The sequence below is a fragment of the Streptomyces sp. SD15 genome, from assembly GCF_054462255.1.
Window position 1 is genome coordinate 170,485 of the sequence record NZ_JBTLMO010000008.1, and the last position, 54,992, is coordinate 225,476.

At 70.4% G+C, this 54,992-nt stretch carries 44 protein-coding genes, 1 tRNA gene and 3 pseudogenes (1 of these 48 running past the window's edge); 23 read left to right on the plus strand and 25 right to left on the minus strand.

What is annotated here, in order from left to right:
• Together ACX28W_RS10985 and ACX28W_RS10990 are read right to left on the minus strand one after the other, a co-directional pair.
• Positions 1 to 1,763 carry the 5' portion of an ATP-binding cassette domain-containing protein gene (locus tag ACX28W_RS10985; RefSeq protein ID WP_458998693.1) on the minus strand. It extends 577 nt beyond the left edge of the window, so 1,763 of the gene's 2,340 nt are visible here — the first part of the coding sequence; its start codon is at positions 1,761 to 1,763; the stop codon falls past the left edge of the window.
• Positions 1,764 to 1,801: 38 nt separating this feature from the next.
• Positions 1,802 to 2,809, minus strand: a complete 1,008-nt coding sequence (locus ACX28W_RS10990) for an LLM class flavin-dependent oxidoreductase (RefSeq protein WP_458998694.1) — start codon at positions 2,807 to 2,809, stop codon at positions 1,802 to 1,804.
• Positions 2,810 to 3,197: 388 nt separating this feature from the next.
• Between ACX28W_RS10990 and ACX28W_RS10995 the strand changes: the two genes are divergently transcribed.
• Positions 3,198 to 4,166, plus strand: a complete 969-nt coding sequence (locus ACX28W_RS10995) for an aldo/keto reductase (RefSeq protein WP_458998695.1) — start codon at positions 3,198 to 3,200, stop codon at positions 4,164 to 4,166.
• Between the two features lie 25 nt (positions 4,167 to 4,191).
• Here the strand turns inward: ACX28W_RS10995 and ACX28W_RS11000 are convergent, their stop codons facing one another.
• Positions 4,192 to 6,039 (minus strand): glycoside hydrolase family 9 protein, encoded by a 1,848-nt coding sequence (locus tag ACX28W_RS11000; protein WP_458998696.1) that lies wholly within the window; start codon positions 6,037 to 6,039, stop codon positions 4,192 to 4,194.
• Positions 6,040 to 6,552: 513 nt separating this feature from the next.
• Here ACX28W_RS11000 and ACX28W_RS11005 point away from each other — a divergent pair.
• From ACX28W_RS11005 to ACX28W_RS11015, 3 genes and pseudogenes are all read left to right on the plus strand, one after another.
• A complete protein-coding gene (locus tag ACX28W_RS11005; RefSeq protein WP_458998697.1) occupies positions 6,553 to 8,514 on the plus strand; it encodes a ricin-type beta-trefoil lectin domain protein in 1,962 nt (653 codons plus the stop codon).
• A 55-nt stretch (positions 8,515 to 8,569) separates the two neighbouring features.
• A pseudogene (locus tag ACX28W_RS11010) lies at positions 8,570 to 8,683 on the plus strand (LacI family DNA-binding transcriptional regulator); the annotation flags it as partial.
• A 391-nt stretch (positions 8,684 to 9,074) separates the two neighbouring features.
• Positions 9,075 to 9,206: pseudogene (locus ACX28W_RS11015) on the plus strand (LLM class flavin-dependent oxidoreductase); the annotation flags it as partial.
• 105 nt (positions 9,207 to 9,311) lie between these two features.
• Here ACX28W_RS11015 and ACX28W_RS11020 read toward each other — a convergent pair.
• The 4 genes from ACX28W_RS11020 to ACX28W_RS11035 are packed head-to-tail and all read right to left on the minus strand — an operon-like array spanning position 9,312 to position 13,717.
• The gene (locus ACX28W_RS11020; RefSeq protein WP_458998698.1) at positions 9,312 to 9,479 is read right to left on the minus strand and encodes a hypothetical protein; all 168 of its coding nucleotides are present in this window, start codon (positions 9,477 to 9,479) and stop codon (positions 9,312 to 9,314) included.
• Positions 9,480 to 9,506: 27 nt separating this feature from the next.
• Positions 9,507 to 10,856 (minus strand): jacalin-like lectin, encoded by a 1,350-nt coding sequence (locus ACX28W_RS11025; protein ID WP_458998699.1) that lies wholly within the window; start codon positions 10,854 to 10,856, stop codon positions 9,507 to 9,509.
• A 29-nt stretch (positions 10,857 to 10,885) separates the two neighbouring features.
• Positions 10,886 to 12,271, minus strand: a complete 1,386-nt coding sequence (locus ACX28W_RS11030; RefSeq protein ID WP_458998700.1) for a glycoside hydrolase family 43 protein — start codon at positions 12,269 to 12,271, stop codon at positions 10,886 to 10,888.
• A 36-nt stretch (positions 12,272 to 12,307) separates the two neighbouring features.
• Positions 12,308 to 13,717 carry a glycoside hydrolase family 43 protein gene (locus ACX28W_RS11035; RefSeq protein WP_458998701.1) on the minus strand — a complete coding sequence of 470 codons (1,410 nt, stop codon included), beginning with the start codon at positions 13,715 to 13,717 and terminating at the stop codon, positions 12,308 to 12,310.
• A gap of 225 nt (positions 13,718 to 13,942) precedes the next feature.
• On the opposite strand from ACX28W_RS11035, the gene ACX28W_RS11040 reads away from it, so the two are divergent.
• On the plus strand, positions 13,943 to 14,437 hold the full coding sequence (locus ACX28W_RS11040; protein WP_458998742.1) for a phosphatase domain-containing protein: 495 nt from the start codon (positions 13,943 to 13,945) through the stop codon (positions 14,435 to 14,437).
• 31 nt (positions 14,438 to 14,468) lie between these two features.
• On the opposite strand, the gene ACX28W_RS11045 is transcribed toward ACX28W_RS11040, so the two are convergent.
• The 5 genes from ACX28W_RS11045 to egtA all read right to left on the minus strand — a co-directional run bounded on the left by ACX28W_RS11045 (position 14,469) and on the right by egtA (position 19,233).
• Positions 14,469 to 14,684: a dodecin gene (locus tag ACX28W_RS11045; protein ID WP_458998702.1), complete on the minus strand. Its 216-nt coding sequence runs from the start codon at positions 14,682 to 14,684 to the stop codon at positions 14,469 to 14,471.
• A 127-nt stretch (positions 14,685 to 14,811) separates the two neighbouring features.
• A complete protein-coding gene (gene egtD, locus ACX28W_RS11050; RefSeq protein WP_458998703.1) occupies positions 14,812 to 15,774 on the minus strand; it encodes an L-histidine N(alpha)-methyltransferase in 963 nt (320 codons plus the stop codon).
• Positions 15,771 to 16,601 carry an ergothioneine biosynthesis protein EgtC gene (egtC, locus tag ACX28W_RS11055; RefSeq protein ID WP_458998704.1) on the minus strand — a complete coding sequence of 277 codons (831 nt, stop codon included), beginning with the start codon at positions 16,599 to 16,601 and terminating at the stop codon, positions 15,771 to 15,773. Before egtC ends, egtD begins: the two co-directional genes overlap by 4 nt.
• Positions 16,601 to 17,923: an ergothioneine biosynthesis protein EgtB gene (gene egtB, locus ACX28W_RS11060; RefSeq protein ID WP_458998705.1), complete on the minus strand. Its 1,323-nt coding sequence runs from the start codon at positions 17,921 to 17,923 to the stop codon at positions 16,601 to 16,603. Before egtB ends, egtC begins: the two co-directional genes overlap by 1 nt.
• Positions 17,920 to 19,233 (minus strand): ergothioneine biosynthesis glutamate--cysteine ligase EgtA, encoded by a 1,314-nt coding sequence (gene egtA / locus ACX28W_RS11065; protein WP_458998706.1) that lies wholly within the window; start codon positions 19,231 to 19,233, stop codon positions 17,920 to 17,922. Before egtA ends, egtB begins: the two co-directional genes overlap by 4 nt.
• Before the next feature lie 278 nt (positions 19,234 to 19,511).
• Here egtA and ACX28W_RS11070 point away from each other — a divergent pair, with 278 nt between their 5' ends.
• Positions 19,512 to 20,339 carry a TIGR02452 family protein gene (locus ACX28W_RS11070; protein ID WP_458998707.1) on the plus strand — a complete coding sequence of 276 codons (828 nt, stop codon included), beginning with the start codon at positions 19,512 to 19,514 and terminating at the stop codon, positions 20,337 to 20,339.
• A gap of 19 nt (positions 20,340 to 20,358) precedes the next feature.
• On the opposite strand, the gene ACX28W_RS11075 is transcribed toward ACX28W_RS11070, so the two are convergent.
• The 3 genes and pseudogenes from ACX28W_RS11075 to ACX28W_RS11085 all read right to left on the minus strand — a co-directional run bounded on the left by ACX28W_RS11075 (position 20,359) and on the right by ACX28W_RS11085 (position 22,804).
• The gene (locus tag ACX28W_RS11075) at positions 20,359 to 20,805 is read right to left on the minus strand and encodes a type II toxin-antitoxin system PemK/MazF family toxin (RefSeq protein WP_458998708.1); all 447 of its coding nucleotides are present in this window, start codon (positions 20,803 to 20,805) and stop codon (positions 20,359 to 20,361) included.
• 200 nt (positions 20,806 to 21,005) lie between these two features.
• Positions 21,006 to 21,245 (minus strand): annotated as a pseudogene (locus tag ACX28W_RS11080) (flotillin family protein); the annotation flags it as partial.
• 134 nt (positions 21,246 to 21,379) lie between these two features.
• The gene (locus ACX28W_RS11085; protein ID WP_458998709.1) at positions 21,380 to 22,804 is read right to left on the minus strand and encodes an amidase; all 1,425 of its coding nucleotides are present in this window, start codon (positions 22,802 to 22,804) and stop codon (positions 21,380 to 21,382) included.
• Between the two features lie 169 nt (positions 22,805 to 22,973).
• Here ACX28W_RS11085 and ACX28W_RS11090 point away from each other — a divergent pair, with 169 nt between their 5' ends.
• The 3 genes from ACX28W_RS11090 to ACX28W_RS11100 all read left to right on the plus strand — a co-directional run bounded on the left by ACX28W_RS11090 (position 22,974) and on the right by ACX28W_RS11100 (position 26,742).
• The gene (locus tag ACX28W_RS11090) at positions 22,974 to 24,008 is read left to right on the plus strand and encodes a LacI family DNA-binding transcriptional regulator (RefSeq protein ID WP_458998710.1); all 1,035 of its coding nucleotides are present in this window, start codon (positions 22,974 to 22,976) and stop codon (positions 24,006 to 24,008) included.
• A 72-nt stretch (positions 24,009 to 24,080) separates the two neighbouring features.
• Positions 24,081 to 25,259: a 4-hydroxybenzoate 3-monooxygenase gene (locus ACX28W_RS11095; protein WP_458998711.1), complete on the plus strand. Its 1,179-nt coding sequence runs from the start codon at positions 24,081 to 24,083 to the stop codon at positions 25,257 to 25,259.
• 46 nt (positions 25,260 to 25,305) lie between these two features.
• Positions 25,306 to 26,742: an aldehyde dehydrogenase family protein gene (locus ACX28W_RS11100; RefSeq protein WP_458998712.1), complete on the plus strand. Its 1,437-nt coding sequence runs from the start codon at positions 25,306 to 25,308 to the stop codon at positions 26,740 to 26,742.
• Between the two features lie 24 nt (positions 26,743 to 26,766).
• On the opposite strand, the gene trxA is transcribed toward ACX28W_RS11100, so the two are convergent.
• Positions 26,767 to 27,135 carry a thioredoxin gene (trxA, locus tag ACX28W_RS11105; protein ID WP_458998713.1) on the minus strand — a complete coding sequence of 123 codons (369 nt, stop codon included), beginning with the start codon at positions 27,133 to 27,135 and terminating at the stop codon, positions 26,767 to 26,769.
• A gap of 121 nt (positions 27,136 to 27,256) precedes the next feature.
• Here trxA and ACX28W_RS11110 point away from each other — a divergent pair, with 121 nt between their 5' ends.
• Complete coding sequence (locus tag ACX28W_RS11110) at positions 27,257 to 28,690, plus strand: dihydrolipoyl dehydrogenase family protein (protein ID WP_458998714.1); 1,434 nt, start codon at positions 27,257 to 27,259, stop codon at positions 28,688 to 28,690.
• Between the two features lie 58 nt (positions 28,691 to 28,748).
• On the opposite strand, the gene ACX28W_RS11115 is transcribed toward ACX28W_RS11110, so the two are convergent.
• Entirely contained in the window at positions 28,749 to 29,405 is a 657-nt protein-coding gene (locus ACX28W_RS11115; protein WP_458998715.1) for a peptide deformylase, read from the minus strand.
• A gap of 196 nt (positions 29,406 to 29,601) precedes the next feature.
• Here ACX28W_RS11115 and ACX28W_RS11120 point away from each other — a divergent pair, with 196 nt between their 5' ends.
• Entirely contained in the window at positions 29,602 to 31,005 is a 1,404-nt protein-coding gene (locus tag ACX28W_RS11120; protein ID WP_458998716.1) for a PepSY-associated TM helix domain-containing protein, read from the plus strand.
• Positions 31,006 to 31,202: 197 nt separating this feature from the next.
• Here the strand turns inward: ACX28W_RS11120 and ACX28W_RS11125 are convergent, their stop codons facing one another.
• From ACX28W_RS11125 to ACX28W_RS11135, 3 genes are all read right to left on the minus strand, one after another.
• Positions 31,203 to 31,550, minus strand: a complete 348-nt coding sequence (locus ACX28W_RS11125; RefSeq protein WP_458998717.1) for a tetratricopeptide repeat protein — start codon at positions 31,548 to 31,550, stop codon at positions 31,203 to 31,205.
• An 89-nt stretch (positions 31,551 to 31,639) separates the two neighbouring features.
• Entirely contained in the window at positions 31,640 to 32,080 is a 441-nt protein-coding gene (locus tag ACX28W_RS11130) for a MarR family winged helix-turn-helix transcriptional regulator (protein WP_458998718.1), read from the minus strand.
• Positions 32,077 to 32,607, minus strand: a complete 531-nt coding sequence (locus ACX28W_RS11135; protein WP_458998719.1) for a MarR family winged helix-turn-helix transcriptional regulator — start codon at positions 32,605 to 32,607, stop codon at positions 32,077 to 32,079. Before ACX28W_RS11135 ends, ACX28W_RS11130 begins: the two co-directional genes overlap by 4 nt.
• Positions 32,608 to 32,739: 132 nt before the next feature.
• Here ACX28W_RS11135 and ACX28W_RS11140 point away from each other — a divergent pair, with 132 nt between their 5' ends.
• Both ACX28W_RS11140 and ACX28W_RS11145 read left to right on the plus strand, forming a co-directional pair.
• A complete protein-coding gene (locus ACX28W_RS11140; protein WP_458998720.1) occupies positions 32,740 to 33,705 on the plus strand; it encodes a pirin family protein in 966 nt (321 codons plus the stop codon).
• Between the two features lie 766 nt (positions 33,706 to 34,471).
• Positions 34,472 to 34,546, plus strand: a tRNA-Ile gene (locus ACX28W_RS11145).
• 861 nt (positions 34,547 to 35,407) lie between these two features.
• Here the strand turns inward: ACX28W_RS11145 and ACX28W_RS11150 are convergent.
• Positions 35,408 to 36,406, minus strand: coding sequence for a carbohydrate kinase family protein (locus ACX28W_RS11150; RefSeq protein WP_458998721.1), 999 nt, complete (start codon positions 36,404 to 36,406; stop codon positions 35,408 to 35,410).
• 196 nt (positions 36,407 to 36,602) lie between these two features.
• On the opposite strand from ACX28W_RS11150, the gene ACX28W_RS11155 reads away from it, so the two are divergent.
• From ACX28W_RS11155 to ACX28W_RS11200, 10 genes are all read left to right on the plus strand, one after another.
• Complete coding sequence (locus tag ACX28W_RS11155; RefSeq protein ID WP_458998722.1) at positions 36,603 to 37,625, plus strand: LacI family DNA-binding transcriptional regulator; 1,023 nt, start codon at positions 36,603 to 36,605, stop codon at positions 37,623 to 37,625.
• 74 nt (positions 37,626 to 37,699) lie between these two features.
• Positions 37,700 to 39,379, plus strand: coding sequence for an ABC transporter substrate-binding protein (locus ACX28W_RS11160; protein WP_458998723.1), 1,680 nt, complete (start codon positions 37,700 to 37,702; stop codon positions 39,377 to 39,379).
• A 91-nt stretch (positions 39,380 to 39,470) separates the two neighbouring features.
• Positions 39,471 to 40,448, plus strand: a complete 978-nt coding sequence (locus ACX28W_RS11165; RefSeq protein ID WP_458998724.1) for an ABC transporter permease — start codon at positions 39,471 to 39,473, stop codon at positions 40,446 to 40,448.
• A gap of 14 nt (positions 40,449 to 40,462) precedes the next feature.
• Entirely contained in the window at positions 40,463 to 41,383 is a 921-nt protein-coding gene (locus tag ACX28W_RS11170) for an ABC transporter permease (protein ID WP_458998725.1), read from the plus strand.
• Positions 41,384 to 41,386: 3 nt separating this feature from the next.
• Entirely contained in the window at positions 41,387 to 42,340 is a 954-nt protein-coding gene (locus ACX28W_RS11175; protein WP_458998726.1) for an ABC transporter ATP-binding protein, read from the plus strand.
• On the plus strand, positions 42,337 to 43,380 hold the full coding sequence (locus tag ACX28W_RS11180; protein ID WP_458998727.1) for an ABC transporter ATP-binding protein: 1,044 nt from the start codon (positions 42,337 to 42,339) through the stop codon (positions 43,378 to 43,380). Before ACX28W_RS11175 ends, ACX28W_RS11180 begins: the two co-directional genes overlap by 4 nt.
• Positions 43,377 to 44,909 (plus strand): glycoside hydrolase family 32 protein, encoded by a 1,533-nt coding sequence (locus ACX28W_RS11185; protein WP_458998728.1) that lies wholly within the window; start codon positions 43,377 to 43,379, stop codon positions 44,907 to 44,909. The genes ACX28W_RS11180 and ACX28W_RS11185 overlap by 4 nt, the downstream gene beginning before the upstream one ends.
• A gap of 84 nt (positions 44,910 to 44,993) precedes the next feature.
• Entirely contained in the window at positions 44,994 to 48,563 is a 3,570-nt protein-coding gene (locus tag ACX28W_RS11190) for a glycoside hydrolase family 32 protein (protein ID WP_458998729.1), read from the plus strand.
• Complete coding sequence (locus tag ACX28W_RS11195; RefSeq protein WP_458998730.1) at positions 48,560 to 48,886, plus strand: hypothetical protein; 327 nt, start codon at positions 48,560 to 48,562, stop codon at positions 48,884 to 48,886. Before ACX28W_RS11190 ends, ACX28W_RS11195 begins: the two co-directional genes overlap by 4 nt.
• A 32-nt stretch (positions 48,887 to 48,918) precedes the next feature.
• A complete protein-coding gene (locus tag ACX28W_RS11200) occupies positions 48,919 to 49,221 on the plus strand; it encodes a hypothetical protein (protein ID WP_458998731.1) in 303 nt (100 codons plus the stop codon).
• A 1,109-nt stretch (positions 49,222 to 50,330) separates the two neighbouring features.
• Here ACX28W_RS11200 and ACX28W_RS11205 read toward each other — a convergent pair.
• The 4 genes from ACX28W_RS11205 to ACX28W_RS11220 form a co-directional block, all read right to left on the minus strand.
• Positions 50,331 to 51,239, minus strand: coding sequence for an SDR family oxidoreductase (locus tag ACX28W_RS11205; RefSeq protein WP_458998732.1), 909 nt, complete (start codon positions 51,237 to 51,239; stop codon positions 50,331 to 50,333).
• A 546-nt stretch (positions 51,240 to 51,785) separates the two neighbouring features.
• Positions 51,786 to 52,265 carry a MarR family winged helix-turn-helix transcriptional regulator gene (locus tag ACX28W_RS11210; protein WP_458998733.1) on the minus strand — a complete coding sequence of 160 codons (480 nt, stop codon included), beginning with the start codon at positions 52,263 to 52,265 and terminating at the stop codon, positions 51,786 to 51,788.
• A 7-nt stretch (positions 52,266 to 52,272) separates the two neighbouring features.
• Complete coding sequence (locus ACX28W_RS11215; protein WP_458998734.1) at positions 52,273 to 53,334, minus strand: alkene reductase; 1,062 nt, start codon at positions 53,332 to 53,334, stop codon at positions 52,273 to 52,275.
• 64 nt (positions 53,335 to 53,398) lie between these two features.
• The gene (locus tag ACX28W_RS11220; protein ID WP_388864502.1) at positions 53,399 to 54,304 is read right to left on the minus strand and encodes an NADP-dependent oxidoreductase; all 906 of its coding nucleotides are present in this window, start codon (positions 54,302 to 54,304) and stop codon (positions 53,399 to 53,401) included.
• Between the last annotated feature and the right edge of the window lie 688 nt (positions 54,305 to 54,992).

Consider the following 54,992-nt stretch of genomic DNA (forward strand, 5'->3'; position numbering starts at 1 on the left):
AGCTCCACGCTGACGAATCCCTCACCCTGACAGGTCTCGCAGCGTCCGCCCGCGACGTTGAAGGAGAAGCGCCCTACACCGTAGTCACGCCTGTTCGCCTCCGCCGTCGCGGCGAAGACCTTGCGCACCACGTCGAAGAGACCGGTGTACGTGGCCAGATTCGAGCGGGGCGTACGGCCGATGGGCTTCTGATCGACGCAGACGAGCCGTCCGACGCCCTCCAGTTCCTCCGTCACCGCACCGATGAGGGTGGACTTGCCGGAGCCGGACACCCCGGTGACGGCGGTGAACGCGCCGAGCGGGAACTCCGCGGTCACGCCGCGCAGGTTGTGCCGGGTCACCGGCCCCACCTTCAACTGTCCCCGCGCGGAACGGATTTCGCGTACCGGCGTGGGGGAGTGGCCGAAGAGGAAGCGGGCCGTGGCCGACTCCGCGACCTCCGCCAGCTCCGCCACCGGGCCGCTGTGCAGCACCCGCCCACCGTGCTCGCCCGCCCGCGGACCGACGTCGACGAGCCAGTCGGCACCGCGTACGACATCGAGGTGGTGCTCCACGACGAACACCGAGTTGCCCGCCGCCTTGAGCCGGTCCAGCACGGTGAGCAGGGCCTCCGTGTCCGCCGGGTGCAGGCCCGCGGACGGCTCGTCGAGGACGTACACGACTCCGAAGAGCCCGGAGCGCAACTGCGTCGCCAGCCGGAGCCGTTGCAGCTCACCGGAGGAAAGGGTGGGGGTGGGGCGGTCGAGGCTGAGGTAGCCGAGGCCGAGTTCGACGACGGGGCTGATACGGGCCTTCAGATCGTCGGTGAGGACGCGGGCCGTTTCCCCCCGCGGTGGAAGGGACTTGGCCAGCTCCGTCAACGGCAGCGCGGCCAGCTCGGCGATCGTCCGCCCCGCGAAGGTCACGGCCAGCGCCTCGGGCCGCAGTCGGCTGCCACCGCACACCGGGCAGGGGGCACTGGTCAGGAACCGCTCCGCCCTGGCCCGCAACGACTGGCTCTTCGAGTCCGAGAACGTCTTCATCACATAACGCCGGGCGCTCATGTACGTGCCCTGGTACGGACGTTGGATCCGTCCCGCGTCCCGCACCGGATGCACGGTGACGACCGGCTGCTCGTCCGTGAACAGAATCCACTCCCGCTCCTCGGCGGGCAGCTCGCGCCATGGCCGGTCCACGTCGTGGCCGAGCGCGTCGAGGACATCGCGCAGGTTCTTGCCCTGCCAGGCGCCCGGCCACGCGGCGATCGCGCCCTCACGAAGGGACAGCGACGGGTCCGGGACCAGCAACTCCTCGGTCGTACGGTGAACTTGGCCCAGCCCATGGCACTGAGGACAGGCACCGGCCGCCGTGTTCGGGGAGAAGGCGTCCGAGTCGAGGCGTTCGGCACCCTGCGGGTAGTCGCCCGCGCGCGAGAACAGCATCCGCAGCGAGTTGGAGAGATTGGTGACCGTGCCGACGGACGAGCGGGAGGTGGGCGCCGAGCGGCGCTGCTGGAGCGAGACCGCAGGCGGCAGCCCGGTGATCTCCCCGACCTTCGGCGCCCCGACCTGGTGGATCAGCCGCCGCGCGTACGGCGCCACCGACTCGAAGTACCGCCGCTGGGCCTCCGCGTAGATCGTCCCGAAGGCCAGCGAGGACTTGCCGGAGCCGGAGACACCGGTGAAGACGGCCACGACGTCGCGCGGGATGTCGACGTCCACACCCCGCAAGTTGTGCTCGCGGGCGCCCCGGACGCGGACGTACGGGTCGTGAGGGCTGTGCATCGGCTGGACTCCTGGTGCCTGGGACAAACCCCACCATCCTAGGCGGCGGCCAGGCCCGCGACCCGGGCGAGCCTCCGGTAGGAGTCCAGCAGCGCGTCCCGGTCGAACGTACTGGTCGTGACCAGCACCTCCTGCGCCCCCGTCTCCTTGATCAGTGTCTCCAGTTCGTGGGCGACCCGCTCCTCGGTGCCGGCGATGTGACCGGTGAGCCCGGACTCGTAGAAGCCCCGCTCCTTGTCGGTCATCGAGAGGTTCTCGACGCGCTCGGCGGGCGGCAGCGGCGGGAACGTGCCGTGCGTACGGGAGTGCGCCATCGACCAGGCCTCCGGGAGCAGCAGACGGCGCGCCTCCTGTGGGGTTCCGGCGACCGCCACCGTGCCGGAGACCACGACGTACGGCTCCCGCGCCCAGACGGAAGGGCGGAACGTCGCGCGGTAGTGATCGATGCCGCGCCGCATCTTCTCCTGGTTCCGGAAGTCCCCGATGACCATCGGCAGGCCCGCCCGCGCCGCGATCGTGGCGCCCTCACCGATGGCGAGCACGAAGGGCGGCACGGTCAGGCCCTCCGCCGGGCGCGCGTGCACCCCGCTCGACGATGTGCCGCGAAACCAGCCGAGCAGTTCGGCGAGCTGCGCGGCGAAGTCGTCGGCGTGGTCCTTGTCCCGGCCCAGCGCCCTGCGTACGCCGTCCGTGAAACCGACGCTGCGACCGAGCCCCATGTCTATTCGGCCGGGGAACAGGGACTCCAGTACGCCGAACTGCTCGGCCACGACCAGCGGTTGGTGGTTCGGCAGCATCACGCCGCCGGTGCCGACCCGGATCGTCCGGGTGGCGGCGGCGACCGCGGCGGCCAGCACGGGGGGTGCGGAGCCGGCCACTCCGGGCACACCGTGATGCTCCGAGACCCAGATCCGGTGGTACCCGAGCCCCTCCAGGTCCTGGGCCAGGCGCACGGTGTCGCGCAGCGCCTCGGGCGCCGCGTGCCCCTCGCGGGTGCGGGAGCGGTCGAGGACGGAGAAGCGGGTGGCCGCGATCACTGAGCTCACACCAGGTTCAACGCCTCAGGCGCGCGGGGATTCCCGGTGTTCGCTACCGAGGGAGCAGCGGCGGTACGGCCGGGACCGAAGGGTCCCTCGGGCTGCCGTACGCGGCTCTCGATGACGCCCTCGAGGACCACCTCGGAGCCCCACGGGACGTCGAAACCGGTCAGCCGCGTCCGATGAGATCGATCCGGGACGTGCCGACGTTCTGCTTGCCGAGCGGGCGGGCCGTACGCTGCTGGAGTTCCGCGCGACGGCACGCGGACGGGCCGGTCGAGCCGAGGGCGTGTTACCGAACCGCGATGGGGAATGGCTTCCCCGGGGCTCCTACCTGCGGCTTGCCGAGGCCGCGAAGCCAGGAGCTGCTTCACCCCCACGGAAAGCAGGAGTGAGCATGCAGTACGTGAAGCTCGGTTCGACGGGCCTGGACGTGTCCCGGATCTGCCTGGGCTGCATGAGTTTCGGGCTGCCCGGCCGAGGGCCCCACGAGTGGACCCTCGACGAAGAGGCGTCCCGCCCGCTGATCCGCCGGGCGCTGGAGGCCGGGATCACCTTCTTCGACACGGCGAACGTCTACTCCGACGGCACCAGTGAGGAGATCGTCGGCCGCGCACTGGTGGACTTCGCGCGCCGGGACGAGATCGTCATCGCCACCAAGGTGAACGGCGCCATGCACGACGGCCCCAACGCCCGTGGCCTGTCCCGCAAGGCCGTCATGACGGAGATCGACAACAGCCTGCGCCGGCTGGGCACCGACTACGTGGACCTGTACCAGATCCACCGCTTCGACCCCGCCACTCCCGTCGAGGAGACGATGGAGGCCCTGCACGACGTGGTGAAGGCGGGCAAGGCCCGTTACATCGGGGCGAGTTCGATGTACGCCTGGCAGTTCTCCAAGGCCCAGTACACGGCCCGGCTGCACGGCTGGACGCGGTTCGTCTCCATGCAGAACCACTACAACCTCCTCTACCGCGAGGAGGAGCGCGAGATGCTGCCGCTCTGCGCGGACCAAGGCGTCGGCGTGCTGCCCTGGAGCCCGCTCGCCCGCGGCCGCCTCACCCGCGACTGGGCAGCCACCACCGAGCGCAGCCGCACCGACGAGTACGGCAGAAGGCTCTACCCGGACGGCGACCGCGAGATCGTCGACGCGGTCGCCCGGATCGCCGCCGCGCGCGAGATTCCCCGCGCGCGGGTCGCCCTCGCCTGGCTGCTGCGCCACAGCACCGTGACCGCGCCGATCGTCGGTGCGACCAAGGCGGGGCATGTCGACGACGCGGTGGCCGCCCTCGATGTGGAGCTCACGGAGAAGGAGATCGAGCAGCTGGAGCAGCCGTACACGCCCCGGGCGATCAGCGGCCACTGATCAGTCCGTCAGGTCGTGGGACTGGTCAGCTGGGTCCGGCGGGGCAGTCGGGCTCGGCGGCGTAGGCGGCCAGCCACGCCAGCGGCGCGTTCCAGTTGACGGCCACCTCATTGGTCGAGTACGAGCCGATGTCGTCGATGTAGCAGGCCGCGGGCGCGCAGCCGGGCAGGTGCTCCTGCGCGACGGGGTCCTGCAGTCCGCTGTTGGGTCCGCCCGCGAGGGAGCCCGCCGGAGGGTTGGGCAGCGAGGCGTCGTACTGGTGTGCCCAGAAACGGTGGTGCTGGTTGCGGGAGTACCGCTCCCCGTATCCGGTGACGTACGACTGGCCCAGGGCGTTGCGGCCCAGGAGGTAGTCCATCGACTCGAGGACTCCGGTGCGGTAGCGCCGGTCGCCGGTCAGTTCCTGTGCCACGGCCATGACGATCGCGTTGTCGGTGACCGCGCTGTTGGAGCCCCAGACGTATCCGGTGGCGGGGATCGGCACGGCGTATCCCTGGCCGGCCATGGTGGCCAGATAGCCGTCCGCGGCGGCCGTCACCGAGGCGCGGACGCGTGCGAGGTCGGACGCGGGCAGCTCGCTCCGCACGGTCGCCAGCGTGATCCTGCCGAGTGCGGCGGTGTCGGACCAGCTGAAACCGCCGGCCGGGAAGGCGGTCGACGCGGTGTGCCAGGGGGAGGAGGTGACCGCGTCCCGGTAGGTGCGCTCGCCGGTCGTGGCGTACAACTCGGTGGCGGCCCAGTAGAACTCGTCGGTGACCTGGGAGTCGCCGTAGGCCCCGCCGCCCGTGCTGTCCGAATCCGGCGCGTACTTCGCGGGGTTGGCCCGCGCCGCCGTCCACGCCTTGCGCGCCGCGGTCTGGCACCGGTTCGCGAACGCGGTGTCGTAGGGCCGGAAGACGCGCGCGCACTGGGCGGCCGCGGCAGCGAGGTTGAGGGTGGCGGCGGTGGACGGAGCGTGGAGTTCGCGCGGCTGGGCGTCCTGTTCGGGGCGGGTGGGCAGACCGGTCCAGGTGGCGTCGTGCACTTTGTGGAAGGCCATTCCGGCGTACGGGCGGCCGTCCGGCACCTGCATCCGCATCAGGAAGTCGAGCTCCCAGCGCGCCTCGTCCAGGATGTCGGGTACGCGGTTGCCGCGTTCGGGAACGCTCAGCGTGGCGTCGCCCAGCGCGGACTCGGTGCCCGCTCTTTTGGCCCGCTCGAAGGAGTTGACGAGCAGCCAGGTGGAAAGGCCGCCGTTGACGACGTATTTGCCCTGGTCTCCCGCGTCGTACCAGCCGCCCCTGACGTCCTGGGTGTAGTCGCACACCCCGGTCTGGCAGGGCACGTCGACGTCGCCCTGGTTCGGCGCGACCCCGAGATGACCGGCGGGCCGGGCAGACGTGGGGCCCACCAGAGAAGCCTCGACGGGTATGCCGCTGCGCTGGTGGTAGAAGAAGGCCAGTGCGTCGGAGCGGAGACCGGCGTAGAGATTCGCGCGAATGTCGAAGGGATCGCTGACTTGCCCGTCGGCCACCAGGACGTAACCCGAAGCGGCCCGTCCGTACGAGGAGAAGTCGGCGACCTGGGTCGTCTGCCCGGAGGCCGTGTCCGTATTTGTGCCTGTGCTGACGGTCGACCCCGAGGCGACCACCGCGCCCGAGGCGTTGCGCAGCTGCCAGGTGAGCGGCTGGGCGGCGGGGGTGACCACGGTCGCGCGCTTGGGCCCGTCGGGCAGGTAGCCGACTTGGTTGACGTGTACGGAGGTTGTGGCCGCGGCGGCGGAAAGTCCCGCCGCATCGGGGGCAGCCGTCAGGCCGCCGACGAGCAACGCCCCCGCGAGCAGGGCGGCCGCCAGGTGTTTTTGGCGGTTGCGGGGCAATGGGAATACGGGCATGAGCGGCTCCCAGCGGGTGAAGTGAATCCGATACCGCTGTCACGAGAGGGTGGACAGCGGGAATTGGGAGCGCTCCCATGGTGAGCATTGCATGGGCATGTCAGGGCGTCAATGGGTGCGAGAACGCCTTTCCGGCCGTCACTGGCCCTCGTGACGGGTGTCGCGAGGAGTGCGGGTCTCGGCCGAAGGTTGTATGGGATTCCGAATTTCTTTGTGGAGACTTCGGCTGACTTTCCGTCAATCCGCCTACGCCGCAGCGGAATAGGAGAGTGACGAGATCTCTTGTTTCGGTGAGGTGCCCTGTGCAAAGGTGTGCGTTGTTGGCGTGCAGACAAATTCGCTTCCTTCTGCGCGCACACGGTGTGCCCGCTCACCCCTCGCTTCAAAAGGGCTGTCTGAGGCGGTGTTTTGCGGTAACAACCCCCCCATGGGTAGTCCCTCCGCTTCGTCGGGCGGGCTACATACCCATTGGTATGGACTATTTCCTGCGTTACCTTTGGGAGGAAAGCGGACGTGAATGACGCAGCACTGTCTCATTCCCCAACACCCGCTCGCTTGTTCGACGTTTCGGATGAGCGGCTCGCGGTCGAACTGAAGAAGAGCTCGGGGAAGACGCCCGCGCACCATCCCGTCGGGGAACTCCTGGACCGCCACTGGGAAGCGGTCTTCTCCTACGCACGACTGTGCACCAACGGTGTACGCCCCGCCGGAATGCTCACCACGGCCGCTTTCACCCGACTGTTCGGCGAATCGCTTCGGCAGACCGGACCGACGGCTGCCTGGCGGCCGCAGTTGCTGGTCACCGTGCGCCGAATGGGCGCCGAATGGCTCGCGGACCAGCGTCGGGAACTGCTCCATCCCGAGCTGCTGGCCGGTGACGACAGCGTGGAGCGGGTCGCGGCGCGACTCCTTCCGCCGGAGGGCAGACGGCTGTTGTCCCGGGCGTTCCAACGGCTTACGGAGCCCGCCCGCTGCCTGCTGTGGCACGTTGAGGTCGAGGCCGATCAACTGGCCCTGCCCGCAGCCCTGTTGGGCATCGGCGACGACGACGCCGCCGTGGAACTGCGGCGGGCCCGGGAACGCCTGCGCGAGGGCTGCCTGGAGATCCATCGCGAACTGGCCCCCGAGGAGGAGTGCCTCCACTACCACCGGATGCTGGATGTGTCCCTGCGCCGCGGCGGCATCGACCTGGACCCCGATCTGCGTCGGCACATGGGCCGTTGCCGGCACTGCCGGTACACCGCCGACCAGTTGAGCCTGTTCAACGGCGAACTCGCCGCGCCGCTGGCCGAAGCCGTGCTGGGCTGGGGCGCCGCGGCCTATCTGGCGTCCCGCCCCGGAAGCGTCACCGTCACCGCCACCGCCACCGCGATCGTGGAGGTGACGGCGGCCGCGGCCGCGGCCCCCGTGCCCGGCGTGAACGGAATTCCGCCCCTGCCGAGCCATCTCCCCCTCCCGCCGAGCGCCCCCCCGCGCCCGGCACCTCGACACCAGTCGCCCGCCGACTCCCGCCCGCCGACGCACAAGGCCCCCCGACGCTCCCCGCGCCGCCGGAACATCGCCCTGGCCGCGCTGACCGTGAGCGGTCTGATCCTGGTCCCGCTGGTCCTGTGGGTCGGCCAGAGCTCGAGCGGCGAGGACGGCATGGCCGACAACACCGGACCTTCGGGCTCGCCCAGTTCGGGCCCGGCCAAGGCGTCCGGCGCGAACCCGTCCTGGATAGGCGCCGACGAGACGTCGAACGGCGCCGTGCGCGGTCGGCTGCGCAACACCGAGACCGGGCTGTGCATCGGCATCGTGGGCAAGAAGCCCGTGAAGGGAGCGGAGACCGCACTCACGCCGTGCTCCTCGGCCGCGAGCCAGGAATGGTCGTACGAGAAGGACGGAGTGCTGCGTGACGTGGCCGCCCCCGACCTCTGCCTCGACTCCCACCTCGGCTACTCGGTCCAACTGGCGCCCTGCACGGGCAAGTCGCAGCCGGGCACCAAGAACGTGCGCTACGACTTCACCCTCCAGGGCGCGGTGGTGCCACGCTGGAACCAGGATCTGGCCCTCACACCCGCCTCCACCGAGGGCGAAGCGGCACTGGTCCTCAAACTCCGCGAGAACGACGCCGACCAGCACTGGACGTTGGACACCTCCTCGCCCTCGCTCCAGATGGAGGCGGTCAACTGGGACGCCGACCAGGACGTCACCGCACCGGTGACCCACGCCCCCAGGAAACCCTCGACGACACCGTCGCCGAGCAGCACGCCCACCCCCTCGGCCAAGCCGTCGTCGACGCCCGCGCCGACCTTGTCGACATCGGCGTCCTCATCTCCCACGTACGGCTGCTACCCGTACAACTACTGCCCGCCGACCACTGGACAGTACGGCTCACCCGGTTATGAATACGGCGGCTACGGATACGGCGGATATGGCGGATATGGATACGGCGGTTACGGAAACGAGGGCGGTCAACGAGACCACCACTGACCGGTGTCGTCGGCCTTAGGGTGAGCCGGTGAGCGCAGCGATCGGACTCAAGGAAGTGGCCGAGCGGGCCGGGGTGTCCATGCGGACGGTCTCCAATGTCGTACGGGGTACCGGGCGTTTCTCCGAGGCCACCCGGGAGCGGGTGCTGCGAGCCGTCGAGGAACTGGGATACCGGCCCAACACCGCCGCGCGAGGACTGCGCACCGGCCGCAGCGGAGTGCTGCTGCTCGTCGTGCCCGAACTGACGATGCCTTACTTCGCGGAGCTGGCCGAGCAGTTGCTGAGCCAGGCCGCCGCGCACGGGTGCACACTCCTCGTGGAGTGCACCGGCGGCCGTCCCCAGGACGAGCTGGACATCGCCCTGGGGCGCACCGATCCGCTGGTCGACGGCGTGATCCTCAGCCCACTGGCGCTGGACGACCGGAGCGCGGCACGCGCCGCGACGCGGGTGCCGCTGGTGCTGCTCGGTCTGCACTGGTTCCTGCCGACCACCGGCGATGACCGCTCCGTGGTCGGCGTGACCGCGCGCAACTCCCTCCAGTCCCGCGTCACCACGCGCCCTCGACCACGACGCCCGCTACGCGCGCACCGACGAGTTCCTGAGCCTGCTGCGCAGGGCGTGGAGCGGGGAGTCGTACGACTTCGAGGGCGCGCACTACCAGGTGAGCGGCGGCCAGTTGCGCAGGCCCCCCGCGGAGGCCTGGGCGGAGGCCGACCGGATACTCGCCACGCTCGACCCGGCGGCCATCGCCGCCCACGAGCGCTTCCGCACGGGTCGTACGGTCTTGTGCAGCACGTCAGGCCCTCCGCAGCGCGCGCCGCTGCACCCAGGTGAGCAGCGCGATGAGCGCCATGAACACCAGGGACTGGGCGGCGGCGTAGCCGAACTGGTTGTTGGAGAAGGTCGTGTAGACCCGGGTCGAGAGAATGTCGAGGCGTGACGCGGTAGCCGGGGACCCCGCCACGCCCCTCGAGGCGTGGCGGGGAACCGGTCAGCGCTGGGTGTAGATGAAGCCGATCTTGTCGACCTCGTCGCCCGTACGGCCATGGAATCCGGCGATCTGCCAGCCGGTCGGCGCGGTGCGGGTCACGCAGTCCGAGGTCGTCGTGCCGCCGGCCAGGCTGCGGCCGAGGTTGGTGGTGAACTTCGCGGAGAAGATCCGGGTGTTGCCGTCCTTCACGCCCTGGCACAGCTGCGCCGAGGTGAGGTACTCGCCGCTGCCGAGAGTGAGGGACGACGCGGTGCCGCCCGTGCCCCCGTGCGTCAGCGTCGTGCCGTTGCTGAGCGTCAGCCCCATCTGGTCGACGCGTGAACCGGCGCGCAGCGAGACGGCGGTGGCCCCAGCGCCGGCCGGCACGCTGTCGATGTCGTTGAAGTAGTTCCCGTGCGGGCCGCCGAACTGGTCGCTGAGCTGGTAGGCGGAGTTGCGCGACCAGGTGAACTTGGCGGTGATCGGGTCGTGGTCGGAGAGCATGAGCCCGTCGGAGGTGAGGAAGCTCGCGTGCTCGTTGTTGTAGCTGGTGGCGTTGAGCGAGACCAGCTTGCTGCCCCGGTAGAGGATCTTGTCGACGACCTCGCAGGTGTTGGGCACCGTCGGGCCGGTCTGGTCGCAGACCAGCGCGTCGCTGCCCTTGGCGGGCGGGGTGCCGCCGCGGACGAGCTGTACCCAGGCGTCGGTCAGGCCGTTGGCCGCGTTGAACTCGCGGATCGTGTCGCCGGAGCGGGTGTAGCGCGTGTTCGTGTCACCCATGACGACCACGGCGTTGCCCTTGGAGTGGCTCTGGATGAACGCGGTGAGCTGGTTGAGGTTGTCCGCCCGCGAGGCCAGATCGCCGTCACTGGTACCGGCGTTGGTGTGCAGGTTGTAGAAGTCCACGTAGACGCCTTCGGCGAGGCGCTCGCGCATGAACGTGAAGCCCTTGGGAGTCAGGCAGTCGCCCGAGTCGAGCTGGCAGGAGTTCCAGTCGCCCCGCTCGAAGTCGTCGGAGTCGTAGGAGATCTTCGACAGGGTGTTGAGCCCGCTGCCTATGCCGGCGCCGCCACTGGTGGCGGTGCGGTAGGCGTGGGTGGTGTCGGCGGCGTAGAGGTACGCGTGGTAGTTGAAGTCCTCCTGCACCTGGACGATGTCGTACGGGGCGATCCGCTGGCCGATCGCCGTGGTGCTGGACTCGCGGGGGGTCGGGGCGCTGGAGATGGCCTCGGGCAGCCCCGCGACGTTGTAACTGAGCACGTTGAACGTGCCCGAGTCGGCGGCCGCCGCGGTGGGGGCGGTCGCCGTGAGCCCGCCCAGAGCGGCGGTCGCCGCTGCCAGAGTGGCGAGGAGTCTGCGGAGAGGTGACATGGGGGGTGTCTCCTGGGGACGAAGGGGGATCAGTACCCGACCGAGAACGTGGCGTCGGCCCTTTCGGTACTGGTGGAGATGGGATCGATGCGCAGGACGTAGCTTGCGTGCCGGATGTAACGGTCCGGATGGTTGAAGGAGCGGAAAGATGTCCAGGAGGTGTCGGCCAGGCCCGCCGTCCGGTAGAACGTGGCGTCCTGGGCGAAAGCGGTGGTGCTGTCGTTCACGTCCAGCCGCAGTTGGTAGTTGTAGTGCCGCAGGTAGCGGGTCGGGTAGTTGACCGACTGGAAGGACACCCCCGAGCTGTCGGCGAGCCCTGGCACGAGCTTCCACTGCGAGTCGGTGTACGGGTCGAACGGGTACTCGTCGATCCGGCCTACGTAGTCGGAGTGCCGGACGTAACGGGCCGGGAAGTTATAGGACTTGATCCGGTTCCACGACGGTGTGCCGTACCTCGCCACGAGGTTGTCGTACTCGGTCGTGGTGATGGTCTGGATGGTGCAGTGCTTGGAGTTGAGCGGCTGGGTGTAGAGGCGCTGGTCCACCGCCGTCCAGGTGCCCGCGGCGAGGTCGGTGGACTGCCAGGCGTAGAACACGCCGTTGGGCGTGTAGGTGTCGCCCCAGAGAAACCAGTTGCTCGATGTCTGGGACTTCACAAGGGTCGGGGCCTCGGTGCCGCCGTGCGCGACCGGCGTGCTGAACACGGTGAAGCTGCCCGGGTTCAGGGAGGTGGACCTGGCGCCGACCAGTGTCTGGTCCTTCTTGAAGTACAGGTAGTTCACGCCGTTCACGCCCACGGCGAGGTCGCCGTCGATCACGTCGTAGCCGGGGTCGAAGAAGACCTGCGCGGCCGATGCCGTGACGAAGTCGGTGGTGTAGTTCACCATGATGACGTTGTGGCCACTGGAGTTGACGGCCGAGTAGATGATCCCGTACTGGCCGCGCCCCGCGTCCCAGAACGCCTCAGGGGCCCAGCTGTGGGTGGCCATGTCGTGCAGCTTCAACCGACGGTAGCCGGTGAAGGAACGCAGGTCGGCGGAGTCCCAGACATGGATGTATTGACTCTGCAGGCTCCAGTCGGTCCCCTTGAGGTCGGTGGCGATCACCACGAAGGTGCCGTCCTGCTTGCGCATGATGAACGGGTCGCGCAGACCGCCGGTGCCCCCGGTCGGCGTCACGACCGGGTTGTTCTGGTTCAGCGGGGTCCACTGGAGCGAGTCGGTGCTGACGGCCAGGTGGAGGCCGTAGTCGGCGCCGAGCCAGTTCGGGGACTCGGTGAAGTAGCCCATGACGTACGCGGTTGTGGCCGCGGCGCGCGCGGACGGGGCGCCGATGGCAAAGGACGCGGTCAGGGCGGCCATCGCCCCCAGCACGGTGCGGCGGGACGGCTGGAGCGGGCCGGTGCGGTCACTCATCGGGGTTCTCCCTCTCTTCTCCGGCTGTTGCGGCGGTCATGCCCAGGCCGTCACGGGGACGAAGGAGCTGTCCTGGCGGAACAGGTCGGTGCCGTCGGAGATGTCCACGCGGAGCTGGTAGTTGTAGTGGCGCAGGTAGTAGCCCGGGTAGTTGTACGACTCGAAGCGCAGCGCGCCGTCGGGCGTGCCGGTGCGGGCGATGAACGTGGCGTCCTTGGCGAAAGTCGACGTTCCGTTGTTCGCGTCGAAGCGGGCCCGGAAGTCCCAGTGCCGCAGGTAGTTGCCGGCCGTGTCCCGGAAGGAGTAGCCGTTCGCGTCGGCGAGGCCCGCCACCACGGTGAAGGTGGACGCCTGCTTCTCGGCGGTGCTGCTGGAGGCGCTCACCACGGGAAGGTTGAGCAGCGCCGACTGCCCCTGCCAGTAGCGGGTGGTGTAGTTGCCCGACCGGAAGGAACGCGTGACGTTGGTCGCCAGGTTCACCCCGCCGGAGACCGTCTCCTTGATCACGGTGAAGTGCCGGGCCTTACCGGAGACGCCCGGCAGCTTCCTCGGCGCGCTCCAGGTGGCGAAGGTGTCGTAGCTGTCGCTGTAGTAGTAACTGCCGTCGCCGTAGCCGTCGAAGAAGATCCGCCAGGCGCCGTTGTCGAGCTGGACCAGCGCGGGCCCCTCACGCGTGCCGCCCCAGCCGGCCCAGTCGCCGGTCCTGGTGATGGTGTAGGGCCCCGTCAGGCTGGTGGCGGTGGCGTACTCGATGTACTTCGTCGTCTCGTTCTTCGGGAACGCGTGGTACGTGGAGCCGATCTTCACGATGAACGTGTCGATGTGGTTGGTGCCGATGCCGGACAGGCCTACAGGTGAACTCCACCCGGTGAGCGCGGAGTTGGTCGCCTTCAGTACATACGGCGTGAAGATCCACTCGTCGGCGGTGGTCGAGCAGGACACGATGACGTTCACGCTGCCGTCGCTGTCGACGAACCACTCGGGCGCCCACGCGCGGGACAGGTTGGCGACGGGGACCGTGTAGTCGTACAGGAAAGTCCAGTTGGCCCGGTCCGAGCTGCGGGCGAAGCCGATGGTGGTGCTGACGTCCTGCCAGGTGTGCGTGGTGTACGTGATGTAGTAGTAGCCGTCGGTGTGCTTGAACACGCTGGCGTCGCGGATGCGGTTGCTGGGCGGGGTGTAGGCGGACGCCTTGACGAGACGGAAGTCCGTGGCGTCGTCGGACTGGTAGACGTTCACGGTGCCGTCGTTGCTGTTCAGGAACGGCACGATGGTGTAGCGGGTGGCGGAGCCGTGGGCGGGTGCCGCCGCCCCGGCCGTGCCCAGCAGTCCGGGCAGTTCGCCCAGGACGAGTGCGGTCGCGGGGAGCGCGACCATCGCGCGCAGCAGACTGCGGCGGGAGGGCGTGAGGGGCGTCGAGGACGCGTTTCGGTCGGGGGTGATCATGACGCGGCTCTCCTTGTCCGGGGGGATTCACGTGATCCGCCGCATGCCGAAGAGTCGGGGTGGTGGTGTCCCTCCACCGTCCCGCATGTTCGAAATACCGAATGTCGTGCGACAGGCCGCGCGAGGGTTCACGTTAAGGGCTCGCCCGGTGTTGTCAACAGTCCTTGGAGAGACAGAAGTTGTGAGGCACTGCCTAGGGTGGTCCGCGTGACAAGGACCACCAGGATCACGGCGTCGGGCCGGTCCAGGCCGCTCGCCGTGTTCGACGTCGACGGCACGCTCGCGGACACCGCGCATCGGCAGCGGTTTCTGGAGCGCGAGCCCCGGGACTGGGACGCGTTCTTCGCGGCCGCGCCGCAGGATCCCCCGCTGGCCGAGGGCATGGCCCTGGCGCTGAAAAGGGCGCAGGACTGCGAGGTGGTCTACCTCACCGGCCGCCCCGAGCGCTGCCGCCGCGACACCGTCGACTGGCTGGCCGCCCAGGGGCTGCCCGAGGGGCGCATCTGGATGCGCCGCAACGACGACCGCAGGCCCGCCCGCCGCACCAAGCTGGACATCCTTCGTGGGCTCGCTCGCGACCGAGAGATCCGCGTCCTCGTGGACGACGACGAACTCGTCTGCGACGACGCGGAGCGGGCCGGTTTCAAGGTCGTACGGGCGCGCTGGGGGACCGCGTCCGCGGCGCTGAAGGACGCGCAGGAGCGGGAGGGGCGGGCCTGAGGGGTACGCCGCCCGGGACGGGCGGTTCGGGTCAGGCGCTGTCCTCCAGGCGGAACCCGACCTTCAGGCCGACCTGGTAGTACTCGATCGCCCCGTCCACGATCTGCCCCCTGACCTGCGTGATCTCGAACCAGTCCAGGTTGCGCAGTGTCTGCGAGGCGCGGGCGATCCCGTTGCGAATGGCCTGGTCGACGCCCTCGTGGGAGGTGCCGACGATCTCGGTGACCCGGTACGTGTGGTCGGACATGCGGGTGCTCCTCTCGGCCGTGACGGGTGTGCCACCCGTCATTCCACGGTGCCCCACAGGGGCGTGGTTCGCGAGATGTCGGGGAGAACGGGGGAGGCCCGCCCTTGGGCCGGGCCTCCCCCGGCCGTCACCGGACCAGACTGAGGGACAGCGCGAAACGGTCCTTCTTGTCCGTCCACCAATGCGCCAGGTCGAGCCCCGCGGCGGCCAGTTCGCGCCGCACGCCCTCCTCGCGGAACTTCGCCGAGATCTCGGTGCGCAGTTCCTCGCCCGCCGCGAAGTCGACGGCCAGGTCGAGGGCGGGGATCTTCACGGTCTGGTCGGTCCGCGACCGCAGCCGCATCTCGATCCACTCCTGCTCCGTGTCCCAGAGGGCGACATGGGTGAACGCGTCCGGGTCGAAGTCGGCGCCGAGCTCGCGATTGACGACAGTCAGCACATTCTTGTTGAACTCGGCCGTCACCCCGGCCGCGTCGTCGTACGCGGCGACAAGGACCGACTCGTCCTTGACCAGGTCGGTGCCGAGCAACAGGGCGTCGCCGGGTTGCAGCAGGGACCGTACCGAGGCCAGGAACGTGGCGCGTTCGGCGGGCAGCAGATTCCCGACCGTGCCGCCGAGGAACGCCACCAGCCGCGGCCCGGGGGTACCGGGAAGCGCGAGACCGCCCGTGAAGTCGGCGATCAGCGCATGTACGCCTAGATCCGGATGCTCGGCGATCAGCGCGTGCCCGGCCTGGGTCAGGGCGCTCTCGCTGACGTCGACCGGCACGTACGTGTGCAGCCCCGGCAGCGCGTCGAGCAGGTACCGCGTCTTCTCGGACGAGCCGGAGCCCAGCTCGACGAGGGTGCGCGCACCGGTCGTCGCGGCGATCTCGGGGGCCCGGTCGATCAGGATCTCGCGCTCTGCCCGGGTGGGGTAGTACTCGGGCAGCTCGGTGATCTTCTCGAAGAGCTCGCTGCCGTAGGCGTCGTAGAACCATTTGGGCGGCAGCGTTTTGGGCGTGTGCGTAAGGCCGTGCAGGACATCGGCACGCAGTGCCGCGTCCGTGGCGTCCTCGGGCAGGGTGCGGGTGAGAAGGAACGGGCTCACGTGCTGGGCTCCTTCGGGCGTGCGGATGCCATGGGGGCGGGCCGGCCTTTCCGGTCGTACGGGCCTTCCTGGTCGTGCGGGTCCTTGAGCGGAGTGAGCAGGACGTCGGTGCGGCTCGCCGCGAGCAGCGTGCGGTCCGGCACCTCCTGCCAGTGCGGGTCGTCGTCGTACGGCTCGGAGGCCACGACGGTGCGGCGGCGGCCGGGGTCGGCGAGGTACCAGAGGGTGTCGCCCCAGGTCGTCGCGGTGATCGTCTCGCCGTCGGTGAGCAGCAGATTGAGCCGGGACCCGGGGGCCGCCTCGGCGACCTCCAGAACTGTCTCGGCCAGCGCCCGGCCTTGGTCGTCACCGGTGTGCAGCCGGTGCAGGACCAGCGCCCAGACGAGCGCCGAGTCGCAGCGGGCCTCCAGGGACAGCAACTCCTCGGCGGGCAGGGTCTGCACGAGCGGGGCGAGGGAGCCGGGCCAGTCGGGGACGGCGCCGTTGTGGCTGAACAGCCAGGGACCCGCGGCGAACGGCGCCGCCGCGGCCTCCCCGTCCGCTCCCCCCAGGGTGGCGTTCCGTACGGCGCCGAGCAGCGCCGTGGACCTGACGACACGGGCCAGGTCCGCGAACGACTGGTCGCCCCAGATGGGCCCCGGACGCCGGTACCGGGCGGGTACCGGATCCCCTTCGGCGTACCAACCGACCCCGAAACCATCGGCGTTGACCTTCCCGTGCCGCTGTCTTCGCGGCTCCCACGACTGCCGGTGCAGGCTGTGCGGCGGTTCCACCAGGAGCCGGCCGAGCGGCTCCTCGGGCCCCAGGAACGCCAGATGACGACACATCAGACGGTCCCGTCGCGCGCCGTACGGAAACCGGAGAAGATCTGCCGCCGGATCGGATAGTCCCAGTTGCGGAACGTCCCCCGACAGGCCACCGGGTCCACGGCGAACGAGCCGCCGCGCAGCACCTTGTATTCCGGCCCGAAGAACACCTCCGAGTACTCCTTGTACGGGAAGGCCGCGAAGCCGGGGTGGGGGTGCAGGTCGCTCGACGTCCACTCCCACACGTCGCCGATCAACTGCCGTACACCGAGCGGAGATTCCCCCGCCGGGTAGCTGCCGGCCGGGGCCGGGCGCAGATGGCGCTGGCCGAGGTTGGCGTGCTCGGGGGTGGGGTCGGCGTCGCCCCACGGATAACGCGTGGAGCGGTCGGACGCAGGGTCGTGGCGGGCCGCCTTCTCCCACTCGGCCTCGGTGGGCAGCCGGCGCCCCGCCCAGCGGGCGTACGCGTCGGCCTCGTACCAGCAGACGTGCAGCACCGGCTCGTCGGCCGGCACCGGCTCGGTGACGCCGAAGCGGCGCCGCAGCCACTGCCCGCCCTCGCGGCGCCAGAACAGCGGCGCCTCGATGCCGTGCGCCCGGATGTGGGCCCAGCCCTCCGCGGTCCACCAGCGTTCGGTGCCGTAGCCGCCGGCCTCTATGAAGGCCTGGTACGCGGCGTTCGTCACCGGAGTGGTGTCGATGAAGAACGGCGGGACCTCGCGCCGGTGCGCGGGCCGCTCGTTGTCCAATGCCCACGGCTCGGTGGACGTGCCCATCGTGAACGGGCCGCCCGGTACCAGGACTTCGGCGGGTCCCGCGAAGGGCGGCACGGGTGCGGGGTCGGGTGCGGTGAGGGCCGCCGTCCCCTTGCGGAGCTGATGGGTGATCAGCATCGTCTCGTCGTGCTGCTGTTCGTGTTGCGCGATCATGCCGAAGGCGAAGCCCGACTCGGTGAGAGGTGTGCCCTCGAACGCGGTGCCCTCCAGGACGTCCAGTGCCCGCCCGCGTACCTCGGCGGCGTACTGGCGGGCCTCGGCGGGTGCCAGCAGCGGCAGCGAGGGCCGCTCGGCGCGAGAGTGCTCGAACGCGTCGTACAGCCCGTCGATCTCGGGCCGCATCGCGTCACGGCCGGCGACCGCGCGCAGCAGCCACAGCTCCTCCTGGTTGCCGATGTGCGCGAGGTCCCACACCAGCGGGGACATCAACGGCGAGTGCTGTGCCGTCAGTTCGGGCTCGTCCACACAGGAGGTGAGGAGCGCGGTGCGGTCGCGGGCCGTGATCAGAGCCTCCAGTGCGCGCTTGCGGAGCGACTCGGGGTCCGTGGGTGATGTCGGGGCGGTCATGTGTGGATGTCCTTCCCGTGGAGCTGACCGTGGGACTTGCCGTGGATCCGGTCGTGGACCTGGCCGTGGAAGAGATCGTCGGCAGGGCAGCGGCCCCGGGCCACATAGCGTTCCGTGAACTCCGCGACCGCGTCCCGGACGGCGACGGAGGCGCCCATCCGGGGCAGCGCCTCCGCGGCGGCCGCGAAGCAGGTGACGGCGGCCTCGTGCAGCTCGGGGTCGGTCAGTCCGTCCCGCGCCGCGGCGATCCACAGCGGATTGCGCGGCGCGGGGAGCGAATCCGCCCGCTCCGCGAGGGGTTTGACGGTCCGGTAGGCCGTCTCCGCGGCCTCCGCGTCGTCGAACAGCGCCGCCGTCACGGCGAGCGGCACGATCCACCCGTCGTCGCCCGGCTGCGCGTCGATCATGCGGAGCTCCAGATGACCGCGCGGGCGGACCGGCGGGAACAGGGTCGTGAGGTGATAGTCGAGATCCGCCCGGTCCGGCGGTGCGCCGGATCGGGTCCACGCCCGGAAACTCATGTTCTCCGGTACGTCCCAGGGGCCGTCCGGCGCCCGGACGCACATCACCGGCGCGTCCAGGACGTGCCGGGCCCAGGCGGCGCGTGGGTCGCCGCCCAGGGGAGGCGCGCTGCTGCGTCCAGGGTCCATCGCCGTCCACAGGGACTGCCGCGTGGAGCGCCAGCCCGTGTGCCGGCCCCGGGCCACCGGCGAGTGCGCGAACGCGGCCACCAGGACCGCGCCGAGCTGGTGCGCGAGCCACCAGCGGCGCCCGTGCCCGAGCGGTCCCGGCTCCTCGTACCCGGCGTCCAGGCACACCTGGACGGAGGCGGAGGAGCACATCATGGCCCGCCCCTCGGGTCCCGCGCGGTCGAGATACCGCTCCATGGCGTCGTAGCGCGGCTCATGGAGGAAACGGCTCGGGGGGTTCCAGGGTTCGTGGCCGTACCCGCTGAGGCCGAGATCCGCCTCGCGCAATACCGCGCGTACCGCGTCGAGGTCGGCGGACACGGTCCCGATGCACTCCATCAGGGAGGCGGCGGGAGGGGAGCTGAGCTCCAGCTGGCCACCCGGTTCGACGGTGAGCGCCGAACGCAGGGGCAGGGGCCGCACGGCGGCGTAGGCCGCTTCGAGTCGTTCGGGTGTTGCGGGGAGCCGCGGTGTCCGCAGCTCGTGGATGAGCCATTCCACTTCGACACCGAGGGTGCGGGGTGGTCCGGTCTTGAAGCAGATGCCATGGACCAGCGCTTCCACCTCGGCCTCGGTGACGGCGGAGCGTTGCTCCGTACAGTCACTCACCGAATCGGACATGTCGGGATCCTCCTGAGATGCCACCATGTCGCCGGTCCGGCGTCCGTGGTGCCGGACCGGCATCGCTCGTCCCACCCAAGACCCTCGAGACGGTTCGCACAAGGGTGCAAATAGTTGCTCGCGGGGCCGGGAGTCGCTGTCCGGCGGGCCGTGCAGCACTGTTTGCGGGGTCGCGAATTTCTGTTGCGCTGTACGACCAGCATCGCTCACGATGCGTTCATGGGCACGACGGGGGAGAGCGCGCGGGGCGCGCTCGTGGCGCGTACGGGGGTCGCGCCATGAGCGCGCGCCTGCGCGCGATCGCGCGGCAGACGGAGGAGATCGTCGCGGCGGGTGCGTATCGCGCGTCCGACGGGCGCGAGGTGACGATCGCCGCGGCGATCGAGGCCGCGCGGGCGGGCACGCGGATGTACGGTCCCGAGCCGGTGGACGTGGCGCCGGCCGGACCTGTCGACACTTCGTTCGAGGTCACTGGCGAGAGCAGCCTGGAGGCCGCCCGACGGCTCACGGGCGAGGGCGGCTCGGTGGCCGTGTTGAACTTCGCCTCGGCGCGCAATCCCGGCGGCGGCTATCTGAACGGCGCGCAGGCCCAGGAAGAGGCCCTGTGCCGGGCCGCCGCGCTCTACGTGTGCCTGCTGCGGGCCCGGGAGTTCTACGACCATCACCGCGCCCACCGCGATCCGTTCTACACGGACCGGGTCATCCACTCACCCGGTGTGCCCGTCTTCCGCGACGACCGCGGGCAGTTGCTCGACGAGCCGTACACCGTCGGCTTCCTGACCGCCGCGGCCCCCAACGCCGGAGTCGTGCAGCGCACCGCCCCTCAGCGCGCGGCCGAGCTGCCACGCGCCCTGGGCACGCGGGCCGAGCGGGTTCTCGAGACGGCCGTGGCCCATGGCTACCGGCGGCTGGTGCTCGGCGCGTGGGGCTGCGGTGTCTTCCGCAACGATCCCGAGCAGGTGGCGGGCGCCTTCCGTGCCCTGCTCGGGGACGGCGGACGGTTCGCCGGTTCCTTCGAGCACGTCGTTTTCGGGGTGCTCGACCGCAAGGGTTCGCCCATTCGGAGTGCATTCGAACGCGTATTTGCAGGGGTGACCGTCCGGTAAGAGGCGGTGGCGCGAGCGCTCAGCGCCAGCCGTACCGCTCCCGCAGTCGGTGCACCACCAGATTGAACCGCATCCGGTCCAGTGCGCAGGCCTCCCGCCGCATACCGTCCTCGTGCAGCCGCAGCACCCGGTCCACGTCCACCCACGAGTCGCGCCCCGACCGGTCCCACGGCCCGCTGCCGATCGGTACCCACTCCCGGTCGCCGTCGTGCCGCCTGCTCGACAGCTGGACGGCGAGCAGCGTGCCGGCGGGCTCACGGGCGACGACGAGCACCGGGCGGTCCTTGCCCCGGCCGTCGTTCTCCTCGAAGGGCACCCACGTCCAGACGATCTCGCCGGGATCGGGGTCGCCGTCGTGCGCGGGCGAGTACTCCGTGCGTACCCGGCCCACCTCGCGGGGCTCGGCCTCGGTGGTGGCCGTAGGGCCGAAGCGACCGGGTACGTGTTCGTCGGTGTTGGCAGTCACGCAGGTCACGTTAGAGCCTGAGCGGCACCGCGCGCCGAGCGGGTCCCCGCGTACGGGACTTCGAGCGCGCGTACAGGGCGTGAGGTGTGCGTACAGGGCGTGGGTGTACGTACAGGGCTTGGAGCGTGCGTACAGGCTTGGGGCGCGCGCGACTTCGGGCGTACGGAGGTCAACTCCCGTACGCCCGACGTCTCAACGATTCACCTGTTGTCCTTCTCCACCGGCACCTTCTCCGAGCGCGGCGGCACGTGACCGTTGAGCCCGGCGGCCGCGTTCTCCGTCGTGCCGTTCTGGTTCATCGAGGCCAGCAACTGACGGGCGAGGCCCAGCCCTGTGCCGCCCATCGTCAGCGCCTTGGCGAACATGTCCGACATACCGTCGGCGCCGTTGCGAAGCACCATATGGTCGACGCACGCGCTCGCGCCCGCCCGGACGATCTCAAAGTGCTCGGCGCCGCCGCGGACCCGGACCATCACCTCACCGACGAGCCCCGGCCCCACCGTGCCGGTCACCCGCCCCATCAATCCGCCCATCGACGCATCGCCCATGGTCACAGAGTAAGGCCGGAACTTGCCTACACCGCCGGGGAATTCGCCGCGGCCCCGCGCGGCGGCCACCGCTCGTGCCACCGCTGATCGGCCTCCAACTGGGCCGCCAGCGAGACCAGCAGGGGTTCGCTGTGGGCCGGGCCGAGCAGCTGAGCGCCGACCGGCAGGCCCTCGCCGACGAATCCCGCGGGCACGTTCACGCCGGGCCATCCGAGGACGTTCCACGGCCAGGCGTAAGGGCAGGCGGCGATCATGGCCCGGTCGGTGCCGAGGCCGCCGAGGTCCGTCATCGAGCCGATGCGCGGCGGGGGAGCGGCCGTCGTCGGCGCGAGCAACACGTCGTACGTGTCGAAGAGCGCGCCGATCCGGTGGTGCAGGGTGGCCTCGGCCTTGCGGGCCGCCCGCAGGGGCGCGCCGCCGAGCAGCCGGCCGAGACGGGCGGCGCCGAGGGTGCGTCGGTCCAGGAGGTGTGGGTGGGGCAGGTCGCGCACCCGTTCGGCGATACCGGCCGTCGCGCGCGGGACGAACGTGAGCCCGATCCGCCCGTACCGCGGCTCCGCCTCCTCCACCACGTGCCCGAGCGCCGCCAGCCGCTCCGCGAGCGCGAGGACCTTCACCCGTACGGTGGCGTCCAGTCGGGCGGGCAGCGCGGTGAACGGCGGCTTCAACGACAGGGCGATGCGCAGCCGGCCCGGATCGCGGCCCACCGCGTCGGACACCCGCAGCGCGGGCGGGCGGTGCAGGTCGCCGTGGTGGTTGCCGCTCGCCGCGTCCAGCAGCAGGGCGGCGTCGGCGACCGTGCGGGCGAGCGTTCCGTTGACCGTGATGCCCTGGAACGACTCGGGGCGCGGCCACGTCGAGATCCGGCCGCGCTGCGGCTTGATCCCGATCAGATGGGTCCAGGAGGCCGGGATACGGACCGAGCCCGCTCCGTCCGAGCCCAGCGCCGCCGGAACCAGCCCCGCCGCCACCGCCGCCGCGGAGCCGCCCGACGAGCCGCCCGGGGTGTGGTCGGCGTGCCAGGGGTTGCGGGTGGCGCCGAAGTCGGGCCCCTCGGTGAACGGCCACTGCCCCAGTTCGCAGGTGTTGGTCTTGCCGATGACGATCGCCCCGGCCCCGCGCAGTCGGCGTACCGCTTCCCCGTCCTCGGGCTCCGGCGGGAAGACGCCGCGGCAGCCGAACGCGGTCGGCAGGCCGGCCACGTCCATGTCGTCCTTCACCGCCACCGGCACCCCGAGCAGCGGCCGGCGCACCCCCGCCGCCAGTTCCTTGTCCGCAGCGTCGGCCTCGGCCAGCGCCTCCTCGGCGCGCACCAGGCGGAAGGCGTTCAGGGAGGACTGGGTCGCCTCGATGCGGGCCAGCGCCCGCTCGACCAGCTCGCGCGAGGTCACCTCACCGTCGGCGAGGGCGCGAGCACATTCCGCCAGACCTGCGGCACGGTCGTGAGCCATGGGGGACACCTCCGGAGCGCGTCGTCTACCGCACGGTAACCGCCGGACGCGCACTCCCGCACGCGATGGGGAAGTTCCCTCACGGAAGGGGTTGTTCCGCCGCAGGGGGCTCGCGAAGCTCCCCCGGCGCGGTGAGGCGCGCGGGGCTTCTGCAAGGATGCGACCCGTCATGGTGCAGATACCGAAACAGCCCATCCCGGCGTCGCCCGCACAACGACCCGTGCCGACGAGCGCCGATGTGGCCCGCCTGGCAGGAGTCTCCCGGGCCACCGTCTCGTACGTTCTGAACAACACCAGCGCCGTCCGAATCAGCGAGCCCACCCGCCGCCGCGTCCACGAGGCGGCCAAGGAACTCGGCTACGTCCCGCACGCCGCGGCCCGCAGTCTGCGCGCCGGGCACAGCCGGATGGTCCTGATGCCCGCCCCGACCGTGCCCGTGGGGCCGCTCTACAGCCAGTTCTTCAACGAACTGCAATGGGCACTGGGCCGTTTGGACTACACCGTCGTGCAGTACGGCAGTGTGGGGCTGCACGGCGACGAGGCCGCCCGTGCCTGGGCGGAGCTCAGGCCGGTCGCCGTGCTCGTGCCCGGCAGCGGCTTCGGCCCGCAGGGCGTGGCCGTCCTCAAGCGCTCCGGCGCCCGGGCCGTGGTCACCCTGGGCCCCGAGCGCGTGGAGGGCGCGCACACCCTGCTCATGGACCACAGCAAGGTCGGCCACAGCGCGGGCACCCACCTCGTGACCCGTGGCCGGCGCCGCATCGGCGTCGTGGTGCCCGCGGAACCCGGACTGGAGCTCTTCTCCAAGCCCCGCCTCGAAGGCGTACGCCGCTCCCTGCACGACACCGACGCCACGGTGACCGAACTGCCGCTCGCGTACGAGGAGGCGGCCGCCGCCCGGCTCGCGGCGCGCTGGCGCACGCTCGGTCTGGACGCCGTGTTCGCGTTCAACGACGAATACGCGATGCTGCTGATGCGGGCCCTGAAGGACGAGGGCATCGGCGTCCCGGACGAGACGGCCGTCATCGGCGCCGACGACCTGATGCTCGGCCGGCTGCTGCGGCCCCGCCTCAGCACCGTCCACATCGAGCTGCCGTCCGGGCGCGACCTCGCGGAGCTGGTCGACCGCGCGGTGCGCGAACCCGGTGCCGCGCCGGAGACCCACGAAGTACTGGGCGCGCGGGTGGTGCACCGCGACTCGAGCTGAGAGAGGCTGTATCCGGTCCCCTGCCGGAACCTGTAGCGGGTCCCCGGCCGGATCGGAGACGGGAGGCGCGTCATGCGGACCACGGTCGGCATCATCGGCGGCGGCCCCGCGGGGCTCCTGCTGGCCCGGATGCTGTACGGCGCGGGCATCGACTGTGTCGTCCTGGAGAGCCGACCGCGGGCGTATGTCGAGCGGCGGCAACGCGCCGGAATGCTGGAGCAGGGCACGGTCGACGCACTGCGCGCATGCGGCGCCGCCGACCGCCTCGACGCCGAGGGGCTGATCCATCGCGGCATCGAGCTGCGCTTCGACCGTGAGTGTCACCGCATGGACTTCCCCGCGCTCACCGGTGGGCGCACCGTCACGATCTACGCCCAGACGGAGATCGTGAAGGACCTCATCGCGCTCCAACTCGCCTCCGGTCCACCGCTGTTGTTCGAGGCCGAGGCTCTCGCCGTCGAGAAGCCGGAGAGCGAGGCGCCCGTCGTGCGCTTTGTGCACGAGGACCGCGAGCAGACCTTGAGCTGTGACTATGTGGTGGGCTGCGACGGCTCGCACGGCATCTCCCGCGACGCGTTCCCGGCCGCGGCGAGCCGCACCTACGCGCACGACTACCCCTATTCCTGGCTCGGGATCCTCGCCGATGTGCCGCCCTCCTGCGAGGAGTTGATCTATGCGCGCGGCTCCGCCGGATTCGCCCTGCACAGCATGCGCTCGCCGTCGGTGTCGCGGCTGTATCTACAGGTCCCGAACGGCACCGACGCCGACGACTGGCCCGACGAGCGCATCTGGGACGAACTTGCCGCGCGCTTCGGGATCGACGGCGACTGGCGGCTGGAACGCGGCCCCATCACCTCCAAGTCGGTTACGCCGATGCGGAGTTACGTCCACGAGCCGATGCGTCACGGCCGACTGTTCCTGGCCGGGGACGCCGCCCACATCGTGCCGCCGACCGGCGCCAAGGGCCTCAACCTCGCGGTGTCCGACGTACGGGTCCTGGCCCGCGGCCTCGCCGAGCGTATGCGCACCGGCTCGACCCAACTCCTCGACCGATACTCGGAGGTGTGTCTCGAGCGGGTGTGGCAGGCCACTCGCTTCTCGTACGACATGACTAGGATGTTGCACGCTCAACCAGATGGAGATGCGTTCGACCACCGGATGCAGCTCGCACGGCTGCGCCGGATTGCCGCATCCCGCACGGCGGCCGTCGAACTGGCCGCGAACTACACGGGACTGCCCCTCGCGCTGTGAGTCCCGCCGGTGATCAGTGTGATCAGTGAACGATCGGAGAGCCGTCATGCCGCTGCTCGACCCCAAGACCTGGCAGTCCCGCACCCTGGCGGGCGGTGCGTACGCCGTCACCGAGCCCGCCACCGGCGAGACGCTGGCCACGGTCATGCTCGCCGCCGCCGAGGATGTCGCGCCGGCCGCGCGGGACGCCGCAGGCGCCCAGGCCGCCTGGGCCAAGGCGCCGCACTTCGTCCGCGCCGCCGTCCTGCGCAAGGCCGGTGATCTGTTTGCCGAACACGCCGACGAACTGCGCGAGTGGATCGTCCGCGAGTCCGGCTCCATCCCGGGCAAGGCCGACTTCGAACTGCACGTCGCCGCCCAGGAGTGCTACGAGGCGGCCGCCCTCGCCTCACGCCCGGCGGGCCAGATCCTGCCGTCGGAGGCCCCGCGTCTGTCGTACACGCGACGCGTCCCGGTCGGCGTCGTGGGCGTGATCGCCCCCTTCAACGCCCCGCTGATCCTCTCGATCCGCTCGGTGGCCCCGGCACTCGCGCTCGGTAACGGTGTCGTGCTGAAGCCGGACCCGCGCACCGCGGTCTGCGGCGGCCTCGCGCTCGCCGCCGTCTTCGCCGCGGCGGGACTTCCGGAAGGCCTGCTACAGGTACTGCCCGGTGGCCCCGAGGCCGGCCAGGCCCTGGTCGCCGACCCGCGGGTACCGGTGATCTCCTTCACCGGCTCGACCGCCGCCGGACGTGCGGTGGGTGAGGCAGCCGGCCGTCATCTCAAGCGCGCACACCTGGAGTTGGGCGGCAACTCGGCACTCATCGTGCTGGAAGACGCCGACATCGAGGCGGTCATCTCCACCGCCGCATGGGGCTCTTTCTTCCATCAGGGCCAGATCTGCATGACGACGGGCCGCCACCTCGTGCACGCCTCGCTCTACGAGGAGTACGTCGAGCGGCTCGCCGCCAAGGCCGACTCGCTCGCCGTCGGTGACCCGCACCGCGAGCAGGTGCACCTCGGGCCCATCATCGACACCGCCCAACTCACCAAGATCCAGGGGCTGGTGGACTCCAGCACGGCAGGCGGCGCCAAGCTGGCGGCGGGCGGTACGCACGAGAAGCTGTTCTACCGGCCGACCGTGCTCGCGGGCGTCGACGACTCGACCCCCGCGTACACCGAGGAGGTCTTCGGACCGGTCGCGCCGGTACGTTCCTTCGCGGACGTCGACGAGGCCGCCGCCCTCGCCTCGACGGGACCGTACGGCCTCGCGCTGGGCATCGTCACCCGGGACATCGCGCGCGGCCTGGACCTGGCCGAGCGCATCCCGACGGGGATCGCCCACATCAACGACCAGACCGTCAACGACGAGGCCGTCGCCCCGTTCGGCGGTATCGCCGCCTCCGGCACCGGCGCCCGCTTCGGCGGTGAGGCCAACCTGGAGGCCTTCACCGACGTGCGCTGGACGACGGTGCGGGGCGACGTGGCGCCGTACCCGTTCTGATCTGCGAACGGGGTCTTACTTGCCCTACTGGGCCTGCTGCTCGGCGATGGACTTGCGGACCTCGTCCATGTCCAGCTTCCGGGCCTGTCCGATGACGTCCTCCAGGGCGGCCTCGGGCAGGGCCCCGGGCTGGGAGAAGATCGCGACCTGATCGCGGACGATCATCAGGGTCGGGATCGACTGAATCTCGAAGGCCGCGGCCAGCTCGGGCTGCGCTTCCGTGTCGACCTTGGCGAAGACCAGGTCGGGGTTGGCCTCGGCCGCCTTCTCGTAGACCGGGGCGAACTGACGGCACGGCCCGCACCAGGACGCCCAGAAGTCGATCAGGACGAACTCATTGTCCGTGACCGTCTGGTCGAAGTTCTCCTTGGTGAGCTCCACGGTGCTGCTCATACGTTTTTTCCTTCTTCCTAGCGTCCGGATCGGGCCGGTTTGCACAACGCCGCCTCCCGGTGGCGTATTCCGCGCGCGTACCCGTGTGGCCACGGCGCACGCCACCAACCAGACTGACCCCATGACGGAAACGGAATCCATCGCGTACGACGTCGTGGTGCTCGGTGCCGGGCCCGTGGGGGAGAACGTCGCCGACCGGGCCCGCGCGGCCGGCCTCTCCACCGCGGTCGTGGAGAGCGAACTGATCGGCGGCGAATGCTCCTACTGGGCCTGCATGCCCAGCAAGGCCTTGCTGCGCCCGGTCCTCGCCCGCGCCGACGCCCGCCGGGTGCCCGGCCTCAGCCAGGCAGTGCAGGGCCCCCTCGACATCCCCGCGGTCCTCGCCCACCGCGACTACTTCACCTCCCACTGGAAGGACGACGGACAAGCTGACTGGCTCCGCGGCATCGGAGCCGACATCTACCGCGGACACGGGCGTCTCGCCGGTCCACGCCAGGTGATCGTCGACGGGCCGGGCGGCGAGCGGCAGGTGCTCACCGCCCGGCACGCGGTCGCCGTCTGCACCGGCAGCCGCGCCCTCCTGCCCGACCTGCCGGGACTTGCCCAGGTGAAGCCCTGGACCAGCCGCGAGGCCACCAGCGCGCACGAGGTGCCGGACCGGCTCATCGTGGTCGGCGGCGGTGTGGTCGCCACCGAGATGGCCACGGCCTGGCAGGCGTTCGGCTCCCAGGTCACCGTTCTCGTCCGCGGCAAGGGGCTGCTGCCCCGTATGGAGCCCTTCGCCGGCGAGCTGGTCGCCGAGGCCCTCACGGAGGCGGGCGCGGACGTGCGCACCGGTACCTCGGTGACCGCGGTGACGCGCGAGGGCTCGACCGTGGTGGCCCTGACGGACACCGGTGACCGCATCGAGGCCGACGAGATCCTCTTCGCCACCGGCCGCGCGCCCCGCACCGACGACCTCGGCCTCGAAACGGTCGGCCTGGAACCGGGCTCGTGGCTCGACGTCGACGACAGCCTGCGGGTGACCGGCAGCGAGTGGCTGTACGCGGTCGGCGACGTCAATCACCGCGCGCTCCTCACCCACCAGGGCAAGTACCAGGCCCGGATCGCGGGCGCCGCCATCGCCGCCCGCGCGGCAGGGGTGCCCCTCCTGGCGACGGACCCCTGGGGCGCGCACGCGGCGACCGCCGACCACGCGGCCGTCCCCCAGGTCGTCTTCACCGACCCGGAGGCCGCGGCCGCGGGCCTCTCCCTCGCCGACGCCGAGCGCGCGGGCCTGCGCGTACGCGCGGTCGACGTCGACATGTCCTCCGCGGCGGGCGCCGGCCTGTACGCCGACGGCTACCGCGGCAAGGCCCGCATGATCGTCGACCTCGACCGCGAGGTCCTCCTCGGCGTCACCTTCGTCGGCCCCGGCGTGGGCGAAATGATCCACTCGGCGACGATCGCGGTCGTCGGAGAGGTACCGATCAGCCGCCTGTGGCACGCGGTCCCGTCCTATCCGACGGTGAGCGAGGTGTGGCTGCGGCTGCTGGAGGCGTACCGGGACGCGTAGCCGCACGCGGGGGCGCCGGACTTCGCCGTCGGTGAGGTCCGGCGCGCCCCCGGGTTTCTCAGTCGGGCAGGGCGAAGCCGAGAGCCTCGGCGGCCTCCGCCGGCGTCGGCTGCGCCCAGCGCTCCGCCATCGCCTGGTTCGAGGACAGCGAGCGCGGCTCCGCGCGGTCCAGATAGAGCACGCCGTCCAGGTGGTCCGTCTCGTGCTGGACGATGCGCGCGGGCCACCCCGTGAACACCTCGTCGATCATGTGGCCCCGCTCGTCCAGCGCCTGCAGCCGCACCTCGGCGTGCCGGGCCACCACGGCCTGCCAGCCCGGCACGCTCAGGCAGCCCTCGAAGAACGCTGCCCGACTCGCGCCGACCCCGTCGTACGACGGATTCACCAGCACCCGGAACGGCTGCGGCACCCGCCCGCGCACCACCCGAACCTCCTCGGACACCGGCGCCGGGTCCTCGATGACCGCGAGGCGCAGCGGCACGCCGACCTGCGGCGCCGCGAGGCCGACGCCCGGCGCCGCGTGCATGGTCGCGCGCAGAGCGGCGACGAAACGGGCCAGCAGCCCCGGGTCCAGCTGGCCGTCGAACGGCTCGGCGGGTCGGCGCAGCACCGGGTTCCCGGCGGCGACGATGGGCAACGGGCCTTCATGGGCGAGGAGTTCCTCGACCAGGTCACTCAGAGGGCGGGAGGCGCTGAGGTCACGTTCGGATGCCATCGCGCCAGGATGCCAAGAGGGATCGCGCCGAGCGAGGCGGCGCCAGGCGCGTCCAGCACCTCGCGTCATGTGACGCACGCCACGTCGACGCCCGGGAACTCGCCGCCCCCACGGCCCGACTACTGGATCGCCCACCGCCGAGGAAGCCCAACTCCCGGCCCGCGTCCGTCCCCAGCCCCACCGGAGAAGCCCGCCGATGTCCATCGCTCCCACGACCACGACGGACCAGTCCCCGCAGCCCGCCGACCCGGCACCGCCCCGAAGAGTCTGGTCCGCGCTGCGCCCGCTGGTGCTGCGTCTGCACTTCTACGCCGGGGTGTTCGTCGCCCCGTTCCTGCTGGTCGCCGCCACGACCGGCTTCCTGTACGCCGCCTCGTTCCAGGCCGAGAAGATCGTGTACGCGCACGAGCTGACCGTCCCGGTGGGCGACGAGAAGCTGCCGCTGTCCCAACAGGTGGCCGCTGCCCGCAAGGCCCACCCGGAGGGCACCGTCTCGTCCGTACGCCCCTCCCCGGAGTCGGACGCGACGACGCGCGTGCTGCTCTCCGGCGTCCAGGGCGTCGACGACACCCACACCCTTGCGGTGTTCGTCGACCCGTACACCGCGAAGGTGCGTGGAGCGCTGGAGCAGTACGGGTCCACCGGCGCGCTGCCGCTGCGCACCTGGATCGACGAGTTCCACCGCGACCTGCACCTCGGTGAGAACGGCCGCCTCTACAGCGAATTCGCCGCGAGCTGGCTGTGGGTGATAGCGGGCGGCGGGCTCGTGCTGTGGTTCGGCCGTCGGCGCGCCCAGCGCAAGGTGCGGGGTACCTCCGGGCGGCGCCGCACCCTGGGCCTGCACGGCACGGTCGGCGTCTGGGCGGCCGCGGGGTTCATCTTCCTCTCGGCAACCGGTCTGACCTGGTCGGCGTACGCCGGGGCGAACATCGACACCCTCAAGACCTCGCTCGGCCAGGCCACCCCCTCGGTGTCGGCGGCGGCGAGCGGCGAGCACGCGGAGCACGGCGGCGGGGAGACCGGTGAGGCGGGCGAGGCCCCGACGCAGAACCTCGACGACATCCTCGCGGCCGCCCGCGCCAAGGGCCTCGGTGACCCCGTCGAGATAGTCCCGCCCGCCGACGCCTCCTCCGCGTACGTCGTGAAGCAGATCCAGCGCAGCTGGCCCGAGAAGCAGGACGCGGTGGCTGTGGACCCGGCGAGCGGCGAGGTCACCGACGAAGTCCGCTTCGCCGACTACCCACTGCTCGCCAAGCTGACCCGCTGGGGCATCGACGCCCACACCGGTGTCCTCTTCGGCCTGGTCAACCAGATCGCCCTGATGGCCCTTGCTCTCTCCCTGATCCTGCTGATCGTGCTGGGCTACCGCATGTGGTGGCAGCGCGGCCGCGGCTCCGCGTTCGGCCGCCCCATCCCGCGCGGCGCCTGGGCGCAGGTCCCCCCGCAGGTCCTCGTCCCGCTCATGGCGGCCGTCGCCGTCCTCGGCTACTTCGTTCCGCTGCTCGGCATCCCGCTCGCGGTGTTCATCGCCGTGGACGTCGTCCTCGGCGAGATCGCGCACCGGCGAGGCAAGCGCACCCAGGACAGCCAGGCGGCGTGACCGGAGAAGCGTCGGCCACAGCCCTGTAGTTTCGCGGGGCCGTATCGACTCAGGGGCGATATGCCCTGGGTCGTCTCGCCGGACTCACCCCAGGGGCATGGGAAGAGGCCGGGTGCCGTGGCCCGGGCCGGTCACTTCGGTGACCGGCCCGCGCGCTTCGGCACTCGGCCTCCCGGGCCCGCGCCCTCGGGGCGCGATCACACCTGTTCGAACTCACCCGCAAGCGCCGAGGCGATCCGCAGGTGCGACTCGGCCTCGTCGGTGCGCCCCTGGCGCTGGAGCGTGCGCCCCAGCATCAGCCGGGCGTAGTGCTCCACCGGGTCGCGCTCCACCAGCACACGCAACTCGGCCTCGGCACGGCGCAGTTGCGCCGAGTGGTAGTACGCGCGCGCCAGCAGCAGCCGCGGTCCGACCTGCTCCGGCACCTCGTCCACCAGCCCGCCCAGAACCCGCGCCGCGCCTGCGTAGTCCTTGGCGTCGAAGAACAACTGCGCCCGCTCCCAGCGCTCCGCGGCCGTTCCCTGGTCGTAGTACTTCGTGTCCACTGCGGACCTCCTTCGACGCGTGGAACAGCCCCAGTTGGTTGAATATTCCAGGAAGGGCCTCTGTGGCCCGGCCCCCGCGGTGGTGGGCCCTACACCTCGGCCAACTCCGCGTCGGCCCGCTCCGTGACCAGGGTCAGCACGCGGCCGGCGACCGCCAGGTCCTCGGCCGGAATGCCCGCGTACAGCCGCGCCGCGATCTCGTTCCCGGCCGTGCGGATCTCCTCGAACAGCTCGCGCCCGCGCTCGGTGAGCGACACCTGCTCGGCGCCCGTCTCCTCCAGCAGCTTGAGGGCCGTCATCCCGGCGACGGTCTCCCGAGCCGCCGCCTCCTCGATCTTCAGTGCCCCGGTCAGCCGGCCCACGAGCCAGGAGCGCTCGACGGTCCCGCCGTTGTCCGAGACGGCCCGCAGGGCCACCGACTGGTTGAAGGTGCATCCGGCGCGAGCCAGCGCCACCTCCAGCCGGGCGCGGCTCGCATAGTGGGCCAGGCCGATGACCTGGCCGTTGACGGGGGGAGTGGTGGTGGTCATGTCCGCTCCTTGTCGAGGTGTGGATCGAGCTCGGAACGCGCGTCGAGCCCGGCATGCGGATCGAATTCGGCGGGTGGATCGAGTGATACGTCGAGCAGGGTCGCCAGCTCGCGACTGAACGCCGTCGTGCGCTCGCCGTCGAGCCCGCCGAGCGGCTCGAGGAGTCGGTCCAGCAGGCCCTGGACCACCCTGATCGCGCGGCGTGCGACCTCGCGCCCTTCCTCGGTGAGCGACAGCTGGATGGCTCGGGGGTCGTCCGGGTCCCGCGTCCGATCGACGACGCCGGCCGTCTCCAGCGCGCGGGCCAGCTTCGAGACATAGAGCGCTTCGAGCCCGGTGTGGTCGGCGAGCTGCCGCTGGCTGGGCCGCCGCCCTGCCCTGTGCATGCCGTACAACGACGCCACCAGCGAGTACTGGGCGTGGGTCAGGCCCAGCGGCGCGACCGCCCGATCGACGGCCACCCGCCACTTCAGGGACAGGAGCCAGACGAGGAAACCGGGGGTCGCGTTCTCGGGTACCGAGCTCATGCAAAAAACCATACATGGCTACTATCTCCATGGCTACTATTTCTGCCGAGCGCCTGCCAAGAGAGGCGAGCGCCTGCCATGAGAGGATCGATGACCTGACGGACGGTCCACTACGGGACTAGGTTGTGCGCCATGAGCAATCTTGATCGCGAGGCAGTTCCCGCCCTGTGCGGTGGCCGCGGTTTCGTGGTGGCCGAGCCGGTGCGTGAACTCCTCAGTCCCCGCCGGGTCAAGCTCGGCGAGTCCACCGAAGTCCGCCGCCTGCTGCCCAACCTGGGCCGCCGCATGATCGGTGCGTGGTGCTTCGTCGATCATTACGGGCCCGATGACATCGCCGACGAGCCCGGCATGCAGGTCCCGCCGCACCCGCACATGGGGCTGCAGACCGTCAGCTGGCTGCACGAGGGCGAAGTACTCCACCGTGACTCCACGGGCAGCCTGCAGACGATCCGCCCGCGTGAACTGGGCCTCATGACCTCGGGCCGGGCCATCAGTCACTCCGAGGAGAGCCCCAAGTCGCACGCCCGCTTTCTGCATGGCGCGCAGCTCTGGGTCGCCCTCCCGGACAGCCACCGCCACACCGACCCACACTTCGAACACCACGCGCAACTGCCCGTCGTGACGGCTCCCGGCCTCAAGGCCACGCTGATGCTCGGCAGCCTCGACGGCGCGACCTCGCCCGGTACGACCTACACCCCCATCGTCGGCGCCGACCTGACCCTCGCCGGCGGCACCGACGTACGACTCCCGCTGGAGCCCGACTTCGAGTACGCCGTGCTGGCCATGTCGGGCGAGGCGTACGTGGACGGCGTATCGGTGCTCCCGGGCTCGATGCTCTACCTCGGCTGCGGCCGCGGCGAACTGCCCCTGCGCGCCGAGTCGGACGCGTCCCTCATGCTCCTGGGCGGCGAGCCGTTCGAGGAGGAGCTGGTCATGTGGTGGAACTTCATCGGGCGGTCCACCGAGGATATCGCACAGGCCCGTTCGGACTGGATGGCGGGCTCCCGATTCGGTGAGGTGGTGGGGTATGACGGGGCTCCACTGCGCGCTCCCGAACTCCCGCCTGTACCACTGAAACCGCGCGGAAGAGTGCGCTGATCTGGGGTTCCAGCTCTAGTGCAGGCCTCTCGTGGGATGCGGCTGTCCCCGCTCGACACCCCGTTTTCCCGAGGGGCCGATCGCTCCTGCGAAGTCCGTCGACGGACAACGCTGCGTTCTCATGTCTGGCCATCTGTAGGCGGGTTTAGTCAGCCTAATGCTGACCCAATGCTGACTTTCCTGACGGAGCGTCAGTGTCATGGCGCTGGTGTCGCAGCTGTTGGAGCGTCCGCCCCGGAGCTGCCGCTCGCGTGTAGGCCAGGCCGATGCTGACTTCGGTGACTTGCGCTGGGGCACGGGTCCCTAAGTGCCCGGGCGACGAAGGGGAGGAGAAGTCCGTGACGAGGGGGCTTTTGTGGGAATCCCCCAATGCCCCGGCGTGCCGCTGCTGCCGTACTCACCCCTTGGGCGGACCGCTATGGGGAGGGTGTGGCTGCAGCGACAGGTCTCGGAAGCGGCTTGTCGGCAAGCCAGGCTCTGCTTCAGAACGGGTGAACGGCAGCCGGCAGGTTCTTGGTCTCATGGTGGTACACGCGCTCCGGCCTGTGGAAACGGGACCGCTGTCGGCGGCGGATGGCGACTTGGTCCGGGAATGGCCCGGATCTTGGCCTCGGGCGCGAGACCCAGACCAGGTCCCGGGTGTCCAGCTCAACAACAGGCTTGCCGACGCAATCTGTCGTTTGCATGGCAAGGCTCGGTGCGTGCGGCGAGGGCATTCCCCGTCTGGTTGCGGCTGGCCGCATGCCGGCGACTGGGACGTGATGAGGGGGCGGATTGCGGCGTAAAGCAGAGCAGCGGACTCATAATCCGTCGGCCGTGGGTTCGAGTCCCACCCGCCCCACCTGTGCAGGTCGCTGACCTGCGGAAACGTTCATTCTTGGGTGTCGGATCGTCAACTTTGCTTGAACGGACTGAATCCGCTGCTCGTGGGTTTGGAGTCCGGCGGCGCCCACGGTACTTCCAACCCGCCTGACCTGCCGCGGAGTAGGTGTTCGAGGTTGTCGCTCGTAGTCCGGGCGACGGCTCTGAGGGCCGATGCCAAGACCCAGGGGCCGTACAGGGGCCGGGACGGCGCGGTCGTGTTCAGTCGACGGTGTCTACGGGGCGATTCGTTGTCCCATTTGCTGGTTGCGCGGCATGGGCTGTCATCGCGCTGTGGAGACACTGTCGCCCTCGCGTCGCTCGATCTGTGATGACGTCCAGGGGGTGGGGAAACTGCCCCAAGAGGAAACCGCCCGGATGGGTTACTCGCCCCTCTTGCGTAGAGCCCTGCGGTTCGACTGGTCAGGCCGGTGGGACGGTCACCAACAGGCCCTGTCCAGCTGTGGATTGTTGCGAACAGGTGTGCGCCGGCTGGGCACCAGCGCCCGCGCCTTCGAGCGCCTCGGACCAGAGCATGGCCTCCTTCAGCGTGGGTGGTAGACCGCGCCGGCACGATCGACGGGCCGGTGTCGGCGAGCACGTCCAAGGGGGGAAGCGCGCGGGTTCCCGCAATCCTGGAGGTTCCGGCGGGCGAACCCGCATATGGACGGGTCCTGGCTGTCCGTCCAGGCGCGGGTTCGGGTGGTTTGGCGATGGGGGCTTGACCTTCGAGTTGTGTCGAGGCTTTTACCGTCGGTGGTGCGACGACCTACCGCCTATCGCAGCTGGCCGAGCGCCCCGGCATCCGGCCGCAACGCTGCGCTTCTACGAGACCACCGGACTACTGCCGGCGGAGCGGACGGCGTCCGGATATCGCGGGAACGGAGATCGCGGAGGTTTCTGCCCAGGGCGGGTCTGCGCCGGGGACGGAACAGGTCAGGGCAGCAACGTGGGCAGCGAAGGTACAGGCGTCGGTGATGGCTTCGAGGCCCAGTCCGTCGAGTCGGCCGCCCAGGTGTCCCAGTGCGGTGAGGCGGTGCAGCAGGCCCGCGGTGAAGGAGTCCCCGGCCCCCACGGTGTCCACGACGTCCACGGTCGGGGTCGGGACGGTGACGCGGTGGCCGTCGAGGGAGGCGAGGGCTCCGCGCCCGCCGAGAGTGATCACGACCAGGCGCGCGCCGGCGGCGTGCCAGGTGTCGCACGCCTCCTCGGGGCTGACGCCGGGCAGGAGCAACGCGAGGTCGTCCTCGCTGAGGCGAAGGATGTCGGCGAGGGCGCACCAGTGGGGGAGCCGTTCGCGGTAGGCGGCGGGCGGTACGAGCAGGGGGCGGACGTTGGGGTCGATGGACACGGTGACGTGCTCGCGGGCCTTGGCGAGGTGGTCCTCGATGCGGGTGCCGCCGGGTTGGCGTATCAGTGCCAGGGAGCCGGTGTGCAGGCAGGCCGTGCTCTCCCACCCGGTGGTGGCGAGTTCCTCGTCGGTCCACTGCCAGTCGGCCGCGCTGTCGGCGTAGAAGGTGTACGTGGCCTGGCCGGTCTCGTCGAGGTCGGCGACGGCGAGGGTGCTGGGCTCGGGGGCGGTCACGCTGCCGGTCAGGTCGACGCCGGAGGCACTGAGGCGGGCACGGAAGAGGGTGCCGAAGACATCCGTGGAGAAGCGCCCGAGGAAGCGGGTGGGGGTGCCGAGCCGGGCGAGGGCGACGGCGGTGTTGGCGGGACCGCCACCGGGCAGGGCGCGCAGCGCGAGTTCATCGGAGCTGGACCGGGCGGGGTCGGTGAAGGCGTCGGCGACGCACTCGCCGAGGACGGTGACGCTGCTGGGGGCCTGGGGTCGGGCCATGGTGACTGTCTGCCTCTCTCAGAAAGAGCGCGGGTGGCGAAGGGCACCGGGACGGTGGCCTGATGCAGCCCTTGCACAGGTATTGACATGCCGCTCAAGACGGACGTAACTTCCCTGCCACAAGGAAGTAACGCGCGTTATTAAAGCGCGAAACCGGAGGCGTGTCGCGCCTCCGGCTGGCCGAAAGGGACTGGAAGTGGCCACGAACAAGGCGCATCGCGTGACCATGAGCGATGTGGCCCGCCACGCGGGTGTCTCGCGGACCACCGTCTCCTTCGTACTCAACGACAAGCCCGGCGCCGCCATCCCCGACGAGACCCGTCGGCGGATCCTGGAGGCGATCGACGAGCTCGGCTACCGGCCCAACGCCGGGGCGCGGGCGCTGGCCTCCAACCGCAGCGGCTGGTTCGGTCTGATCACCGAGATCGTGACCGGCCCCTTCGCGGCGGAGGTGATTACGGGCGCGCAGAGCCGCGCCTGGGGTGACCGGAGGTTCCTGCTGATCGCCGCGAGCGAGGGCGATCCCGTGCAGGAGGCCGCCGCGCTCGACCAGATGCTGGAGCACCGCGTGGAAGGGCTGCTGTACGCCACGACCTGGCACCGCGCCGTCACGCTCCCCAAGGCCGCCCGGGAGGTGCCGACGGTGCTCGTCAACTGCTACGACGCGGCAGGTGAGCTGCCGTGCATCCTGCCCGACGAGGTGTCGGGCGGTTACAAGGCGACCCGCCGGCTCCTGGATGCCGGTCACACCCGCATCGGGTTCATCAACCTCGACCCGGAGATCCCGGCCGCCACCGGCAGGCGCGAGGGTTACGAGCGTGCTCTGAGCGAGGCCGGGATCACCCCCGACCCCTCCCTCGTCATCCCCGGCTGGGCCACCGCCGACGGCGCCTACACCGCCGCCTGCGAACTGTTGGACCGCCCGGCCGCCGACCGGCCGACCGCTCTGTTCTGCGGCAACGACCGGATGGCGATGGGCGCGTACGACGCGATCAAGGAACGTGGACTGCGCATCCCGCACGACGTGGCCGTGGTGGGGTTCGACAACCAGGAACTCATCGCCGCCTATCTGCGGCCGAAGCTGACAACGCTCGCCCTGCCCTTCGAAGCCATGGGCACCAAGGGCGTCGACATGCTCGCCGCTCTCGCAGCGGGGCAGCCGCTCGACACCCACCGGGTGACGATCGACTGCCCGCTGCTCGAACGCTCGTCGGTCTGACTGCGAATCAGTCCGCCGAGTAATCCCATCCCGTCTTCGTCCTGTGTGTTGAAGAGAGGAAAAGAGTCTCCATTATGGCACCCTCCATCGCCCCGCGGCGGCTTCGGCCCGCCCTGAGAGCGGTCACCGCGACCGCCGCCGCAGCCCTGGTCCTGTCCGCCTGTACGGGTGGTTCGGGCTCCTCCGGCGCCGGTGACACCTCCGGCAACCAGCTGCTCACCATCCCGCGCGAGGATCTGGCGACGTTCACGCGCAACTTCAATCCGCTCTCCCCGCAGCCCGCCCCCATGACCAAGGAGGGGATCTACGAGCCGCTGGTCGTCCACAGCATGGCGGACGCCAAGGACACCCCGTGGCTGGCCACCAAGTGGGAGACGGCCAAGGACGGCAAGTCCCTCACGTTCACGCTGCGCGAGGGCGTGAAGTGGTCGGACGGCCAGGCGTTCACGGCCGACGACGTCGTCTACACCTTCGAGCTCCAGAAGAAGGTGCTGGGCGGCTTCGACTACCTGGACAAGGTCACCGCGGTCGACGCCCACACGGTGAAATTCTCTTTCAACAAGCCCTTCTCACCCGCCTTCTTCGAGATCGGCGCCCACTACATCCTGCCGAAGCACATCTGGTCCAAGGTGAAGGACCCGGCGAAATTCACCAACCCCAACCCGGTCGGAACCGGGCCGTACACGCAGATCCAGAAGTTCCAGAGCCAGTCGTACGAGCTGCGCAAGAACCCGAACTACTGGCAGCCCGCCAAGCAGCAGATCGCCGGCATCCAGATGCTCGCCTTCTCCGGCAACGACAGCGCCAACATCGCCTTCACCAACGGCGAGGTGGACTGGACGCAGTCGTTCATCCCGAACATCGAGAAGTCCTTCGTCGCCAAGGACAAGAAGCACAACCACTACTGGTTCCCGGCCACCGCCGCCGTGATCAACTGGCAGCTGAACACCACCAAGGCGCCGTTCAACGACCCGGCCGTGCGCAAGGCGCTCAGCATGGCCGTCGACCGCGACCAGGTCACCAAGGTCGCCATGAACGGCTACGCCGAACCCGCCGACTGCACGGGCCTGGCCCGCACCTACGACAAGTGGCGTGACACGTCGCTGGCCGCCTCCTGCACCTGGACGAAGTACGACACCGACGCGGCGGCCAAGGCCCTGGATGCGGCCGGCTACAAGGAGAGCGGCGGCAAGCGGAAGCTGAAGAACGGCAAGCCGTTCACGCTCGACATCTCCGTCGGCTCGGCCTCCTCCGACTGGATCTCGGTCGCCAACATCATCAAGCAGGACCTCGCGAAGGTCGGCATCACCGCCACCGTGAAGACGCCCGACTGGTCGGCGGTCTCGTCCTCGTACAACACCGGCACCTTCGACACCGGCATCGTCTGGAGCAACAACGGCGCCACACCGTACGAGTACTACCGCGGCGTGATGTCGACCAAGATGCTCCAGCCGGTCGGCAAGCAGGCCACGGAGAACTACCACCGCTTCGGCGACAAGAAGACCGACAAGCTCATCGACGCCTTCGCCGCCGCCGCGGACGAGAGCGCGCAGCGCGAGCAGATGAACGGCCTGCAGAAGCTCTACAACGAGGACGCGCCCGTCGTCCCGCTGTTCACCGGCCCCGAGTGGGGCGCGTACACGGACGCCCGCTTCACCGGCTGGCCCACCGAAGAGAACCCGTACGCCACCCTCAGCAACCGCAACGGCAGCACGATCCTCGTGCTCACCTCGCTGAAGCCCGTCAAGAGCTGACGCACGGATCGGCGGCCGTCCTCCTCCCCGGACGGCCGCTCCCCACCGCCCCCCACCCCCCCCACCACCCCCTACGACAGGAGCACGACCCGTGCGTCTCATCCTGCGCAACCTGGGGTTCTATCTGCTCGCCTTCTGGGCCTCCCTCACCCTGAACTTCGTGCTCCCGCGCTTCATGCCGGGCGACCCGGTCTCCCGGATGTTCGCGCAGGCCCAGGGCACGATGCAGCCCGACCAGATAGCCCAGTTGCGGAAACTCCTCGGCCTCGACCACCGCCCCCTGTGGGAGCAGTACCTCAGCTACATCAAGAGCGTCTTCACCGGCGACCTCGGCATCTCCATCACCCGCTTCCCGACCCCGGTCACCGACGTGATCAGCTCGCAGATCGGCTGGACCCTGCTTCTCGGCGGCGTCTCGTTGGTCATCGCCGCCGTTGTCGGCAACCTGCTCGGCATCGTCGCCGCCTGGCGACGCGGCGGCGTCCTCGACTCCGCCTTCCCGCCCCTGCTGATCTTCGTCGGCTCGTTCCCCTACTTCTGGCTGGCCATGGGCGCGCTGTACCTGTTCGGGGTGAGCCTCGGTTGGTTCCCCATGCGGCACGCCTACGACGTCGGACTGACCCCCGGCTTCAACGGCGAATTCCTCTCCAACGTCGCCACCCACCTGGTGTTGCCGGCGCTGACCATCGTGCTGGTCTCCATCGGCGGCTGGATGCTCGGCATGCGCAACACCATGATCGCCACAGCGGCCGAGGACTACATCACCATGGCCGAGGCCAAGGGGCTCAGCCCCTCGCGGATCATGTTCCGCTACGCCGCCCGCAACGCGCTGCTGCCCTCCGTCACCAACTTCGGCATGGCGCTCGGCTTCGTCGTCGGCGGCGCCCTGCTCACCGAGGTCGTGTTCGCCTACCCCGGCATCGGCTACCAGCTGCTGATGGCCGTCCAGGGCCTGGACTACCCGCTGATGCAGGGCATCTTCCTGACGATCACGGCGGCGGTGCTGATCGCGAACTTCCTCGTCGACCTCGTCTACGTCCGCCTCGACCCGCGCGTCCGCGTCCGCTGAAGGGGGCTGCCGACATGACCGCCATCGAGATCGCGACGGCCACCACGCCGACGACCCCCGCACGCACCTCCCGCCGACGCGGACTGGTGCGCCAGCTCATCGACAGCAAGAAGGCGTTGACCGGGCTGATCCTGCTCGCCGTCTTCGCGCTGCTGGCCCTGCTCGCACCCGTCCTGGCACCCGGCGACCCGTCGTTCATCAACTCCACGGGCAGCCAGGCCCCCTCGGCCGCGCACTGGCTCGGTACGACCGCCAAGGGACAGGACGTGCTCGCCCTCACCCTCTGGGGTGCGCGCAGCTCCCTCTTCGTTGGCTTCACCGTGGGGCTCGTGGCGACCGCGGTCGCCATCGTCGTCGGCCTCGCATCCGCGTACTTCGGCCGCGTCGTCGACGACGCGCTGACCCTGGTCACCAACATCTTCCTGCTGCTGCCTGGCCTGCCGCTGCTCATCATCCTGGCCGCGTTCCTGCCGCCCGGGACCTCCACCGTGATCCTGGTGCTCGTCGTCACCGGCTGGGCGGGCTCGGCCCGGGTCCTGCGCGCGCAGGCCAAGTCGATCCGCGGCAAGGACTTCGTAGCCGCCGCCGTCGTCACCGGAGAACGCCCCCTGCGGATCATGTTCCGCGAGATCCTGCCCAACATGGCGTCCGTGGCGATGACCACGCTGCTCGGCTGCGTGATCTTCGGCATCGGCGCCCAGGCCGGCCTGGAGTTCCTCGGCCTCGGCGACAGCAGCGTCGTCAGCTGGGGCACCAACCTGTACTGGGCCAGCAACGACGGCGCGCTGATGACCGGCACATGGTGGGCCTTCGTCCCCTCCGGACTGTGCATCGCCCTCGTCGCCTTCGCCATCGCGCTGGTCAACTACGCCGTCGACGAGATCACCAACCCCAGGCTGCGCAACCGCCGTGCCCGCCGTGAGAGGAGGGGCTGAGCCATGGAACCCGTACTTGAGGTGAACGGCCTGCGCGTCGAATACCGCAGCGACGGACGCACCGTCGTTGGCGCCGACGACGTCTCCTTCTCCATCGGCGCCGGAGAGATCTTCGGCCTCGCCGGAGAATCCGGCTGCGGCAAATCGACCATCGCCAACGCGGTGATGCGACTGCTCAAGCCCCCGGCGGAAATCACCGCGGGCAGCATCCGCTTCCAGGGCCGCGACGTCCTCGCCCTGGACGCACGGGAGCTGCGCGCCTTCCGGTGGCGGGAGATCGCCATGGTCTTCCAGTCGGCGATGAACTCGCTCAACCCCGTCCTGACCATCGGCGAGCAGATCGTCGACATCTTCACCACCCACGAGCGGATGAAGAAGCGGGCCGCGCGGGAGCGGGCCGGTGAGCTGCTGGAGCTGGTAGGCATCGACCCGGGAAGGCTGAAGGCGTACCCGCACCAGCTCTCCGGCGGTATGCGCCAGCGCGTGGTCATCGCCATGGCGGTGGCCCTGAAGCCAAGGCTGCTGATCATGGACGAGCCGACCACCGCGCTCGACGTGGTCGTGCAGCAGGAGATCATGGCGCAGATCCGCGACCTCCAGCGGGAGCTGGGCTTCTCCATCCTCTTCATCACCCACGACATGTCCCTGATGATCGAGCTGTCGGACCGCATGGGCGTGATGTACGGCGGACGGATCGTCGAACTCGCCAACGCCAAGGACCTGTTCGCGGGACCGCTCCACCCCTACGCCGAGGCGCTGATGAACGCCTTCCCGCCGCTGACCGGCCCGCGCCAAGAGCTCACCGGCCTCTTCGACGCCCCGCGCACCGCCGACAGCTGCGGCTTCCACGTCCGCTGTCCCGAGGACCGCTCGGACTGCTCCATGAACATCCCCGACCTGCGCGAGATCGCCCCCGGCCGGTGGGTGGCCCAGAGTGCCCAGGGAGCCCCCCGATGACCCAGCCCCTGCTGTCCGTACGCGGTCTGACCAAGGACTTCCAGGTCGGCACCGTCTTCTCCCGGCGCCGCGTCCGTGCCGTCAACGACGTCTCCTTCGACCTGCCGGCCGGCCGGATCACCGCCCTGGTCGGCGAGTCCGGCAGCGGCAAGTCCACCATCGCCCGCTGCCTCGCCCGCCTCGAACAGCCCTCCGCCGGACAGATACTGCTTGACGGCGAGGACATCCTGCGCACCGAGCGGCGCCGGGTATCACGGGCGTACCGCGGCAAGGTCCAGATGGTCTTCCAGGACCCCTTCGGCTCACTCAACCCCGTCCACCGCATCGAGCACTTCCTCACCCGGGCCCTCGTCCTGCACGGCCACTCCGCCACACCAGAGGCGCTGCGCGAGCTGACAGAAACGGTCGGCCTGACCGAGGACATGCTCCAGTCCTACCCGCACGAACTCTCCGGCGGCCAGCGTCAGCGCGTCTCCATCGCTCGCGCGCTGGCGGTGGAGCCGCGCCTCATCCTGGCCGACGAACCGACGTCGATGCTGGACGTCTCCGTGCGCGTCGGCGTGCTCAACCTGATGCGGCGCCTGCGCGACGAGCGGAACATCGCCATGCTCTACATCACGCACGACCTGGGCTCCGCCCGCTACCTCGCGGACACCACGATGGTCATGTTCGCCGGCGAACTCGTCGAGGGCGGCGACGCGTTGGCCGTCATGGACGCCCCCGCCCACCCCTACACCCGCCTGCTGCTGTCCGCCGTACCCGACCCCGAACGGGCCGGCAGCTACGACCCCGTCGAGCGCGCCAAGCACCGCGAGGCGATCCTCAACCCCACGTCCTGCCCCTACGGCGACGACGGCACGTGCAGCCGCACCGAGCCCGTCCGCCACATCGTCGGCGAAGACGACGGACAGCCCCACTGGGTGCGCTGCCATCTGCGCGCACCCGCCTCCGACATCGCCCGCCGCGTCCTGAAGGCCACGGACAGGCCGGACGGCGAGGCCACCGACGACCCCGAGAAAGCGGAGACCACCGCCGCATGACCCACGACCTCACCCTCCCCTCCGGCAGCCACACCGCCGAGGGGCTGGCCGAACGCGCCCTGCGCGACCCCCACCGCCCCCGCTTCCACTTCACCTCGCCCGGCGGCTGGCTCAACGACCCCAACGGGCTGAGCCACTGGAACGGCGTCTACCACCTCTTCTACCAGTACAACCCGCTCGCCGCCGCCCACCACCGCATCCACTGGGGCCACGCCACCAGCACTGACCTCGTCCACTGGACCGACGAACCGGTCGCCCTCGTCCCCGGCACCGACGGCCCCGACCGCGACGGCTGCTGGTCCGGTGTCCTGGTCGACGACGGCGGTGTGCCCACGCTCGTCTACTCGGGCAGGCACGGCGAGCACGAACTCCCCTGCGTGGCCAGGGGATCGGCGGATCTGAGGTACTGGACGAAGGACCCGGCCAACCCCGTCATCACCGCCCCGCCCGAGGGCGCCGACATCACGGCCTTCCGCGACCACTGCGTCTGGCGGGAGGGCCAGGTGTGGCGCCAGCTGGTGGGCTCGGGAATCCGCGGCATCGGCGGAACGGCCTTCCTGTACGAATCCGACGACCTGCGCAGCTGGCGCTACGTCGGCCCCCTGCTGACGGGTGACGCCTCGCAGAACCGGGGCGAGCTCGACTGGACCGGCACGATGTGGGAGTGCGTCGACCTCTTCCGGCTCGGCGAGGACGAGGAGGCCGGCAGCACCGACGCGCTGGTCTTCTCCGCCTGGGATGAGGACACCACCCACCACCCCCTGTACTGGACCGGCCGCTACCAGGGCGACACCTTCACCCCCACCGCCCTCCACCGCCTCGACTACGGCGGCCGCTACTTCTACGCCCCCCAGTCCACTCGCGACGAGCACGGCCGCCGCATCATGTTCGGCTGGCTCCAGGAGGGCCGGACGGACGAAGCGAACGCGCAGGCCGGCTGGTGCGGCGTGATGTCCCTGCCGAGGGTCGTCACGCTCGCCACGGACGGCGGCCTGCATCAGGCCCCGGTGCCGGAGCTGACCGAGCTGCGGCGGCAGCGCGTAGAGGTGGCTCCGGGCCGGCTGGCCGACCCGTACACCCGGCTGCCCGCCGTGCGCGGGGACCAGCTGGACATCGAGACAACCCTGCGTCTCGCTCCCGGAGCGACCGCCCGGCTCGTGGTCCGCGAGACACCGGACGGCGCGGAACGCACGGTCGTGGAGGTGAGCAGGGCGCACGACGGAACGGGCGGCACGCTCCGCCTGCGCCGCGAGATCAGCAGCCTCGACCCGACGGTCGACACCGAACCCCGGTACGGGGAACTGCCGTTGGACCCCGACGGGCGGGTCGACCTGCGGCTCCTCGTCGACCACTCCGCACTGGAGATCTTCGCCAACGGGCGTGCCCTGACCGCCCGCATCTACCCCACCCGCCCGGACGAGGCCGTCGGCGTCGGTATCGGTGCCGACGGCGACGTGGCCCTGGAGCGGTTCGATGCCTGGCAGATGGCGTCGGCCTTCACCGACGGACCCCGGCCGCTGTGGCCGTGACGGTCTTACACACAACCACGGCCCGCGGGGTGAACGTCACCCCGGGCCGTGGCGCACCCTCCCCTGCTCTCCTCAGGAGCCGCCATGAGCGTGTCCCGCCGCACCCTCCTGCTCGCCGGAGGAACCGCCGCCACCCTGCTGCCTCTCGGAGGCATCCTCCCCGCAGCACAGGCCGCCCCGAGCGCTGCCGGAGCGACCCCCGCCGCCACCCCGATTCCCGACCCCATCCCCGTCACCGGCACCTGGACCCGCACCTCCGACGGCGGCCAGAAGGCGACCGCCGGCCGTCGCGGGCCCGCCCTCGCCCTGTCCGAGCAGCAACTCGCGGCCAAGGGCACGTACGCGGCCCGCGTCACGCCCCAATCCTCTTCCGCCGTAGGCGCGTTGGTGTTCCGGGCAGCCCTGGACGGCTCGACCGGATACGCGGTCGCCCTCGACCCCGGCCGCTCCCGCATACGGCTCTACGACCTGACCGGCGGCGACACACTCGCCACCGCTCCACTTCCGGGCGCGCGGACCGCAAGACCCTATGACCTCGAAGTGGCAGTCGACGGACCCGAGCTGACGGTGCATGTCGACGGCAAGCGGCTCCTCCACACCGAGGACCACCGCCACGACACCGGCTCGGTGGGCCTGCTCGCCCAGGGCGGCAAGGTCACCTTCGGCCCGCCCTCCCTCTCCTCAGTCACCACCAACCTCACCGGCTGGACCACGAGCGGCGGCACCTGGACGGCGAGTCCGCTGGGCTGGCGCGCGGCCCCAACCCAGGGAGCCACCGCCCGCGCCATCACCACGACCAAGACGTACGACACCGCGCTCCAGGCCGACCTGCTCCTGCACGACGCTTCCGCCATCGCCTCACTGCTGGTGCGCACGGACGCCACGGCCACGCACGGCTACGGCGTCCAAGTCGACCCCGCCCAGGGCAGGCTGAGGCTCTACCGCATCGACGGCAACGTCACCCTCGGTACGTACGCGACCACCATCAAGGCCGACACGGTCTACCGCCTGCGCGTCGAAGCCGAACGCGACGAACTGCGCGTGCACTGGCAGACCAACTTCCTCTCTCCCGACGGCTACAGCCCTGTCATCACCGCCCAGGACTCCACCCACACCAAAGGCCGACTCGCCGTCACGGCATCGGCCGGAGCGGTGTCCTTCGAGAACATCGCCGGGGCCGATCTCGCCACCGGCCTCCAGGGCTGGACGGCCCGCTCCGGCACCTGGACCCCCGACCTGCGCGGCATCCGCGGCGAGAACGGCCTGCGCACGGCCCCCTTCACCGACGGCGACCTGGTGGCGAGAGCCGACATCACACCCGGCGGCCCCTCCTCCTCGGCCGGCCTCGTCCTGCGCGCGTCCGCGAACGGCTCCGGCGGCTACGAAGCCCGCCTGGAAGCCGGCCGCAACGCCGTCGTCCTGCTGGACCGCTCCTCCGGCGCCCGCCTCGCCTCCGCCTCCGGCCCGGTCCGGCGCATCGCGTCCGGCGGCACCTATCGCGTCGAGGCCCGAGCGACGAGCAGGACGATCGAGGTGTACGTGGACGGCGTACGGGCGCTCAAGACCCGCGTGTCCCGAACCGCGGGCGCCACCGTCGGCACCGCGGCCGCGCACGGGGCGTCGTACTTTCAGAACGTCGAGATCCGCAGCACCGCCGACTACTTCACCGAGCCGTACCGCCCCACGTACCACTACTCCCAGCTCATCGGCTCCACCAGCGACCCCAACGGCCTGGTCTACTACGACGGCGAATACCACCTCTTCCACCAGGACGAGGGCCGCTGGGCGCACGCGGTGAGCACGGACCTCGTCCACTGGCAGGCCCTGCCGATCGCCCTGCCCTGGAACGCCTACGGCAACTGCTGGTCGGGCTCGGCGGTTGTGGACGCGGACGACACCTCCGGCCTCTTCGACGGCGGCTCGGGCCTGATCGCGTACTACACCAGCTATCACCCGGACAAGCCGGGCGGAAATGCCAGCGTGCGCATCGCCTACAGCAGGGACAAGGGCCGCTCGTGGCAGTGGCACGGCGGCTCGACCCCGGCCGTGCAGAACCCGGGAGGCCCCGACGCCGGCTGGACCTTCCGCGACCCGAAGGTCATCCGCGACGAGGCTCACGACCAGTGGCTGATGGTCGTCTCCGGCGGCGATCACATCCGCTTCTTCACCTCCACCGACCTCCTCACCTGGACCCAGGTCAGCTCCTTCGGCTACGGCGACTGGGCCACGCCCGGCGTCTGGGAGTGCCCCGACTTCTTCCCACTGCCGGTCGACGGCGACAAGGACAAGGTGAAGTGGGTCCTCACCCTGAGCACCGGTGCCGTACGCACCACGAACGGCTCGGCCGCCCAGTACTTCACGGGTGAGTGGAACGGCACCGGTTTCACTCCCGACCAGAAGGCCGGCACCGTCCTGCGCGCCGACTCCGGCCGCGACTACTACGCGGCCATGTCCTTCTACGGCCTGCCCGACGACCGTCGCGTCTGGCTCGGCTGGATGAGCAACTGGGACTACCCCTTCAGCGCCCCGACCGGCGGCTGGAACGGCCAGCTGAGCACCCCCCGCGAACTGACCCTCACGGACACCGCCGACGGCGTACGCCTGGCGCAGCGCCCGGTCCCGGAGCTGGTCACGCTGCGCACGTCCACCACGACCCGCAAGGACCTCGCTGTCGGCCCCGACTCCGCGAACCCGCTCGCGGGAGTCCGGGGCATCGCCTACGAGATCGAGGCCGAGATCACCCTTGGCACCGCCAAGGAGATCGGATTCCGGCTCCGGACCGACGACGACCAGCACACGACAGTCGGATACGACGCCGAGGCGCAGGAGTTGTTCGTGGACCGCTCGGCATCGGGCCTGAGCGACTTCACGCAGTACTTCATGGGCCGCACCACCGCGCCGATGAAGACGACCGACGGCCGCGTGACCCTGCGCGTGTACGTCGACTCGTCCTCGGTCGAGGCATTCGGCGCGGACGGACAGGCTGCCGTGACCAGCCTGATCTTCCCCGGCCCGGACGCCGACGGCGTGGCCTTCTACGCCAAGGGCGGCACCGCACACATCGACTCGCTCAAGGTGCACAAGCTGGACAGCACCTTCCGCCTGGTGGATCGGGTGAAGCCGCTGGTGGCCGCCCCGACCGGCGGTGAATTCTGCTCGGACCTCGGCAACTTGACGATCACCCCCGCCGGCCGCTGGTCGACGGACAGCGCGGGCCGCGCCGGAAGCTTCGACAAGGACTCCAACGCGATCTCGTCCCGCACGGCGGCGGACTTCGACCTCACCACCCTGGTCCGGCTCGGCGGCCCCGACCCGGACACGGGCGGTGCCCTCTCCCTCCTCTGGCGCGCCTCCTCCGACGGCGCCGACGCCTACTGCCTCAACATCGACCCCGACCTGCGCGTGATCCGTCTGGTCGCCAAGGCCAACGGCTTCTTCGACGACGGCGCCGCCCTCGCCCGCGTCCCGGCCCTGGTCCGCCGCGGCACGACCTACCCCGTCCGCATCCTCACCGAGCGCGACCGCATCCAGGTGTTCCTCAACGGCGCACGGATCATCGACGTGACGGACACGACGTACGCCGATGGCCACATCGCCCTGAATGTGTTCGGCGGGAGGGCGGCGTACCAGGACACCTACGCGCAGGAGCTGTGACCGCTGGTCAAGCCGACCTGTTCCGCGCCAATCGCGGGTGTTGGGTGCTCGGTGAGCGGGCCGACCGGGAGCAGTACGCGCTGTTGTCGGCGCAGGGCATCGTGCGCCAGGCCATAGAGATCGACGGCCTGGTGTCGGTCGCCGGCGGCCGTCGCGCCATCGAAGGCCGCTTCCTGGAGGCGGGCCACCCCGTCCATGACGCCTATGTGGGCAAGCCTCATCCGGTCGCCGCAGCTCGCAATCCGGTGACCTACTTCGACTCCCCCCCCACGCGGCCCGGACCTGCGGCTGCGGGGCGCCGGTCACGCTCGGCTGGTTCCTGACCGGCCATGACCAGAAAGCCTTGCATGACCGGGTGGCCAAGATCGGCACTGTGCACCAGTTCATCGAGTGGTTCGACCGCACGTATGCCGAGGAGGAGCAGGCCATGGTGTCCCGCATCGTCTCCATCGCTCCTCATGTGAACGCCAGGAAATCGTGCAGTGCGCACGGTGCGGGGGTGGGCTGTACGAGGCTGGTCGCGGACGTCGTGTTGAGCGACGCGGGCAGTGAGCACGTCGAGTGGGCCGTCTGTGCCCGCTGGCTCAAGGAGAACTTCGACGCACACGCCTGGCTGCAGCGGCACCCCGTCGAAGCGGCCAAGCTGGACGCGGTCTGATCCCGGTCCTGCAGCTCGCACTCTGCGTGTATGCGCTGGCCTGTAAAAATGCTCCCAGAGGCTCCACCCCGGCACCCTGGGGTGGAGCCTCTGCGCGTTGGAAGGGAAATCCGCTGCGCGCGGGTTTCATTGCCGTGCTTGAGCTGGCGCGATCGTCCTCTATGTCTTCGGCGCGATCCTGCTGGCCCTCATTGAGGCCGAGTTGAGGCCGCAAGGACAGGAACAGACTGACGCGGGTTGACTAACCCCAACATGGATAACCGCATCTGACCTGCGAAAACGTCAAGGATGAGCATGGATCGGCAAGGACCGCCAAGATCCTCAAAGGACTCATAATCCGTCGGCCGTGAGTTCGAGTCCCACCCGCCCCACCTGTGCAGGTCGCTGACCTGCGGAAACGTTCATTTTTGGGTGCCGGAGCGTCAACTTTGCCTGAACGGACTGAATCCGCTGCTCGTGGGTTTGGAGTCGGGCGGTGCTCGGGGGAGCTCCACCCCCTGACCTGCGGGTGAGTAGATGATCGAGGGTGTCGCTCGCGGCCTGGGCGACTGCCTTGAGGGCCGATGCCAGGACCCAGGGGCCGTACAGGGGCCGGGACGGCGCAGACGTGTCCAGGCCGACGGTGTTTCGGGGTCGATTCGTTGTCCCATTTGATGGTTGCGTGGCTGGGGCAGCCATCCACAGGGCGGACAGTTGAGTACCGGGCCGGCGGCGGAGGCAGTGCTGATACCGGCGCGGCGGGTGCGCGGACGCGGTAGGGCGACGTCGGCTGCCGTCTGTGCTGTGGAAAACCTGTCGCTGCTGAGGAAGTGTCCCGGCGATGGCCGAGGGGCAAGGAAACGGCCCGAAGGGGAAACGGCCCCGATGGGTCACTCGACCCTCTCGGCTGGCCTCGCGCCACAGTCGCTCCCCTGGAGAACTCCTGGCTGTCAGGAACCGCTGCCACCGCAGCAGGTGCCGTGGTTTTGCCAGTTCAGGTGAAGCCCGGCTGGAGTCGGCCCGGCAGGTCCCATTCCGGGTGCGGCAGGAATGTACGGCGATCTGTCAGAGCGGTCCTCCCACTCACCGGTTGGGCCCCGCCCGGGCGGCCGGACCGGCATGCGGGCTGGTCACCGGTGCTGCGCCGTGCCCAGCTCGTCGGTGTATCGGCCGAGGACGTCCTCGGCGGTGGGGGCGGGGCCGAACAGCTGCTCCTGGCGGCGGGGGTCGGCGACGTAGCGGCCGCTGTCGAACCAGCTGAACATCGCGGCCATGTCCTTGACCAGGGGCATGAAGCGTCCGGCGATGGCTCCTGCGGCGCGGGCGACGACGGAGGGGACGGTCCGTACCTTGATCTCCTTTCCGGCCCGGTTGCCCATCAGGTCGGCCATCCCGCGCATGCTGACTGGACGGTCCCAGCCGATGTCGATGCGCTCACCGTTGTCTGCCTCGGCGTCGACGGCGGCCGCCAGGTACGCCGCGAGGTCTGAGGTGTGGACGAAGGTCAGCGGGACGGTGGTCTTGCCGATCCACGCCAGGCGGCCCTTGTCGATCGGGTTGCCCGCCATGGTCGCGATCTGGTCGAGGAAGGCCCCCGGCCGCAGTGCGACGAACGGGACGCCGAGCTGTTCGAGCTTGTCCTCGGCGAGCTTCTTGTGCCAGAAGTGCGGGACCTGGGGCGTCTGGTCGCTGGTGAGGATGCTGGTCAGGACGAACCGCCGGATGCCGGTGCGGCGGGCGGCCTCAGCGAGGTTGGCGTTGCCGACGGTGTCGATGTCGTGCGCGTTCTTGCCGCCGCGGGTGTAGCCGGCAGCGGTGGTGATGACGGCATCGGCGCCGTTCATGGCGGCGACGAGCGAGTCGAGGTCGAGCATGTCGCCGCGGGCGATCTCGACACCCCGGTTTTCGAGCCTGGTCGCGTCGGTGGTCGGCCGGACCAGGGCGCGGACGTTCTTACCGCGCCCCAGCAGTTCGTCGACGACCTTGCCGCCGAGGGAACCGGTCGCGCCGACGACGAGGACGGGGAGGGTGGTGGTCATGGGGGTCTCACTTTCCATCAGGTCAGTGGTGGTGGGGGGGGAATTGGGTGGGCGGGGTAATGGTGGTCGCGGGAGGCGGGCGCCGTCGGCCCGGGTCGCTCAGGGGGGTTGGCCTGTGGTGGGCGGGTCCGCGGCGCGGGTCACAGGCGGCCTGCAGGAGCTCGCGGGGGTCGAAGGCGGCCCGGACGCGGGTGATGCGGCCAACCTTCATGCGGGCCGGACGGCGACGGGGAAGGGCTCGCAGGCCCCGCGGGTGTCGCCCTGGCCCCGAATGAGTTGCGTCCTGCCTCCACCGGGACAGCTCGCGCTTGCCCCTCACACTGAGGCCCGTTCACCCCGGTTCTCCCCGAGGTACGGGAGTGAACGGGCGGGTTCCACCGCATCCGCCGGCTCGGCTCGCCGGGTCTTCTTCCGACAGTCGGGGAGCCTGGCTCCGTTCAGCATGGGCCTTCATGGGCCGAGTGCGCTGCGGCACTGTCGCCTTCGCGGGAACGCCGGAAACGACTCGCCCCCCCAGGCCGGAACCGGGGTGCAGGCCGAGGGGAGTTACTCGGACTCTCCCGCCGCAACGTCACGGCTGTTGATCGCGTCGGTGATGGCGTAGGCGATACGGACGAAGGACTCTGCCTGCTGCGCCGACAGGTCCCGCGCGGAGGTCTCCTCCAGGGTTCGCCACATGGCAGCGATGGGCTCGCGCATGGCACGGCCCTTGTCGGTGAGGTGGACGACCATGACGCGCCGGTCGTGTTCGGCCGGCTCGCGCACGAGCAGGCCGGCGTCCTGCATGCGGCGCAGGGACTTGGAGACGGTGGAGTGGTCCAGGCCGACGCTTTCGAGCAGTTCGGACTGGGTCTGGCCGTCCCGGTCGAGAAGTTGCATCAGCAGCAGTTCCTGTCCGGGATGCAGGTCCATCTCGCGGAGCATGGCGGCGGCGCGGGCGCGGTGAGCGCGGGCGAGCTGGAAGATCGCGTAGCTCATCGGCCCCTCGCCGGCCGTGGAGGGGGTGCGGTGTGTGGGGGCGGGCATCGGTTCCTCAGACGGTGTGGGTGGGGTAGTCGGTGTAGCCGGCCACTCCGCCACCGTAGAAGGTCGCCGGGTCGGGGGTGTTCAGCGGCGCGTCAGAGCGTAGCCGCTCGACCAGGTCCGGGTTGGCGAGCGCGAGGGCACCGACAGAGACAAGGTCGGCCGTGCCGTTGTCGACGTCCTTGGCGCGGGTGGGCAGGTCGGTGCCGGCCCGGTTGAGGATCAGCGTGGTCGGCCACAGCGCGCGCAGGGTGCCCAGCAGCTCCTCGTCGCCCGCGTGGAGGATGTGGAGGTAGGCGAGGCCGAGCGGGCTGAGGGCGCGCAGGAGCGCCGGATACAGCTCGGCGGTGTCGGACTCGGCGATGTCGTTGTAGGGGTTGCCGGGGGAGATGCGCAGGCCGGTGCGGTCGGCGCCGATCTCGTCGGCCACGGCAGCGGCGACCTCGACGGCGAAGCGGATGCGGTTGTCGATGGAGCCGCCGTAGCGGTCGGTGCGCTGGTTGGTGTTGTCGGCGAGGAACTGGTGCACGAGGTAGCCGTTGGCGCCGTGGATCTCCACGCCGTCGGCGCCTGCCGCGACGGCGGCCGCTGCGGCGCGGCGGAAGTCGTCGACGGTCGCCACGACCTCCTGCGTCGACAGCGCACGGGGCGTCGGCATCTCCTGGGGCCCGGACGCGGTGAACATCGCGCCCTGCGGCTGGATCGCCGATGGGGCGACCGGCTGACGGCCGTGAGGGGTGTTGTCAGGGTGGGAGATGCGTCCGGTGTGCATCAGCTGGATGACGATCCGGCCGTCGGCCGCGTGCACGGCGTCGGTGACCTTGCGCCACCCGGCGATCTGATCGTCATTGTGGATGCCGGGGGTGAGGAGGTAGCCCTGGCCATCGGTGGAGGGCTGGGTCCCCTCGGTGATGATGAGCGCGTGCGAGGCCCGCTGGGCGTAGTACTCGGCGTTGAGCTCGGTCGGTATGCCTTCAGGCGTAGAGCGGTCACGGGTCATGGGGGCCATGACCAGGCGGTGCGGGAGGGAGATGTCGCCGACGGTGGTCGGCGTCCAGAGGGCGTTCAGCATGAGTGGTCCTTCGGTGCGGTGATGGCCAGGTGATGATCGGAACAAGAGGGAATGGCGGGCGTGATCAGTCGAGGGTGAGGACGAGCTTGCCCCGGACATGCCCGGCGTCGCTGATCTGCTGGGCCGTGGCGGCCTGATCGAGCGGGTAGGCGGTGACGGTGGTGACGAGCTTGCCGGTCGCGGCGTCCTGCGCCAGCGCGGCCAGGCGGGCGGCCGAGCGTTCCTGGCCACCGCTGGAGAAGGTGATGCCGAGCTGGTGCGCGCGGAAGTCGGCGATGGTGACGATGCGCTCGGTGCCGCCGCGCAGGGTGATGGAGTCCTCGAGGGCTCCCTTGCCGGCCAGGTCGAACACCGCGTCCACGCCGTCGGGGGCGAGCGTCCGGACCCGTTCGACCAGGCCCTCGCCGTAGAGGGTCGCGGTGGCGCCGAGCGAGGTGAGGTAGTCCTGGTTGGCGGGGCCGGCGGTGGCGATGACGCGTGCTCCGCGGGCCGTGGCGAGCTGGACCGCCAGGGTGCCGACCGCTCCGGCCGCGCCGTGCATCAGCACGGTCTCCCCGGCGGTGACGCCGAGCAGGTCCAGGACCCGCTCGGCCGTCTCGGCGGCCACCGGCAGCGCGACCGCGTGCTGCCAGTCGAGGCCGGCGGGCTTGGGGGCCACGGTGGTGGCCAGCGCGTACTGGGCGTACGAGCCGGTGTCCGACCAGCCCAGCACCTCATCGCCGACCTGCACGTCCTGCACGCCCTCGCCGAGGGCGTCCACCACGCCGGCGAGCTCGTGACCGGGGACGGAGGGGAGCGGCGTGGGGAACACGGCCTCCAGTGCCCCAGAGCGGATCTTGCCGTCCAGCGCGTTCAGCCCGGCCGCCTTGACGCGGACGCGGATCTGCCCGGGGCCGGGCTGCGGGACATCGATGTCCGCCTCGTGCAGCACTTCAGTGTCGCCGAAACGGTCGAACAGGATGGCTTTCATGATGGCTCCTCTCATGTCGCCACCCATTTAGGTGGCTGGACACATAATCAACGTAACAGCAAACATGTGGCTAGCCAAGTATTTGCTGTCGCTCGGGCTGCGCAAGATCGGCCGCGGTCGCATCGGTCTCCTCGGGGCGGCGGTCGAAGCGGGAGGCGCTCCGCCGGAGCGCGCCTTCCGCAGCCAAGGGCTACGTCGACTGGAAGCTGGACGACCGGGCCGGCCAGCCCCTAGCGGTGCGCGGCTTCCTTCTGGTTCGGGCCCGGGTCGGCTCGCGGTTGGCCGCCCGGGCAGCCTCCAGCTCCGCGTCCCTCTCCTCCGGCCGCGCCAACAGCTTGGTGTTCGCCTGTTCCAGGCGGGAGGCCTGACGCCCCCGTACGGCCCGACCTGGTTGCGGAGTTCCCTGCCGATGAGCAGTCGTCCAGGGTCAGTACCGCCACCCGCCCGCTTCCTGTGCTTGCGCGACGACCTCACAGGCCACCAGGTTTCGCCCTTCGGTAGCTGACGGAACTCGGGTCGCCCTTCTCGCGGAGCATGTGGCCGAGCGCCTGAACGGCTCCTCGGCAAGGAAGGGCAGCAGCACGTCGTCGGCCTCTCCGCGTAACTGATCGTTTCAGAATGAAATGTGTTGTGGGGCTTGGCAGTTGGGTGTTGTGTCGGCAGGATCTGTTGGATGCCTGCTGATCTT

Excerpts from the sequence above, each read along its gene's own strand:
- ACX28W_RS11130 (WP_458998718.1), bottom strand. The coding sequence starts at position 32,080 with ATGACCACCACCACTCCCCCCGTCAACGGCCAGGTCATCGGCCTGGCC.
- egtB (WP_458998705.1), bottom strand. The coding sequence starts at position 17,923 with ATGACCGCCCCGACATCACCCACGGACCCCGAGTCGCTCCGCAAGCGC.
- ACX28W_RS11115 (WP_458998715.1), bottom strand. The coding sequence starts at position 29,405 with ATGGCATCCGAACGTGACCTCAGCGCCTCCCGCCCTCTGAGTGACCTG.
- ACX28W_RS11180 (WP_458998727.1), top strand. The coding sequence starts at position 42,337 with ATGACCCAGCCCCTGCTGTCCGTACGCGGTCTGACCAAGGACTTCCAG.
- ACX28W_RS11110 (WP_458998714.1), top strand. The coding sequence starts at position 27,257 with ATGACGGAAACGGAATCCATCGCGTACGACGTCGTGGTGCTCGGTGCC.
- ACX28W_RS11030 (WP_458998700.1), bottom strand. The coding sequence starts at position 12,271 with ATGAGTGACCGCACCGGCCCGCTCCAGCCGTCCCGCCGCACCGTGCTG.
- ACX28W_RS11185 (WP_458998728.1), top strand. The coding sequence starts at position 43,377 with ATGACCCACGACCTCACCCTCCCCTCCGGCAGCCACACCGCCGAGGGG.
- ACX28W_RS11150 (WP_458998721.1), bottom strand. The coding sequence starts at position 36,406 with ATGGCCCGACCCCAGGCCCCCAGCAGCGTCACCGTCCTCGGCGAGTGC.
- ACX28W_RS11175 (WP_458998726.1), top strand. The coding sequence starts at position 41,387 with ATGGAACCCGTACTTGAGGTGAACGGCCTGCGCGTCGAATACCGCAGC.
- ACX28W_RS11095 (WP_458998711.1), top strand. The coding sequence starts at position 24,081 with ATGCGGACCACGGTCGGCATCATCGGCGGCGGCCCCGCGGGGCTCCTG.
- ACX28W_RS11140 (WP_458998720.1), top strand. The coding sequence starts at position 32,740 with ATGAGCAATCTTGATCGCGAGGCAGTTCCCGCCCTGTGCGGTGGCCGC.
- ACX28W_RS11135 (WP_458998719.1), bottom strand. The coding sequence starts at position 32,607 with ATGAGCTCGGTACCCGAGAACGCGACCCCCGGTTTCCTCGTCTGGCTC.
- egtC (WP_458998704.1), bottom strand. The coding sequence starts at position 16,601 with ATGTGTCGTCATCTGGCGTTCCTGGGGCCCGAGGAGCCGCTCGGCCGG.
- ACX28W_RS11210 (WP_458998733.1), bottom strand. The coding sequence starts at position 52,265 with ATGCCCGCCCCCACACACCGCACCCCCTCCACGGCCGGCGAGGGGCCG.
- ACX28W_RS11045 (WP_458998702.1), bottom strand. The coding sequence starts at position 14,684 with ATGTCCGACCACACGTACCGGGTCACCGAGATCGTCGGCACCTCCCAC.
- trxA (WP_458998713.1), bottom strand. The coding sequence starts at position 27,135 with ATGAGCAGCACCGTGGAGCTCACCAAGGAGAACTTCGACCAGACGGTC.
- ACX28W_RS11100 (WP_458998712.1), top strand. The coding sequence starts at position 25,306 with ATGCCGCTGCTCGACCCCAAGACCTGGCAGTCCCGCACCCTGGCGGGC.
- ACX28W_RS10995 (WP_458998695.1), top strand. The coding sequence starts at position 3,198 with ATGCAGTACGTGAAGCTCGGTTCGACGGGCCTGGACGTGTCCCGGATC.
- ACX28W_RS11090 (WP_458998710.1), top strand. The coding sequence starts at position 22,974 with ATGGTGCAGATACCGAAACAGCCCATCCCGGCGTCGCCCGCACAACGA.
- ACX28W_RS11205 (WP_458998732.1), bottom strand. The coding sequence starts at position 51,239 with ATGACCACCACCCTCCCCGTCCTCGTCGTCGGCGCGACCGGTTCCCTC.
- ACX28W_RS11025 (WP_458998699.1), bottom strand. The coding sequence starts at position 10,856 with ATGTCACCTCTCCGCAGACTCCTCGCCACTCTGGCAGCGGCGACCGCC.
- ACX28W_RS11085 (WP_458998709.1), bottom strand. The coding sequence starts at position 22,804 with ATGGCTCACGACCGTGCCGCAGGTCTGGCGGAATGTGCTCGCGCCCTC.
- ACX28W_RS11215 (WP_458998734.1), bottom strand. The coding sequence starts at position 53,334 with ATGCTGAACGCCCTCTGGACGCCGACCACCGTCGGCGACATCTCCCTC.
- ACX28W_RS11070 (WP_458998707.1), top strand. The coding sequence starts at position 19,512 with ATGAGCGCGCGCCTGCGCGCGATCGCGCGGCAGACGGAGGAGATCGTC.
- ACX28W_RS11170 (WP_458998725.1), top strand. The coding sequence starts at position 40,463 with ATGACCGCCATCGAGATCGCGACGGCCACCACGCCGACGACCCCCGCA.
- ACX28W_RS11160 (WP_458998723.1), top strand. The coding sequence starts at position 37,700 with ATGGCACCCTCCATCGCCCCGCGGCGGCTTCGGCCCGCCCTGAGAGCG.
- ACX28W_RS11000 (WP_458998696.1), bottom strand. The coding sequence starts at position 6,039 with ATGCCCGTATTCCCATTGCCCCGCAACCGCCAAAAACACCTGGCGGCC.
- ACX28W_RS11120 (WP_458998716.1), top strand. The coding sequence starts at position 29,602 with ATGTCCATCGCTCCCACGACCACGACGGACCAGTCCCCGCAGCCCGCC.
- ACX28W_RS11035 (WP_458998701.1), bottom strand. The coding sequence starts at position 13,717 with ATGATCACCCCCGACCGAAACGCGTCCTCGACGCCCCTCACGCCCTCC.
- egtA (WP_458998706.1), bottom strand. The coding sequence starts at position 19,233 with ATGTCCGATTCGGTGAGTGACTGTACGGAGCAACGCTCCGCCGTCACC.
- ACX28W_RS11220 (WP_388864502.1), bottom strand. The coding sequence starts at position 54,304 with ATGAAAGCCATCCTGTTCGACCGTTTCGGCGACACTGAAGTGCTGCAC.
- ACX28W_RS11190 (WP_458998729.1), top strand. The coding sequence starts at position 44,994 with ATGAGCGTGTCCCGCCGCACCCTCCTGCTCGCCGGAGGAACCGCCGCC.